Raw genomic sequence first — 51644 nt, 5'->3', positions numbered from 1 at the left:
GTCATCGCCAGCTCATTATTCCAAAACACCCCCTGTCAAATGACAGGGGGTGTTTTTTTATGCGTGGGAAAAATAGGTGGGTTTAAAGTATTTGATAGGCTTGGTTTAGTTTCAGCTATCGTATATAAATTATTAAAACTTAAAAAATTATAAAAAGGGATAAGTGTGTTTGATGTATTTGCACAACTTTGTGGTGGAATAGGTTTATTCCTGCTCGGCATGACCTTGATGACCGACGGCCTGAAGGATATTGCAGGTGAATCTCTGAGACAATGGTTAGGTAGATTTACGGGTTCTCCTTTAAAAGCGATGAGCTCAGGTATTATCTTTACCTTGATTGTGCAGTCTTCAACAGCGACAACACTTGCTACTATTGGTTTTGTAAGTGCAGGAATACTAACTTTTGCTCAATCTGTTGGCGTGATTATCGGTGCAAATATTGGTACCACTAGTACTGGCTGGATGGTAGCACTGCTTGGTGTCAAATTCTCGATTGGAAAATTCGCTTTACCCTTAATTGCAGCGGGTTCATTACTCAAGATCTTAGCTCAGGGTCGGCTAGCTTTGACTGGGCTTGTAATTGCGGGATTTGGTCTGATTTTCTTTGGAATTGAGTTATTGCAGGTGGCAATGTCTAGCCTGGCAAATCGTATAGATCTTTCTATATTTAGCACCCAAAACTTTTTCTCAAAATTATTATTAGTCTTGATTGGCTTGGTGATGACGGTAATTTTACAGTCATCTAGTGCCGCAATTACGACGACAATTACTGCATTGGCAAGCCAGATTATTCAGCTAGAACAGGCACTTTTGCTGGTTATTGGTCAAAATATTGGTACTGTAGCTACGGCAGTCTTGGCGGCAATTGGGGCGAATAGCAATGCACAAAGAACGGCTGCAGTACATGTGATTTTTAATCTGAGCAGTGCAACTTTTGCCTTCCTGATATTAATTCCATTTTTTCTCTGGTTATCCCACGAAGGTCACTTGCTGGCTTCCTGGGATTCTGTAGTAATTGTTGCAGCTTTTCATACGGCATTTAGTTTATGTGGGGCTGTATTATTAATGCCTTTCATCGAACAGTTTAAGCATTTTTTGACTTGGCTCATTCCTACTGATGAGGACAGTTTAATTCAGTCTCTGGATGAGTCGAGTCTTTCAGTACCCGCAGTCGCAGTTGCGAATGCTGAACATGTCATTGATCAGACGATATGGCAACAATATGGTTGGTTTATTGCAGCATTTAAAGATGGGCAGATGGTTGCAGCCAATCAACTTAAACAACAAGATCAACTTATTGTGAAGCTCAAACAATATTTAGCTCAAATTACCGTGTCTGAAAATACCGAAGAGCAAGCACATTTATTGGCCTTACTCAGGAAAGTGGTCTATCTCAATGTATTCCGTAGTGATCTTGAACAATTATCCTATAGTTTGGATATACGGACTCAGCCTGCTTTATATCAGGTTATATTGGATTTTGTTGAAATTTTTGATAATTATTGGAAGGAAGCTTCAGATTTAAAGGATTATGATAAAACTTGCATGTTACAAAATGAACTGATTCTGCTGGAACAATGGACGAAACAACATCATGCTGAACTTCGTGAAAAGATTAATCAGTATGCTTCTAGCAATCAATTGAGTGCTGCCAGAACCTTAGAATTACTTGCAGCACATCGCTGGCTGGATCGGTTTATTTCCCATAGCCAGCGCTTTGTAAATGTATTAAATGAAAATGCACTCAATACTGATCAGCTAACTGACGACGCGCATGCTTGAGTGCAGTACGTAAGCCCTCTTCTAGAGTCGGATGATAGAACGGTTTTTCTAGGATCTGATCAATTGTCACTCCTTCACCTATTAACCAGGCAAGAAGATGAGCTAGATGTTCTGCCTGTGCACAAAATAGTTCTGCACCCAAAAGTTTACGCGTAGACCTGTCTACATATATTTCAGCACCACCCATATTGGTAGCTTCCACCCGCGCTCGGCCCTGTCTTTCATAAGAAACAAAACCTGTAACGAAATCAGTTTTTGCTTTTTGTAATTGCTGATAATTTTTTCCAATAATAGCCATTTCAGGCTGACTGAACACAATCGCCAAAGGGGTAAGTTTTGGAATTGCTTGTACATCTGGATAATTTAGGCAATTTTTAACGATTTTTTTACCTGCATATGCAGCTTCATGCTGAATTGGAGCATCAGGAGCTGCATCACCAATAATAAAAATTGGATAGTTAGCTAATTGTTTTGTAGAAAGATCAATTGGAAGATTTTTGATGTCTGTATATGAAGGATCGATTTTTTCCAGTTCGAGTTGATCAAGGTTGCTGCTTCTTCCAGTTGCCGTTAATACATAGTCAACCTTTAAAGTTTCTGGTTGATCATTTTGCTTAAATTTTATCTGGACTTGATCACCTTGTCGGATCATCTCATCAGGAACAGTTTTAAATTTAATCTCAAGTTCTGAACTGAGTTGTTGTTGAGCAAGTTCCTGAAGCACCGGACTTGTAAGAGAACCGACTTTTTGACTACGGGCAAATATAGTGGTCTTGACTCCTAAGCGTTGCATGGCTTGTGCAAGCTCAATGGCAATAACTCCGCTACCAATCACTGCAAGTGACTCAGGTAGGGTAGGAAGCTCAAAAACTTCATTAGAGCTAAGCAGTCGCTCACCAAGTACTTCTTTTTGTTTTGAATCGATATTTGGTCGTGAGCCTACAGCCAAAATAAAACTTTTAGCTTGATAATATTGTCCATCTACTTCTACGGTTTGGGCATCTACAAATTTGGCATGACCTGAAATTTTATGTTTTGGATTCCATTGATTGACTTCTTTAAGGGTGGCTTGAGTAAAGAAATCACGTAATTCACGAACACGTGACATGACATTGTTCGGGGTAACTTCACTATCAATATTTAAAGCTAAATCATGTGCATGCTGAATCAGGTGCATACGATTGGCTGAAGCAATTAAAACTTTACTTGGCATACATCCGACGCGTGCACAGGTCGTATCCCAAGGGCCAGCATTAATGATCAGAATATTATCCGTATGTTTGATTGCTTCTTTGTAGGCTGTAATGCCTGCTGTGCCTGCGCCAATGATGATGAGGTCGTACATTTTTGATTTTTCCCATTCTTATATTTAGATAAACTAGCATACAAAACATTTAGCTTACCTTTGTTTACATAAAGCTATAACTATGATTACATATCGACTAATTAAAAATTGATTAATAACAAACTCTAATTTTAGGGAACTCTGGGGAATTGCATGATTACTAAACAGTTCGGTACAAAATTATCAGCGCTTGCTTTAGCTCTTTTGTTAATAGGTTGTGGCGGCGGTGGCAGTGATGGTTATTATAATACGGGTCCAAAACCTGGAACTGATGATCCTGAAAAACCTGTAATCGAACCAGATGAGGAAATAGTTGAAGAACAACCTATCATAGAAATTTCTTCAGCAGAGTCTACGTTAAATCCAAATGGTGGTGATTTTGAAGTAACTGTCCGTCTTACAGATAATAACGGTGGAGGCATATCAGGAAAAGAAGTTACTTTATTCTTAGATCAAGCTGCTAGAAATAATGGTTTAACAAATAAAGAGATAGCTGTAAAAAGCACTGATGCCAATGGATATGCTACTTATAATTTGAGTTTGAAAAAGCCTTTAAGTAATACAGTTATTAATGACCTTATTTCTAATGGCGTAAATATATCTGCAATTTATACCACTGCTGATAAAAATCAGTTAATACATAGTATTAATCTTAAATTAGCAAATAATGATACTGAGGAAGCTTTACCTCAATATAATTTACGCCTTAATTCGAATAAAAAAATAGCTAATGTAAAAGGTGATAATGTCATTATTGAAGCTCAAGTTATTAATTTGAATGGTGCAGTAATACCGAACCAGGAAGTAAATTTAAAAGTTCTAGACGCTAAAAACAACTTTGTAATTTTAACTAATGACAAAGTTACAACAAATAATTTGGGTATCGCACAGTTTGAAATCGCAATTCCTTCTAATTTGACGGACCAGCAACGTAATTTTTTACTTGACAATCATATAACAGTTGAAGCAACAGTAACGGATGTAAATGATGTAGTGTTTACTCAAGCATACCCAATTACTGTAACTGATTCAGAAGGTAGCCAAGTCAAACCTAATATTACCTTTGGTCGAACGAATAAGCTTGCTGCTATTGGGCAATTAGATTATCAAGAACAGATGTCTGTACGAGTCGTAGATTCAGATGGTAATCCAATTAAGGACACTGCATTTACGATTAATATGCAAGTTGTTAAAAAAGAATCTGGTCACTTTGCTTTGGCTGAAGAGTTTGAAGCTGAGCTAGCAGCAGATAAGGCACAATTAACGACAAATATTTCTACTAAAAATACAGAAATTAGCGGTTTAAACTCTAGAAAGTCAGCTCTCGAATACAAGAAACTAAACGATGCTGAGAATTTTACATTAACTGAGCAAAATGAATTAGACCTTTTACCTGGTCGTATCCAAATTGCAAACACGGAACTTAGCGAATTAACACAGAAGAAAGCAAGATTAGATGCTTATAAGTTACCGTCAAGGGTTCAATATTCATGTTCTGCTCAAAAAGATGATAATTCAATTGCCACTAAGCTAAGTGGTGATAAATTAACGAATATTGGTAATAACTATACAGCAACAACTAATGCAGATGGCGAGTTTAAGTTTAATATCACATATTTTAAATCATATGCAGGTTGGCAGGTTGTACGCTTTAATGTAAAACCTAAAGATACGAATGTTTCTTATAATATGTCATATGATTATCCATTAGGTATCTTAAAGACAGATTTTGATTCTAAAGAAGGGGAACCATTTGATATGAGCCCTTATAACCAAAATAATTTAGTATCACCTTGTCCTACTTTCAAGCCTTGGTCACATATACTTTAATCTTGAAACTGAAAAAAAACAGCGCCTCGGCGCTGTTTTTTTATGGGAACTAAAATTTAAAAATTAAATCGAAGTTCCCACACTCACCCCCACAGTCGGTCGAACATTCATTGAACTACAACCAAAAAAACTCAAGCTTAAACAGATGACAAGTAAAACTTTATTCATGAATTAATCCTTGTTCCTTTGCCTTGTGATATAAGGCAGCAGAGCGTGTACCACTACGGCAAACCATCAAGATTGGCTTTGGCAACTCATTGTAATACTTTGCAAATTCCTCAATATTTTCTTGAGTGATTTGTCCACTGATCACAGGTTGATAAATTACACTCACTTGAGACTTTTCAGCAATTGAACGCAAGTGACTGACTGTTACGGCATTTCCAGCTTCTTGATCCGGACGATTGACGATCACAGATTTAAAGCCTTGTTGCATTAACTGCTGAAATTTATCTGAGGTCATTTGACCCGTCACACTGACACTGGAGGTAAGCTGACGACTTAATTCACTATTTGCAAAACACAGTGTTGTATACGCAAGACTCACAGCGAATACCACACTTTTTAAAACAGACTTAGTCATCCAACAAGTCCATTTGTTTTGCAATTTGATATAAATTGTTTGAACGGTTGCCCGTACGACAGAACATCAATAATGGTTTTGGTAACTCATTGTAGTGATTTGCAAAGGTGCGTACGTCGAGTTCAGTGATTTGACCTGCTACTACAGGTTGATGAACATAATCGAGACCCGCTGCACGCGCCGCTTCTTCAATTTGTGCGCTAGTGGGTTGGTCTGGACCACCTTCCATATCTGGACGATTATTGATAATTGATTTAAAGCCTTTTTCGACCACTTGAGAAATATGTTCTGGTCCGATTTGACCTGCAAAACCTACATTTTCGCTCATGATGTCACTCCATCATTTGATTTATATCGATATGCTTTATGATAGCATTAAGCACAAATATCAGCTGAAAGATCTGAAATTTTTATAAACGATTACAACCATGAAATAACGCAACGGAGCGCGTATGCATGTATATACAGTTGAACCACTGTATGTCAAAAGCGGTCAAGATGTCATTGCTGCCGATTTTTATCGCCCCAAGAATATACAAAAACCAGCAGTTATTTTAATGGCACATGGTCTGGCTGCCTTACGTCATTTTGAACTGGTCAAATATGCCCAACGTTTTGCAGCAGCAGGTTATGCCGTCATTTTGTTTGATTATCGCTACTGGGGTGGAAGTACCGGACGACCACGAGAACTGGTTTCAATTAAAGCCCAGCTTGAAGACTGGCGAACCATGATTGCTCACGTTAAAGCACGTAAATCCGTGGATGCTAAACGTATTGTACTCTGGGGAACGAGTTTGAGTGGCGGATATGTACTAACACTTGCCGCAGAATCCAAAGATGTACAGGCCATTATGGTCCAAGTCCCATTTGTAGATGGTGCGGAAAGTGCCAAGTTGTATCCTTTACAGCAGCTGCCTAAAGCGCTGAAAATTTCCAGTCAAGATTATATGGGCTCTAAAGTCGGAATGGCTCCACGGACTTTACCCGTCGTGGCCCAGAATGAACTCTGTTTCTTGCCAACACCCGATAGCTACGAAGGTTATTTGTCAATCGTTCATCCAGACCATTACTGGAGCGGAGAAATACCAGCCCGGGTATTCTTTAAACTGATCCGCTATCGACCGATTCAGGATGTGCGTAAAATTACAGTACCGGTTCTGTTTATCGCTGCGCAACAGGATAGCCTGATTCCGATTGAGTCTAGCCGTGAAACGGTAACCAATATCGCACCATTTGCCCAATATCATGAGTGGAATATGCAACATTTCGATATATATCATGGTGAATGGTTTGAAAAAGCAATTTCGACCCAATTAGAATTCTTACATCAATATATTGGAGTTCGTTAGATGATCATTGTATGTCCGTCATGTCAGGCCAAAAACCGTGTGCCTGAAGATAAACTCACCGCGAGTCCTGCATGTGGCCAGTGTCATCAGGGCCTGATTCCACTTGCACCGATTGAACTGAATGAACAGAATTTTAGCCAGTTCGTGACTGGTAGTGATTTACCGATTCTGATCGATCTCTGGGCGGACTGGTGTGGTCCGTGCAAAATGATGGCTCCGCATTTTGCAACGGTAGCGCAGCAGTATCCAAATGTGGTATTTGCCAAAATTGATACGGAAGCGAACCCAAGACTCAGTGCTGCATTTAATGTTCGTAGTATTCCGACACTAGTTTTGATGAATAAAACTGATGAAATTGCTAGAATAAGTGGCGCACTCAGAGCACCACAGCTACAACAGTGGTTGGATCAGCATTTGAATGCCAAATCTTAATACCCAGGCCTGGAGTTAACGTGTCAGATTCTCATGTACAACCAGAGGGAATTCTTTCCCTACAGACGATTGCAATGCCAGCAGATACCAACTGGAGCGGTGACGTATTCGGTGGATGGATTGTTTCACAAATGGACTTGGCCGGTGCAATTCACGCAGAACGTTTTTCTAAGGGACGTTGTGCGACAATTTCGATTAATCAGATGACTTTTCTGGTGCCAGTAAAAGTCGGTGATGTGATCAGCTGTTATACCAAGATTCTGAAGGTGGGGAATACCTCGATTCAAATGCAAATTGAAGTATGGGACAGTCACGATGATTCCCGTCCCCCTGTACGTGTTACTGAAGGGGTATTTACCTTTGTTGCCGTGGATGTCAAAGGCAATAAGCGCCTGATTCCGGATGAAGCAAAACAAAAGTTCATTGATGCTCAACAAGCGAATTGATGAATGCAAAAACCAGACGATATGTCTGGTTTTTTATTTTTGAAAAATTAAATCATAAAATCTTGATTTTAAAACTTGTCCTGATTTTAAAGCTAAAGATCAAATCCTATTAAGCTCAGAAGGGTATGGTAGTCATCATCTCTATAAATAATAAGAATGCTTTAACTCGATCCCAATTTAATTAGTACAGATTATTAAAATATTAAGAAGCAACTCTATTTTTAAGTTGCGATTTTGCGATCCAAGCCCAGAGCATTTCACACTGAATCGGTGCTTCGCCGGATTCATCTGTTATGACGACCTGCACCAATGTTTCGCCTTTATCTGTACTTTGCATCAATTGCTGCTGTTCATTAGTCAGAGTGGCTATAGCACGCATTGCCCCCTGGGTAGGGCGTTTATAATCAATTTTGATACTTTTAATGAGGACGACTGCAGAATCAGGCACGTTCATTGCGGTGACAAATCCCGTGGCTGTTTCTGCAAGCAGTGCCATGGCACAGGCATGAACCTGACCAATATGGTTCTGCATAGCCTTATGATTGGCCATGCTGACCATGACCTGATCATGACTCACCTGTTCATAGCGAATTCGGGCAGAACCGACCATCGGCACCACACGTCCAAAGGTTTTACTCAGCAGTGCAGTACGAATGCCTTGAGGAAGTCGTGAACTTGCTTTTACCAGTTTGGAGAGTCGATTGCTTTTGGCCATGGTTCTATTATCCGAAAATAGACTGTCTTAGTCTTTAAAGTTGTTGAACTGTAAAGGCACACCAAATTGCTGTTCTTTGAGGAACGCCATAATTTGTTGCAAAGTATCGCGTTTTTTATCGGTCACACGAATCTTGTCGCCTTGGATAGAAGACTGCGCTTTAATGCCACTTTCTTTAATGGCTTTATTAATTTTTTTTGCGGTATCTGAGTCAAGACCGTCTTTCAGTTTAATCACCTGGATATAATTTTTACCTGAAGGTGCACCTTTTTGTGGATCAAGCGCCTGAATATCTACTTTACGTTTAAAGAAGTGATTTTCTAACATGCTATAAACTTGTTCACACTGGAAATCACTTTCAGTCTTGATTTTGATTTCTTTATTTTTTTCGTTCAGCTCGATTGAAACGTCCTGACCACGGAAGTCAAAACGGGTCGCAATTTCTTTTTGCGTGTTTTGAACTGCATGGTTTACTTCAAAAATTTCTAATTCAGAAACAATATCGAAAGAAGGCATAGTTTAGACCTTTACAAATGGAAAGAATATCTGAGATGCTAGGGATGTTTTCTTCATTTGCCAAGTGTTGTTTACATCAAAGGAGTGCGCAATGATCCGTAAACAAGAAATTACAACATTTGAGTTCCCAGAAGGTGCCGTAATCTGGGATGTACGTGATTCTAATGCTTTTGCTGAAGCACATATTAAGGGTGCGGTAAACCAGCCCATTAACGATCTTTCAGCAGATAGCCTTACTCAAGTGTCCACGGATCAGCCGATTTATATCCTGTGTGGTGGAGGCAGTAAAGCCCCTCGTGCTGCTGAAAAACTAGAGGGTTTTGACAGCTCTCGTGAATATGTCATCCTGATGGGTGGTACACGTGCTGCCCGTGATGCAGGCTTGCCGCTGGAACAGGGTGCCTGATTAAGCTTTAAAAAAGAAAAAAGCGCCGTCAGGCGCTTTTTTCTTGGCTAAATTTCTTCAATGGTCCCCTTTGAAAAAGGTAAGCCATATATGGCGCAAGAGCGGGTAAATTCGTCCTATAAATCCTTCCTTTGCGGAACAGTGTTCCTCACCCTTTAATAAAGGGAAGGGCTTTAGCACTAAGGTTTAAAATAAGGCTTCTTGGTTTTGATTTTATTTTCAAAGCGTTTGACATCCAGTTTCTTCACTAGATTTGTGGATGCAGGACAAGCCTCTCTTAGAATCTGTGCAGCCAAAATTTCACTGCACAATGGAGCAAATAGAAAGCCTTTGGAACCTAAGCCAGCCAGACTATAGATTTCCTGATCTGATTTAAGTTTTCCAAGCAAGGGGAAATAATCTTTGCTCTGGGCACGAACCGAAGCACGACCTTTCCATTCACGGACATCAGCTAAATCCTGTGCATACTCGGGAAATACTGAATGGATCAGTTCACGGTTATGGATATGATCTTCTTCCAATACCTCAGTATCGTCACGATTCAGGCAGAATGAAGCACCGAGCAGTAAATGCTGTTCATCAAACTGGATACAGTAACCGCCGTAGCTATAGGCAATATTCGGATCGAGTGGTTGATCGCTATTTTTGAGCCAACTGACTTGTCCACGAATGGGTTTAAGTTCAGGATGCTCTTCAAGCAGCTGTGGCGTATTTAATGCGGTACAGACGATGACATGATCAAACTGGCCGAGTGAGCTATCACCATCAAATAATTCTGGACATGAGTGTGGTTCAATTCGGCTAATTTGGGCCTGGATATAGCGAATATTGCTATGTTGCAGGATTTCATCACGCAACTGATGAGGCGATACAGCTCCTGCCTGTAACACCGCCAATGCTGGATACTTCGCTGTTAAAGACTGCTGATCCTGATCAGGGACTTCTAGAATACCATCAGGATACTCATCAGCCAGAGCCAACAGGTTTTCTGGATTTTTCAATGCCAGCTGCTGAACCTGAATCGCGCGAAAGGCTTTAAACTGTGCATAATGATTTAAGGCGTGTTGCCAAGCCTGGGTCATTAAATGTTCAGCGCTTTGTGCAATCGGTGACAGTTTCGGATTGAGTAGCGCTAATGGATTACCAGAACTACCGGAAAGTGGTGCTGTTTGATCAAATAGGCTGACTTGATGACCACGTAGAGCAAAAGCCCAGGCTGTACTTAAACCGGCAATACCAGCACCAATGACAGCGATCTGACGTGCCTGACATTTCAACTCTTTATTGAGCGAAGTGTTTTTTTGAATATGATGTTCAGGAATTTCTGTTACTGGCTCTACAAATGCAGGCGGATTCCAGATGGCTTTCAGCATTTCACGTTTATGACCAAAGCCACGTGGACGTGAAATCGAAATACCATGATTTCTAAGACCGCGTTTCAGTACCCCTGCGACACTAAAAGAGGCAAAGGTAGTGCCATAATCCGAGAGTCGAACAATATTGTTCAGGACATTCTCTTCCCACATATCCGGATTACAGGAAGGCGCAAAACCGTCCAGGAACCAGGCATTTACTGGCGCAGTTTTTTCAATGACTGGAAAGACATCATGTGCATCACCTAGCCATAAATCCAGAGAAAAACGTTCTTCAGGAAAACTGAGGCGATGACAGCCAGCGATTGGGAGTGGATATTGGGAAATTAGCTGATCTGCAAGGGGTTTTAGTTCCGGCCAGGCATTTAAAGCACGAATCAGATCATCTTTTGATAGAGGAAATTTTTCTACTGAAATGGCATGCAGATGGCTCCGGTTATCTGGACGAACCTGTTGCCACAGTTGCCATAAGGCCAGAATATTGAGTCCTGTACCAAAGCCCGTTTCCCCTACACAAAAATATTCAAAAGGTTTGAGATCCGCGAGCCGGGTACCGAGATCATTACCATTTAAAAACACATGGCGTGTTTCAAGCAGACCATTGTCCTTGGAAAAATAAACATCACCGAACTGTTTGGAAACTGGCACGTCAATGCCATCTACCAGCTGCCAATCGAGATCGGCAGTTTGAATTGCATGAGACAAAACGGATACAACCTTCAATACGTCAGGAGAGGGAATAGCTTACCACTGACGACGGCGTTTGGTATAAACATAACTCGCGATCAGGAAGCCAAGTAGTACCCCAACTGCCAATGTCGCAGCACCGTAGAGAAACATTTGTGCACTACGTTCACTTTGTAGCACCTGCACCTGAACGCCGAGATTATCGTTTTTCAGCTGTAGTTCCTGATTCTGGGTCAATGCTTCAAGGTTGGCTTTTTCCAGTTGTTGCAGACGTGTCGCCTGATCTTTGACCAAAGCCTTCACTTTGGCATCTTGCTGAGCTTTGTTCTGTGCAATATCTTCTGCAGTCAGGGGCTTGGCAGCAGGATTTTGAACAAGAGGATTATTCGAAGCAGCCACTGGCATGATGCCAGGTTTATTGGCAGGCAGTGTTTGCGGTGGCATATTGGCTACCGCGGGTTGCACAGTTGCTGGTGTATTTTGCGCTGGGGCAGCAGATTCCGCTGCCGATGTTGCTTCAACTGCCCAGGCAGTTGTACAGGCAAAAGATAAACCGATTAAACTGGCAATTACAGCGTGCATGAACCTTATCCTTGTGGGAATGCTTTATTGAATGGTTTGACGTCAATATGCGCATAGACGCCTTCTTTTAAGAATGGCTCTTCCTGTAACCATTCCTCCAATGCTTCACGGCTGTCAAAGTCCACAATGATGGTGCTGCCATAAAAACCTGCTTGAGGATTACCTGGTTCTTTTGGCATCGCGCCGGCAACGATTAAACGACCTTCATCATTTAATTTTTGCAGACGTGCAAGATGTTGAGGACGAATCGCAAGGCGTTTTTCGACAGTACCTTCCTGATCGGTACAGCTGACAACAAATAATGGCATGGCAGTTCTCGATGACTTAGTCTAACTTTTATTCAGCAGTTTTAAAGTATTTGCGCAATACAATGAACTGAATAATGATAAAGGAAAACATCACGATCATGTCACCAAATGCAGTAAATTCTCCCCAATATTTTCCATCCATAAAGATATAGGCAAAGAAGCAATGCAAGAAAGACATCACCGCAAACATTGCTGCCCAAGCATAGTTGAGCTTAAACCAGCCTTTTTCAGTTAAATTAAACACCGGTCCAAACAGACGCTGGATTAATGGTTTTTTATCTTTACTGAACCATGGTGAAAGCAGGAATACGCCAGCAAAGACCAGATTTAGCAAGACAGCTTTTAAGCGGATATAGAAATCATCACTGAGTATTAAGGTGATTCCACCGAAGATCACCGTCATGAACAATACGATCCATTGCTGTTTGTCCAGACGGAATTTCTGTGAAACAAATAACGCGCCATAGACCACTAACATGGAAATGATCAGACCTGTGGTTGCCACAAGAATATTGTTATTGTCGACACCGCCTGCGGAGCCAATCAGCTGGAGTAATGGATGGTTGGTGTCTTTAGGATCTACTGTCTTATATAAATAAAAGAAAATAATGAGTGGCACAAAGTCTAAAAGTGCTTTCATGTTAGAGTATCTAAATCTGATCAAATAAATGTCATAGTATAGAGATGCACGGCGTAGATTTACATACACACAGCAATATTTCTGATGGAACCTTAAGTCCACAGCAGCTGGTTGAGGCCGCGGCAGCGAGCTTTATCCATACGCTGGCCTTGACTGATCATGACACCATGGACGGTTTAGAGCTGGCGCGTGAAGCCGCGAAAGATCACGAAATTAAGATCATTTCTGGCGTAGAAATCTCCAGTCAATGGTCACGTCCGGCCACCAAGAAGAATTATGGCGTGCATATTGTGGCGTTAGATGTTCAAAATCCTGAACCATTGCAACAGGCTTTAGAACAGCAAAAACGGATTCGCGCTGAACGCTCAAAAAAGATTTGTGATCTACTGATACCATTGATTGGACAAGATATTTATCCAGATGTAGTCGCTAAGGTCGATAATATTCCAGACCGTGTCACGCGAACCCATATTGCCAAAACACTGGTTGAAAAGGGGATCGTCACCCGTCCACAACAGGCTTTTGATAAATATATCAAGGAAGGCAAGAAAGCTTATGTGAAGTTTGATGGACTGGGACTGGAAGAAACCATTCAGGTGATTCATGCCAGTGGTGGTTTTGCAGTCCTAGCGCACCCCACCCGTTATGATCTGTCTGCGACCAACATCCGTTACCTGATAGAAATTTTTGCTAGGTTCGGTGGTGACGCCGTTGAGCTGCCACCCGCAGTTGATCCGGCTTCTACCCGGCAGATGGTAGATCGGATGATTGCTGAACATGGGCTAAAAGTATCTGTAGGCAGTGATTATCATGGGGACAATATGCCCTGGATTAAGCTCGGCCATATTCCAACAGTTAAAGACGGGCAAGTGGGCATCTGGGAAAGTTTTCGGTAACAGGCGTCAGGCTTCAATAAATGGAGACTGCTTTTGCTGCTGGATTTTTATGCCTAGAAGGCAGGCCAAAGCCAAGCTCAGTAATGCCAGTTGCCAAGTTGTTGTAATCGCTGCCATCAGTAATAATGCTGCAATAAGCGTATAGTTCAGTAAATTGCGATAAAGAAAAGGATGGTTCCGGGAAATTACCGCCTGCTGGATGTCTGGATGATGTTTGAATTCTCGATAGCGTAGAAAATCGATCAAATTCGCGAGTGCCAGTTCCAGTTTGTCAAAATGCACAGCCTTGCAGGACACCCGATAGTACTTACCATAGTTGGTACTCAGCTTAAGCGTATAAGTTGGAGAGTCATCTTCACGACTCGCCTGAATATGTACAATTCTCGGTAAGTCCAGCATGAGTCGGCTGGGAATATGGTCGAAGTAAATCCGTCCGCGGAGCGGTGTCGCGATATAGTACTGCAAATGCTGAAAATTTTGATCTCCATCATGTGCATACAGTTGAACAATCCAGCGTGTACGCCTCAGATAATAGACCAGAACCTGCTGGCCGATGAGCGCATCACTTGGTTGAACATGGATATCCAGATACGATTCTGTGTTAAACAGCTGATTCAGATCGACATTAAACCATTGTGGGGCTTCATGATCATTGATCTTTAATAGGAGTTGCTGCTGTTTGCCTAGCCGGGTCGTGTGAATCTGACGTTGGCCCATAATTGTAGCATCTGAGCTGCGTAAGGCTCTTTCACGGATATCCTGAGCCAGCCTCGAATCAATCAGGTATTGCTGAATCAGAAAAGGAAATCTGAAATATTGTTTCTGGTCATAGCTTAGACCAAACACCAGTATGAAACTGATGAGAAGCAGTAAAATCCAGTACTGTTCTAATCCAGTGAATAAAATATCTTGCCAGGCCAATACACAGCCAAATGCGAACACGACCCCGCTACCAAGCAGTAAAGCCACTAAAGTTGCACCCAGACGCGTCACCGGTTGCGGTGTATAATGATGAATCCGTTGCTTGATATTCATGAGATCTTATTTTTTATTGTTTCATTATTTTAATTTTGAATTGAATATATGAGCTGCGTTCAGCTGTAATCGTATTTCTTATAATAGATTATGATCTTGGGCCTGAATAGGTGGTGGGGTTGGTTTGCCTAAAGTACCCAATAGTTCAATTTCAATGGTACGTACCATTGAATCAAGGGGTAAGTCATTGCTTTGCGTACCAAAAGGTTCTTCAATTTCTGAACTGAGCGCATCCAGTCCCAAGAAAGTATAAGCCAAAATTCCGACCAGCAGCGGTGTCACCATTCCAAGGGTCGAACCCAGACTAAATGGCAGCATAAAGCAGAAAAAATATACGGTACGATTCAGCAAGACTGAATAGGCGAAAGGTAGTGGTGTGGTGGCAATCCGATCACAACCTGTCTGTACAATACTCAACTCAGCTACATGCTGGTTCATCTGCGCATAAATGATGTCTGAAATTTCGCCTTCTTTCAGGGCCTGCATAAATTCCCATTGAATCAGACTGAGGGTGTACTGTGGGGCATTGGCCTGTTGATAGAGCTGTTGCAGGGCTTGAGGACTCATGCCACTGGTCTGTACCAGTTCGGTTGGATTGGCAGTCTGATGCCGCAAACGATCGCGCAGTACATTGGCAAAGACAATTACATGCTGGATGACCCGCTCACGGCGTGCCTGCGTCAACATACGGCAGTCTCGGTCAAAATGACGTGCATTGGCAATCAGGATCCCCCAGAGCTTACGCGCTTCCCACCAGCGCTCATAGGCGGCAGAGTTCTTGAAACCAAGGAAAATTGACAGTACTACTCCGATCAGGGTAAAACCGACCAAGGGTAATTCCGGTAAATGTAAATAATTGGTATAGGATAGCCCGCCAATAATGGCAGAAATGAGCATGACCACGCCTAGAGGCGGCAGTACCTTAGGTAAAATCGTTCCCCGCCATGAAAATAATACTTTAAAGATACTAGGTTGGTCACGTACGATCATTTATTGGAATCATCACAATTTTTTTCATGATCTTGTTGAGTTGTGCCTGCTTTGTCAAGTGCTATCGTTCAGGGTTTTAGCGTATTGATGAGTTGCTGTTCTGCAAAGGAAAAACTGCCTTCCCGGGCAATAATACAGTGATCAATCAGGCGGATTTCGACCAGGCGACAGGCTTTTGCAATCTGCTGGGTGAGTTCAAGATCTGCTGCGGAAGGTCGAGGCTGACCGAGTGGATGATTATGGGCAATCACAATCGATGTTGCCTGTTGCTGAATGGCATGGCGTAGTAACTGATTAATCGAAATCTCACATGAATTAATCGAGCCATAAAACATTTTTTTAAAGCTGATCTTTCTTAACCCGGCATCCAGACACAATACAGCAAAGACTTCCTGAGTTTCTCCCAGCAGTTCAAAGCGCAGATAGTCCATAATTTTGCGGGAATGATTCAGTTCCCATGCATCTTGGCGAAGGTGCTCGGCAATATAGCGCCGTCCCAGTTCCTTAACAGCCATCAGCTGGGTAAATTTACTGACACCCATCCCGTGAAACTGGCCGATCTCTTGCAGTGAGGCATCCAAAAGAGTACTTAAATGACCAAAATGCTGAATCAGAAGTCGAGCCAGTTCCACTGCGGAATGCCGCTGGGAACCTGAGCGCAGGAAAATTGCCAGCAATTCGGCATCGGAGAGGCTTTGTGGGCCTGACTGTAACAGGCGTTCGCGTGGACGTTCCTGTTCAGGCCAGTGTTTAATCGAAAATTGCATATTTATTAGACTTATTTATTATTAATTATTGTTTTTCACACAAGAAGGTCTCTTGGGCATGATGTTATTTAATGCTATTGTGAGCGCCACTGCAACAGAAAGGTAGCCTGTTTGTGAGCTTCGACGTAAGTGTAATTCCTCATAAAAATATTATTTTAGCTGTGACAGGCGGTATTGCTGCCTATAAAAGTGCAATTCTGGTCCGTCGTCTGAAAGATGCCGGTTTTAATGTTCGTGTGGTCATGACTCAAGGCGCACAGGCCTTTATCACGCCGCTGACGTTCCAGGCACTGTCGGGTAATCCTGTCCATACTGAATTACTGGATCCAGAAGCTGAAGCAGGCATGGGGCATATTGAACTGGCACGCTGGGCGGACCTGTTACTGGTCGCCCCAGCAAGCTGCGATACTTTGGCCAAATTCGCTGCCGGTCTGGCCGATGATTTGCTCAGTACACTTTATCTGGCGACCAACGCACCGGTCTGGGTAGCACCAGCGATGAATCAGCAGATGTGGGCAGCCAAGCCGACGCAACGTAACTTGGCCACTTTGATTGAAGATGGCGTGCATGTGATTATGCCGGATGCAGGTTCACAGGCCTGTGGCGATGTAGGTTTAGGCCGTATGCCGGAACCGGAAGATCTGGCACGTCAGGTAACCGAGTATTTCCATAAGGCGCAACGAGCGATTGCAGAAAAATTTGGTCAGCTTGCGGGTAAGCGCGTCACGATTACAGCAGGTCCAACGCGTGAAGCGATTGACCCGGTTCGTTATATTTCCAATCACAGTACCGGGAAAATGGGTTTTGCCTTGGCGGCAGCTTGTTATGCCGCTGGTGCGGATGTAACGCTGATTGCAGGACCAGTGACGTTGGATACGCCAAATGGCGTGAAACGTAAAAACGTCAGCTCAGCCGTGAAAATGCTGGATGAAAGTCTGTATATGCTAGAACAGGGCTGTGATATTTTCATTGCTACCGCTGCGGTTGCGGATTACCGCGTAGCACAAGTGGCAGAACACAAGATTAAAAAAGCCGGTGATGAGCTGAATGTCGCACTGATCAAAAATCCGGATATCGTTGCAACCATTGCCCAACAGGAAAAACGTCCATTTATGGTTGGCTTTGCCGCAGAAACACGAAATATTGAAGAATATGCAGCTGGCAAACTGGTCGCTAAAAAACTGGATATGATTGCCTGCAATGACGTTTCCCGTGCAGATATTGGCTTTGCCTCAGATGAAAATGCCATGACGGTATTCTTTGCAGAGTCCTATCATATGGAAAAACGTGATCTGGAAAAGGCTTCCAAACAGGAAATTGCCCAGCAACTGGTTGAAGCCATTCATGATGCTCTACATCATGATCCTTCTAAGGATGATGATTTCTAAGTTATTGTATAAAAAAGCCCTGCATAGACAGGGCTTTTTTATTTCTACAGAATTGACTGAATGTTCAAAAGAAAACCAAGTATTTTGACCTTAAAAGACACTTTTGGCTATTTCGTGCCCAGTTTGAAAAAGATAAAATCACCCTATAAGAATCAGAATTTTTTTATTTTCCAGCCTCACTAATTTGAGCACTGGGGGTGGTATGAAAAGAATAAGTCTATTGTTTCTGACCTTGCTATTGTTTTCCTGCAGTTACTTTGTCTCTATTGATGAACTGTCGCGCAATATTCAGTCTCAGATGCAACGTGAATTTAATTCCAGTTTGGATTATCGCCATTACCGGTTAAAAGTCATGGATGTAAAAATCATGGAACGTTCTGGTGATCATTTTCAGGCCATTTCCCAGATACAGTATCAGGGCCAATCTTTTCCAGTTAAGGTCTCTATCCAGAAGGTGGAGCAGGGTTATAGCTGGCAGCTGGAAGATGATGCTTTCGCCTTTATTGATGAAGTTGAAATTCAGCGTTATGAACAGCAGTTACAGGAGGAACTGGCTATGATTTCTGCAGAATTCGAACAAGATGAAGGTTTTGAGGACGAGAAGGTCAATGAGATCAGTGAGGCTGCAACGCGGGAATCCAGGACGACATCACAGCGGGTTGAAGAACCCATTCCTGTGGGAAATATTACCGCTTATACCCAATAAATTCTCTAGTCAAAAAACCTTAATAAAAAAGCACCGGGGAAACGGTGCTTTTTAAATTAAAGATTCTGGGTTTGCTGTTCGAGCAGGTAGTCTTCAGTGCGTTTGATCGCCTCCTGAATATTGAACAAGGCATTTTCTACATCTTTTAAGGTTTTGGCATTACCACCGCTTAATGCCTGACGCCATTTACGCGCACCTGGCAAGTTCTGGAACAAGCCCAGAATATGACGGCTAATAATCGAGAGTGGTGCACCTTCTGCCATACGCTGGGCAATATACGGCATCATTTGTTGCATGATCTCAAAACGATCAGGAGCTTCAAGATTCCAAAGTTGGCCTAACTCGGCCAGTAAATACGGATTGTGATAGGCTTCGCGACCAATCATCACACCATCCACATGTTTTAAGTGTTCAACCGTTTCCGCATAGGTTTTGATCCCTCCATTGATTTCAATCAGCAGTTCCGGACGTTCCTGTTTTAAACGGTAAACATCTTCATAACGTAATGGAGGAACTTCACGATTTTCCTTCGGGGATAGGCCTTGTAACAGGGCAATTCGGGCATGCACGATAAAATTATTACAACCCGTCTTCGCTACGGTATCGACAAAATGCAGCATCTCTTCATAAGACTGCATATCATCAATCCCGATACGATGTTTCACCGTCACCGGAATATCCACGGCATTGCGCATCTCACCAATACATTCTGCGACTAGATCAGGCTCCGCCATCAGGCAGGCTCCAATTTTATTGTTTTGTACCCGGTCACTTGGGCAGCCGACATTCAGGTTGACTTCATTATACCCCCAATCCTGTGCCATTTTACTACAGGTGGCCAAGTCTTTGGGATTAGAGCCACCAAGCTGTAACACAACTGGCTGTTCTTGCTGATTAAAGTCCAGATGACGTTTGGCATCACCATGAATGATGGCACCTGTCGTTACCATCTCGGTATAGAGAATAATATTGGGATTAAACAGACGTGCAAAGAAACGATAATCTTTGGTGGTCCAATCCATCATCGGCGCAACACTGATTCGTGGTTGAAGTTGTTGTTCAATGGTTTTGAGATCAGTCATTCAAAATCACGCCTTAAGTTAGAAATGGAAGAGACAGCACGCCGTTGGGTCTTTGGGCGCTCACCGGCAGTGATACGACCAGTAAAAGAGGGCGCAATATTAGCATAAAAATAATCAGGCTTCATGGCTGAGTACTAGCACTGCAAGAAAGCCTTCTAGGAAATTAAAAAGTATTGAATTCATTCAAATAGATGCAGAGGTTAAGGAATAGTTTACTAAACAGTAAAAGAGTTTAAGATAAAGAAAACAGGATAAAAAAGGAGAAAAATAATGATGTTACTGGAAGAGATTTACAAAACAACAAAAGCTCAGCGTTCAGAATATTTCAATCTGCGTATTCAACGCAGTCTAAGCTGGTTCAGAAAAGCGGTAGAGTTACAGGCCGATTATGATTTTCAGTTTCTGAGCCTGTGGATTGGTCTGAATGCTCTTTATGTACAGGAAAATGAAGATAGTCTTGATCAGCAGGCCTTATCACAATTTCTCCATCTCATCCTTAGCAAGGATCAGGAGAAAAGAATTTCTCAAATTTTATTGGGTCGCTATGAGATTACGCTGCATGCACTATTGAATAATCAATATCTCACTCAGCAATACTGGGACTATCAACACAATAAAATCAGCCAAAATGATTGTCGTGAAATACTGAAGCAACAGAAAATAGAGATTCAAAAAGCAGTGGAACAGCAAGACATAATGAAGCTTTTGCTAGAAGTTTTTAAGCGTTTCACTATTTTAAGGCAACAAATTCTGCAGGGTGGAGTGAGTTATGCTAGTGCTGTATGCCGCAAGCAGATGCAGGAAAGTTGTAGTCTATTTTCAGCCTTGCTGAACACCTTTATCTATATATTGCTGGAACATGCAGCAGTGATGGATTCCGGCAAAGCCTACTATCCAGTGGTTCAAGTAAATTAGATGATCATTAGTTGGTTTTTATACGCGCATGATAAAACTGATCAATCAGGGCAAAGACGGTGGCAGCTAGTGCAAATATGAGTCCAGTTAGGCAGCTCATGCTCCAGCCACCATGATGCCACGCGTATACTCCCGCTGCAGAGCCACAGGCACCTCCAATAAAATACAGGGTCATATAAATAGAGTTAATCCGGGATTTGGCATCCGGACGCAGGCGGAAAATTACATTCTGGTTACAGCTATGGGTAATTGCCAGTCCCAGATTAATTAGCGCATAACCTGCAATATAGCTAATCAAGGATGTACCACCAAAATAAAGAAACAGCCAGCTGCCTGCCAGAATTGAACAACCAATCCAGCTCAGCAGTTTGATATAACCTTGGTCTGCCCATCTCCCAATCACTTGAGTTGATAATGCGCCAAAAACTCCTACTAAAGTGACTAATCCCACCATAACATCTGCCAGATGAAAGGGAGACTGTGTCAATAGCAGGGCAATGGTAGAGAACAGAATACTTATCGCAGCAAAGGCAAAAGCACCGGTAAGGGAACGAAATACCAGTCGTGGTTCTTGGGCCAACAGACTGCCCATAGAGTGGAAAATTCTGGCATAGCTGATTCTGAATTTTGGTAGGGTCGGTAGCTGCCCACGTAAATAGATTCCCAGGAACAGCATCGAGACTGAACTCAGTGCATAGATGACTTTCCAGTGAAGCAAGTCAGAGAGTAAACCGGCAATACTGGTCGACAGCAAAATCCCGACCAATAAACCACTCATCAGGAAGCCAACAACTTCACCAGTTTTTTCCGGTTTAACGGTCATGGCCGCTAAAGGGATTAGTACCTGTGCCGCCACAGAAAATAAACCGGCGATAACCGTCCCTAACCAGAGCATGGGCAAATTGATTGCAGTCGCACAAATCATCAGTCCCAGCGCAGCCCCCCACATCAGGGCAGGAATCAGCTTGGTCTTATTCAGCATGTCACCCAATGGCACGATGAACAGCAGGCCCAGTGCATAAGACACCTGAGCAAAGGTGACGGTCAGGGCGACTTGCGATTCAGGTACCTGATAATATTGCTGAATTGATGAAATCAGAGGCTGACAGTAATAATTCGCCCCAGCACATAGACCACATGCAATTGCCATCAGCCAGAGCAAAGGTTTATTTTGACTGATATCCAGTGCAGGATTCATGACAGCTACCTTATAAGAAGCGGAAGACTATTTTTGATAATGGCATCAAAAAGATGCAAAGATTGCAGGCACTATAGGTCAAAATAGCACATGATAAAAGTAGAAAAATACAACAGAAATTGAAGACAGATCTGGTTATTACCATCTCTGAATATCTTCAAAACCATAACTGATGCGTATTTAATCTTTTTTTCTTGCAAAGAAGCTTAAGTTGTCGAAACGGCACTGAAGAAAAACATTGCAATTAAGTCAGAGATAAAACTGTATTCTATTGCACAAATATAGTGCAAATTTGACAATTTATGATGCTGAGCCAGTTTAAGGTATTAATATAATAAATGACTCAAAAATTATTTTTTAACGATTATTAGCGTAGTTTTAGACTTGAGTAGAATAAGTCAAAAGAGCCAATTAAATGAAACATTAAATTCAACTGATTTAAAAATTTTATGATTAAAAAAGGAAAAAGTTATAGGAAAACATGGTTTTCAGGGGTTCCAAATGAATCAGTATAATTCAGTTAAATTTGTCAAAGAAGTCAAGGAATCAAAAAGTGCCCAATAAAAGTGCCTAAATTAGGGCATTCTGGCATGGCGGAAAAGGGAAGGATTACAGCAAAAAAAATGGAATGACTGTCAGAATGATCAATGTAACAAAGTGCAACAAAACTTAAGCTAAGAAAAAATGAACAAAAAAGGAAATATCCTTCAAGAGAATGAATATCGTTTATAAATTCAGCAGATCAAAAAAGCAGGGTCTAACTTATAAATGATATATGACAACATCATTTTTATGAATCATCAGTTCAAAATATGGCTATTTATTAAATAAATATTGGGTAGTATTTTGGAATAGTTTGATTAGAATCCAAAAATTCAACAAAAACACATCCTGAGGGGAAACATCGTTTTTGCGATGTTTACTTAAGAAAAAATTAGCTTGAGGGACGCTCATGCAAATCGGAATTCCAGCCGAAACTGTCGTCGGTGAACATCGTGTCGCTGCGACACCTGAGACAGTAAAGAAATTGATCAGCGCTGGTCATAGCGTGATTATCGAACGTGGTGCAGGGGTAAAAGCTGCCTATATCGATAGCGCTTATGAACAGGTTGGTGCAAAAATTACGGATGATGCCTATACCGGTAGCCAGATGATTTTGAAAGTTCGTGCACCGAAAGGTGAGGAAATTCAAAAATTACCTACGAATGCTACGGTGGTGGCGATGTTTGACCCATACCGCAATACCGAGCTTGACCATTTCGCGGCACAGAATGTGTCTGCATTTGCATTGGAACTTTTGCCACGTACTTTATCCCGTGCGCAAAACATGGATGTCCTGTCTTCTCAGGCAAACCTGTCGGGTTATAAAGCAGTGCTTCTTGCTGCAGCAGAATACCAGCGCATGTTCCCGATGCTGATGACTGCTGCAGGGACGGTAAAACCGGCTCGTGTCGTGATCATGGGGGTAGGGGTTGCAGGTCTGCAAGCGATTGCAACTGCAAAACGTCTCGGTGCTGTTGTAGAAGCAACTGACTTGCGTCCTACAGCAAAAGACCAGGTTGAATCTTTGGGCGGTAAGTGGTTAGACGTACCGATGTCTGAAGAAGAACAACAAAAAGCAGCTGATGCGGCTAAAAATGGTTATGGCTGGATGCCTGGTGAACAGTACATCAAGGATCAGGCGATCATCGTTGATAAAGCAGTTTCCAATGCGGATATTGTGATCACGACTGCATTATTGCCAGGTCGTGATGCACCGCGCTTAATCCGTGCCGAGACCGTTGCCAAAATGAAACCAGGTTCAGTCATTTTAGATATGGCGGTTGAAACTGGCGGTAATGTAGAAGGCTCTCAATGCGGTGAAACGGTTGTGACTGAAAATGGCGTGAAGATTCTGGGTATTCCAAATATTCCTTCAACCTTGTCGACTGAAGCATCTGCACTGTATGCACGTAACGTTTTGAACTTCATTGAAACTTTATTTGATAGCGAAAAGAATTTTGCTATCAATCCAGAAGAAGAAATTCAGAAAGCCCTACTCGTCACTCACGGCGGCCAAGTGCTGTTAAAGCGTGGTTAAGGAGAGTACTCATGGTTGAAACTATTACGATTTTTGTCCTTGCCATCTTTGTAGGCTACTACGTGGTATGGGGCGTGACTCCAGCTTTGCATACGCCGTTGATGGCGGTAACCAATGCACTTTCTTCAATCATTATCGTGGGTGCGATGATTCAGACTGTTGGTTTACCAATGGTCGGTGTTGAAGGCAGTGTAGACTTCCAGACCATTAACGTGGTGAGTGTACTTGGCGCGATTGCCGTATTCCTGGCGAGTATTAACATTTTCGGTGGCTTTGCCGTAACTGCACGTATGCTGGAAATGTTCAAACCAAAACAAAAGAAAAAAGAGGGCTAATTGATGGAATTCATTCGTGAATATGCAAATTGGTTCTATTTGATTGGTGCCATTCTCTTTATCTTGACGCTACGTGGTTTGTCAGGTCCTAAAACAGCAATTGCAGGTAACCGCTACGGTATGCTTGCCATGGCGATTGCAGTGCTAACAACTTTCTTTGTCGCAGAAAATCCGGTGATCTGGATGATCCTTGGTGCAATGGTGCTTGGTGCGATCGTAGGTATTGCCCGTGCGAAAACTGTACCTATGACTCAAATGCCTGAAACTGTCGCGCTGATGCACTCTCTGGTAGGTTTGTCCGCAGTTCTGATTGCTATTGCTGCGATTATCCATAACAACAAGTTAATCGAATTGGGTCCAGACCTTTTAGCTGCAAATGGGGTAACTTTCCATGAAATGAGCAAAGTGCATTTGTTCGAACTCTTCGTGGGTTGTTTCGTCGGTGCGATTACTTTTACTGCCTCTGTATTTGCTTACGGTAAACTGGCTGCGAAGAAATGGGCAAAAACCATTTCAGGTACTTGGGTAAAACCAGTTCAGGCATTGATCTTTATCGCAATGCTGGCAGCAGGGATTCACTTCTTCCTGACTGGTAACATGACATCCTTCTGGGCAATGACTGGTCTAGCACTGGTATTCGGTTGGGTATGGATTGCACCAGTCGGTGGCGGTGATATGCCAGTTGTGGTATCGCTTCTGAACTCCTTCTCTGGTTGGGCAGCTGCAGGTATCGGTTTCACGCTAGAAAACAACATGCTGATCGTTGCTGGCTCGCTGGTGGGTTCTTCAGGTGCAATTCTGTCTTACATTATGTGTAAAGCGATGAACCGTTCGATCATCAACGTTCTGTTCGGTGGTGCGATGGGCGGAACCGCAACTGCGACAGCGGGTGCAGGCGAGCAGGTACAACGTAATCATCGCTCAGGTTCTGCAGATGATGCCGGCTTCCTGATGTCGAATGCAGACAGTGTAGTCATTGTACCCGGTTATGGTATGGCGCAAGGTCGTGCACAAAATGCGGTGAAAGAGCTGGCGAACCTGTTAAAAGAGCAGGGTGTGACTGTACGTTTCGCGATTCACCCGGTTGCAGGTCGTATGCCTGGTCATATGAACGTATTGCTGGCTGAAGCTGACGTGCCATATGAAGACATTCTGGAAATGGACGAGATCAACTCTGATTTCCCGGCAACAGATGTAGTGCTGGTAATCGGTGCGAATGACGTAGTTAACCCGGCTGCAAAAGACGATCCAAGCTCACCAATTTACGGTATGCCAATTCTGGAAGCGCATAAAGCACGTACGATCCTGGTGATCAAGCGTTCTATGGCAACAGGGTATGCTGGTTTGGACAATGACCTGTTCTATAACGATAAGACCATGATGATCTTTGGTGATGCCAAGAAAGTTGTGGAAGATATGACCAAAGCCATTAATGGTACGGGTCACTAATTCCTAAAATCTTCTTCCAGATCTTCTTTTGTAAAAAAAGGTCAAGATGAATTAAAAGATTTAGAAAAAACCACCTTCGGGTGGTTTTTTTATTTTTGCTCTTATTTCTTATGCACCACAATTGAATGATATTTGATCGCAGATAAATATTTATCTTGTGAATTAGGAGTTATTTATTTGTGAAAATTTGATGGATTCATCATTAAATTACTTCTTCAAAGAATTTAAAAATTCATAGATTGTATGGCATTGTTCTTGCTATTCCCTCATTAAGAGCTAGGGGGATTACATGACAAAAATAAAATATTTAGGGTTATTACTGGGGTTGTTGAGTTTGCCTATCTATGCAGCTGAACCAGCAGAAATGGTAAAAAATATCCAGGAAATCCGGATATCGCTGGACAGTGTCTGGGTGGTGATGGGCGGTATTCTGGTGTTCTTCATGCAGGCGGGTTTTGCACTGATTGAGAGCGGCTCAGTCAGAAGTAAAAATAGTGTGAATGTTTTAATGAAAAATTACATGGATGCCTGTCTTGGAGGGCTGGTTTTCTGGCTGATAGGTTTTGGGCTTATGTTCGGGATTAATCATACCGGGTGGTTTGGTAGCTCACATTTTGCACCGGATAGTTTAGATAGCTGGAGCTGGAATTTACTCTTCTTCCAAATGATGTTTGCCGCAACAGCAACCACCATTGCCAGTGGTGCCATGGCAGAGCGTATTCATTTTGTCGCCTATGTGGTGAGTGCCGCTTTTGTGAGTGGCTTAATTTATCCAGTTTTTGGCAGTTGGGCGTGGGGGAGTCTATTTGAGGGTGAAGGCTGGCTCAAAGCCATGGGCTTTATTGATTTTGCTGGTTCAACTGTAGTGCATTCGATTGGTGGCTGGGTTGCTTTGGCGGGCATTATTGTATTGGGTCCACGTATAGGGCGTTTTGGCCGCAATGGCCAAGTGCACTATTTACCCGGCCATAATCTGCCTTTAATTGCCTTAGGTGGTTTTATTTTGTGGTTAGCCTGGTTTGGCTTCAATGCCGCTTCCACAGTTAATGCCGATGTCAGCATTGGGCGGATTGCTTTAAATACCCATCTCGCAGCGTGTGCGGCGGCAGTGGCTTATATGCTGTTTGCCCTGGTACGACGTAAAGCCATTTTAATAAGGACTACGATTAATGCTTCCTTAGGCGGGCTGGTGGGGATTACAGCGGGTTGCGCCACAATGAGTCCTATGTTTGCTGTTATAACCGGACTTGTAGCAGGGTTGCTGGTTAGTGTATTGCCAGCATTACTCGAAAAAATGCGTATTGATGATGTGGTGGATGCTGTCACTGTACATGGCTTTTGTGGTGCATGGGGGACGCTAGCTGCCGGTATCTTTTATGAAAGTAAAATGTTTGATAGTAGCATTATTGCTGTTCAGGTATTAGGCGTTGGTGCCGGATTTGCCTGGGGCTTCGGGGTGGCATTTATTGTATTTAAAGTGCTGCATATTATTTTAGGTGGTTTACGTGTGAGTGCACAGCACGAGCAGCGTGGTCTGGACTATACCGAGCATGCTGAACTGTCTTATCCAGAATTCCAGCGAGATGTAACTTTCGATACTGATCACATTACCAAACGACATTAATGGACAGGAGGGTATAACATGAATGCAGAAATGCTCAATCTAGAACAGCGCCGCCAGGCTATTCAGCGTGGGCTACAGCATTATTTTCAAGGACCTCACCTGGAACAGATTGTAGGATATTGGGAACAGGAATATAGCGGGCAGTCTGCTTTTGTACTGAATCGCTTTCTTAGCGAGATTTGTACTACAGAAGAGCTTAAGCAGAACCGGAAAGATATGCTTAAACAGGTACTGCATGAACTGACCATTCTGGAAAAAAGTGAATGGATCGAGTCTGAAGATACAGAGGCAGTATCTCTGAATCAGAAGGCACAGTACCAGGCTTATATTGAGTTTGGAGAATCAGTTCTTGATCAGGTCAAGCTAGAAGATCAGAAAGACTTTTATAGAGAGCTGGCACAGCAACTGGTACAAGACCGGATTTTGTTTCAGGAAACTATTCAGAAATTGCAGAAGAGTGCGGATTTGCTGAGCCATGTATCTTCAAAACTTTATGCACAAGCCATTACCAGTCTATATCAGGTATTCTGTGACTTCTATGGCCCACAACGTAGTGATCAGGTCTATGCTCAGGCCAAGAATTTGATCAAACAAAAATATCCAGAAGCTAATTTACAGCAACTGCTTTGAATTTTTCGGTTAAAGTTTATTTTGAGCCAATAAAAAAAGCGGCCTCCATGGGCCGCTTTTTTAAGAATCTGTTTTATGCCACTGAATCTGCAGGAGCATTGCTCCACAGGCTTTCTAGGTCATAGAATTTACGCGCTGTAGGAAGCATGCAGTGAACCACTACATATCCGAGGTCTAGGAGAATCCATTCAGCATCACGTTCGCCTTCGATGCCAAGTGGACGGAAGCCAGCTTTACGTGCTTCTTCAGCAACATTGTTGGCAAGAGATTTGATGTGACGAGTAGAGGTACCGCTGGCAATGACCATGGCATCAGCAACATTGCTCATACCGCTGACATCAAGCACAACAACTTCTTTGGCCTTTACATCTTCAAGTGCAGCATGCACAACTTTCAAGCAGTCTTGTACAGTCTGTAAGTGTGAATTCATAGTAAGATCGTGAGAATTAGAAGCGCTGGGCGATGGTTCTAAATTCATGGGGGATATAATTTCCTAACAATTATGCATGATCTAATATAGCGGTTTTGCCCCGAAATTTCAAATCAGTACATTGTTCGGTTTGTAATCAATCTGCAAAATATCGGGTCTTCCAGCCAAAAGACGCTGCTGAATGCTTCAGCGGGCGATATTCTGCTGCCACATAGCCTTGATATTGGCTATTCTCTAACCATTGAAAAATCTCGACATAATTAACAATAGCTGTACCAGGTTCATGTCGTCCTGGACAGTCTGCAAATTGAATGTGTCCAATTGTGTCAATATTCTCTTTTAAAGCTTCAAATACATCTTCACCCATCATCGCCATATGGTAACAGTCATATTGCATCTTTAAGGCTGGATGTTGGACTGCTTCGAGCATTTCCTGTGCTTGAGCTACATTTTGCACCAGGAAGCGTGGCATGTCGGTCCCATTGATCATCTCAAAGACTGGCTGAATACCATGATCTGCCAACATCGAACAGGCCATTTTTAGATTATCTGCCAATGTATTCAGGCAAGGTAACAGGTCACTATCCAGCGGCTGTTTACCTGCCAGAATATTGACGCTCGGTACTTTCAGTGCGGTTGCATATGTAATCGCTTGTTGCATCGCTTGATGAAATTCAATCTCCTTGCCGGGTATGCCAGCCAGTCCATGACCGCCTTGCATCAGGTCACCTGCTGGGACATTGATCAGGCATAAACTCAGCTGATGCGCTGTCAACTGTGCCTGAATCTGCTCGATAGTCAGTTCATAAGGAAACTGGATTTCTACATGGTCAAAACCATGCTCACGGGCAAGGGCAAAACGTTCCAGCAGGGGAACTTCCGTAAAAATCATGGAAAGGTTGACTGCGAATTTTAACATCTGAAGCTCCTTGCACTAAATATGGAAATAATCGTGAAAATGAAGTTATTGAACGTGCTGAATGACAGTCGCTAGATCCGTTTCGCTATAGCCATTCTCTTGATGAGCCTTGAGCTGAGATAAAGCTTGAGAAGCAACCGGAATATTCAGCGCATGTGCTGCTGCAAGCTGTACTGCATTATTGAGGTCTTTGGACAAGGTCTGAACTTTCCATTGCACCGGTTCAAAGGTCTGGGTGGCCATACGCGGTGCCAGAATCTGAAACGGTTTTGAATCCGCGAAACCACCGGCCAGCGCTGGGGCAAGCAGGGTGGTATCTACTCCAGCACGTCCAGCCAGTGCCACAGCTTCGGCAATCAGTGTACTGTTTGCCGCGACAATCAGCTGGTTACAGATTTTCGTCGCTTGTCCTGTACCTGAGTCACCCATGCGAGTCACGCGATGGGAGAGGACTTGGTAAATTGCAGCTAAAGAAGAAATAATCTGTTCATCACCGCCGGCAAAGACCACGAGACTGCCTTGTTCAGCACCGGCAGTACCGCCAGAAACTGGGGAATCAATCCAGATCACCTGTTGGGCCTGCGCACGTTGTGCCAGTTCCAACGTCTGCTGCACAGATAAACTGGAGAAATCTACAATCACCTGTTGTGCAACCAGATAAGGCTCAATCTGTTCATACACTACTTTAACGGCTAAATCGTCCGCCAGACAGATGAGAACTACCGGATAATTTGCAATCTGCTCAAGCTGCAATGACTGTGCACCTTGAGCAATTAATGCATCACAAGCAGAAGCAGTACGGTTCCAGACAGCAACTTCAAAGCCTGCCTGAATCAGCCGGCTGGCCATACGGCTACCCATCAGGCCCATACCAAGAAATGCGATTTTAGTGGTTTGATCAAACTGCATGATGCTATCCGATATCTACTGAGATGATGATCTTATGAATACTGGCGAGGCTGGAACTGGACTTCTGGATTCTTGTCTTTCTTGCGTGCCAACTGGCTGTTTTTGCCGAGGAGTAATTTTAACTGCCAGATTTTTTCCATACGTAAGGATTTGTTTGGTTGATGTTCCATGGCATCCAGCACATATTTAGACGCCATTAAAGCATCTGGAGAACGCTGCAACATTTCTTCAGCCAAGGCTTGTGCTTTTGCTAGAGGTTGCTCATCTACATGAGTGATCAGGCCGATCTGCTTGGCATAGTTACCGTCAAAAATACGCGCGGTCAGTGTCAGTTCTTTGGCTAGATCCAGACTGATTAAGCCTTTTAACGAACGGCTCAGACCCATATCTGGTACTAAGCCCCAACGGCTTTCCATAATTGACATTTGAGTCTGTGGATGAGCAATCCGAATATCTGCTGCCAGTGCCAGCTGCATGCCTGCACCAAAACAATAGCCTTCCAAAGCTGCAATCACGGGAACCGGTAATTCTTGCCAGATCAAAAATGCTTTCTGAAATAGACTCTGACCCGGACGCAGCAGTTCCCAGGCTGCATAGGCACGATTTTTTGGATTATTTAAATCAGCGAGATCAATCCCGGCACTAAAGACCTGTGCTTCACCTGTCAGAATGACACAGCGGATACTTTTATCCTTTTTGATCGTGTTGGCGGTTGCAACAAGTTCACGCAATAGCGCAAAACTCATGGCATTACGTTTGTCCGGACGGTTTAAACTCACCGTAGCAATTCCATTATTTTTTTCTAAACGAACCAGTGACATGGCTAAACCCTTCATTTTTATTGCCCTGAGCATAGCATGTGCGTTAGATCACGTGCATGACACTTAAGTCACGCTTTGTGATTGTCCTTAACTTGCGCATTAGATCATATGCTTATTTAGCACCTGTTGTGCAGCCTGTTCCACCTGGCCAATGCCTGCTTTAAGCTCATCGAGGCGTTTCATCACCTCCTGAACAAAGGCTTCATCAGCTTTGCGGCGTTCTTTACGTAGGGTAGAAACAAACTGTTCAAAACTGCCTGTCAGCTGTTGCAGGTTCGGTGTACCCACATAACGGGTCGCGCCGTAGAGCCGATGCAGTACATGTTCCAGTTGTGGAAAATCTTCCAGTTCAATCAGCTGTTCTATTTCATTGAGTTCAGTTTCAAAACTGTCGACCAGCATTCTCAACAGATCTACGGCCAGATCTTCTTTATTGGCAGCCAGTTGCAGACTTTGCTGCCAGTCCAGAATATTGCTATCCAGAGCATCAATGACATTCGCACGTTCTAGCATGGGTGCCTTGCGGAAATTTTCCGTGGTCCATTGAGTCAGAATCTGGATGATCTGTTCAATCTGAATGGGCTTGGTGACATAGTCATCCATACCACCCTGTAGCAATTTCTGCTTTTCATCAGACAGCGCATGTGCAGTCAGGGCAATAATTGGCAAACGTCGATGGTTTTCAAAGGTGGATTCCAGCGAGCGGATGGCACGGGTTGTATCCATGCCGGACATCACCGGCATCTGAATATCCATAAATACCAGATCAAATGGACTTAAACCTTCTTCATGACGTTGCTGGATAATATCAATCGCTTCCTGACCGCTAGTGGCCTTGGTCGTGGTGACATTCAGTTCACCCAGTAGCGCTTCCAGTACAATCAGGTTGGGTAAATGATCATCGACTGCCAATATATGCAGCCCTTGACCATTAAAGTCTTCATGAACCTCTTGATCGAATACGGGCTGGTTATTCAGGAGTTGAATCAGTGCACTACGGCTAAGTGGCTGGTAGAGCGCACGGGCACGGTATTCATTCAGCATGTTTGGATCAAGCTGCATCTGATAGCCATAGACTGCCAGATTGCCATGATAACGCGCACGAATTTCTTGTAGCAGGGCCTGACTGTCACCGCTATGATCAACGATTAGCCAGGTATTTTCAGTCGTAGTTTTTAGATGATTCAGACGGCTAAACAGATCCAGAATCGAAGCACACTCAGTATGCTTCACGTTATAGTTTTCCAGATAATGACGCAGTACATTCGCTGTTGCTGGATGTGCCAGATAAGAGACCACAGTCAGATTGCTAAAGTCTGGGTGTTCGATCACATCATCTTCATCGACCAGGAACTGCGCGGTAAACCAGAAGGTTGACCCTTTCTCGGTCGGGGCGCGTTCCTGGTTATCTTCAAAGCCGATCTGGCCATGCATCAGACTGACCAGCTGTTTGGAAATCGCCAGACCCAGTCCAGTGCCACCAAACTGACGTGTAACTGAGGTATCGCCTTGTGAGAAGGATTCAAACAGCTTCTTGCGGTCAGTGCCGCTGAGGCCGATACCACTATCCTGTACGCTAAAATGCAGCAGACATTGCCCGATATCATCGTGTTCCATTCGTACCCGCACGATGATTTCACCATCCGGCGTAAACTTGATCGCATTGGAAATCAGATTAGTCAAAATTTGCTTAAAGCGTAGTGCATCACCGTTGACGCATTTGGGTACATTATCGGCATAGTAGAAGGCCATATCGATATGCTTCTGCGCTGACAGTGGCGAGAGCATGTCCATTACATCAAAAATCGCTTCTTCCAGATCAAACAGCGCCGTTTCAAGTTCTAGTTTACCGGCATCAATCTTGGAAAAATCTAGTACGTCATTGATCAGGGCCAGCAGATGCGCCGATGATTTGCGGATGGTTTGTAAATACAGACTCTGCTCATTACTTAAATTACCCTGACGCAGTAGCAAATGAATAAAGCCATCAATACTGTTTAATGGGGTGCGTAATTCATGTGAAATATTGGCTAAAAATACTGACTTGGCCTGATTGGCAGAAATCGCCTGGTCACGGGCCTGACGGTAGGTGATGTTCTGCACTTCGAGAGTGTCGAGGGTGCGGCGCAAGTCATCTTCGGTCTGTTCAGTATGTTCGCGCAGTTCCAGAAAACTGAAATGCAGCCGTTTTACCACATTGGCAATATCGCGCTGTAACAGGCGCAGTTCACCAGTACTGTTGATGACAATATGCTGATCCAAAGTATCCGCATTTAGGCGTTGTAACTGCATGCGGATTTCATACATCGGTGCAATCCAGCGGCGCGAGTAGAAATTCAGACACAATAAAAGTAGCAACAAGGTCAACAGGCCGGTAGCAATCAATACGATCATCACGCGGTAGCGGGCAATTTCGAGGGGCTGATTGTCCAGCTCAATCGCAAGCCAGCCCGGATTGCCCGTATTGTCATTAATGCGAACCGCAAAAATGTGATTATTCTGATTGACAATCGGGCCAACAAAACTAGCTTCCTGCTTGAACTTTGGCCAAGGTGCCTGATCCTGAAAACCAATACCGAGGCGGTTTTTGCCTTGAGGATCCAGAATTGCAGCACGAATCAGATGCTTTTCATTGAGCATGTTTTGCATAGCATTGCGTGCCTGTTCATACTGCCAGGGGGAGTAATTGACAATATCCAGCGCAGATTCAGAAGTGGTCTGAAAACGGGTCAGAATGGCAATCGCCATCTGTTTTTGCTGGGCACGGGCTGCATTGGAGGTTTCTGTCAAAACCAGTGCTGCACCCACACAAGCCAAAATTGTAATTGGCACAAAGATCAGGGCAATCAACTGGCCATAGGCATGATTTAAGTGTAGGCGTTTAAACAGCTTTTTATTGATATTTGACATGATTCAAGCAGTGTTTTCCTTATGCTCCGCATATTAGCACGCTTTAAATCTTCAGTTAAAATTTCATCAAGGTTTTTCGCAATACCAAATCAAACAGACTTTTTAAGAATAAATCTGGATATGAAAAAAAATTCAAATAGATAACGTATAAAATGCTAAGAAATGAAAGCCTTTAAATCTGAAATGACCTGAGAAATATTGAAATAACAGCGATCAATTTGCAAATAAGCTACTGACAGAAATAATTTTTTTTAATTTTTAGAACATGCTGCACGAGTTTTGATCGGTTTTCTGAAAAAGACTGGCTAAATGGGTGCAGGGAAATGCAATTTTTCATACAATAGCCGCACCTCGACATAGGTGCAAATAATGAGTAATACAACCCCTGATTTTCAAGCAGACGAATTTTTACTGGACTACTACGTAGGCAAAACGCCACTGGTACGTCTACAGCGTCTGGCAAATCACACTCAAGCGACAGTGTTAGCAAAGCTCGAAGGCAATAATCCTGCAGGTTCGGTGAAAGATCGTCCAGCCTATAACATGATCATGCAGGCGGAAAAGCGTGGGCAGATCAAGCCAGGTGACACCCTGATTGAGGCGACGAGTGGAAATACAGGGATTGCATTAGCGATGGTTGCGGCAATGCGCGGCTACAAAATGAAGCTGATCATGCCGAATAACATGAGCCAGGAACGTAAGGATGCCATGCGTGCTTACGGGGCCGAACTGATTGAAGTGACCAAAGAGCAAGGCATGGAAGGTGCACGTGATCTGGCACTGCAAATGCAAAACGAAGGCAAAGGCTTGGTCCTAAACCAGTTTGGTAATCCGGACAATGTTGAAGCGCATTATCTGACCACTGGTCCGGAAATCTGGCAGCAAACGAGTGGTAAGATCACTCACTTTGTCAGCTCGATGGGTACGACCGGTACTATTATGGGTGTATCTAAATACCTGAAAGAGATGAATCCGGATATTCAGATTGTTGGTTTACAACCTTCTGACGGTTCAAGTATTGCGGGGATCCGCCGCTGGCCAGAAGAGTATCTGCCAACCATTTTCGACCGTAGCCGTGTGGATCGTATTATCGATATTCCACAAATTGAAGCTGAAAAAACCATGCGCAAGCTGGCACAAAAAGAAGGGATCAGTGCTGGAACTTCTTCCGGAGGTGCAGTCTGGGCATCGATCAAGCTGGCAGAAGAAAATCCAGGTGCCGTAATCGTGTGCATTATTTGTGACCGTGGTGACCGTTATCTGTCTACAGGTTTATTCTCTGTACAAGATCCTGAATAATTCCTGAGTAATCAATTTATGCGCTTGCCTGTTTTAACGTTTGATATTGAAACCCAGACCGATCTTAAATCAGGCGCACATCTGTTTGGCCTGGACTTGCCCGAACAAAGCCTGGATCAGGCCCTGACCAAACTGCGTCGTCAGGAATCCGGTTCTGACTTTCAGCGTCTGCCGTTACATGAAATTGTCTGTATCTCCGGACTGTGGATTGATGAGCAGGGCATGAAACTGTTTTCCTTTAGTCGGGAACAGAATTCAGAAGCTGAAATTTTACGAAAATTTTTATCGATTTTTGATAAGCGTCATCCAACTCTAGTGAGTTGGAATGGTTCACAATTTGATCTGCCCGTGATTCTTTACCGGGCCATGTACCATGGCTTGTCTGCGCCAAGTCTGTTTGATCAGGGCGAAATTGATACGCAAAAGCGCTATAATAACTATCAGAACCGCTACCATCAGCGTCATGTCGATTTGATGGATGTGATGGCCATGTTTCATGCCCGTCATTTCCAGAAACTGGATGACGTTGCGCACTTGCTCGGTTATCCAGGCAAGCGTGGCGATGGTGGCTATTATGTGCCTGAATATGTGCGCAATCAGGAATGGGACAAGCTTACCAGCTATTGTGAAGGTGATGTTCTGAATACCTGGCTGGTCTATATTCGCTGGCTGTTGTTAAAAGGACAGCTATTATTGCCTGATTATCAACATCTGCTACAAAGCACGATCCAGTATTTGCAAACGCAACCGCAGCATGCGGACTTTTTATCGGTCTGGCGTGAAACGTCACGACGGACTGAATTTACTCAATTTGATTTTCCCATCTCCACACATTAGGTTTTCATGAAACATCGAGCTCAACCACGGCCCAAGCAGCAACCCGAATACATCTTCCAGGTTGAGTCACTATCGCACGAGGGGCGTGGCATTGCTCACTATGGTTCACATCCAGACCATCCAGCGGACAAGCACGGTAAAAAAGTTTTTATTCGTTATGCACTGCCGGGTGAAACAGTCCGTGCCCGAATCACCCGTGAAGTGAAAAAGCTGGAAGAAGCTGACTCGCTTGAATTGTTGAGTGAAGCATCAGAAATTCGCATACAGCCCCCTTGTCCACATTTTGGGATTTGTGGTGGCTGCAATATGCAGCATATCGCTCCGGATGCACAGATTGAGCTCAAACAGAGTGTGTTGAAATCACATCTGCAACATTTTGCTGGAATTCAGCCAGATGAATGGCTGGCGCCATTGCGTTCACAGCGTGAAGATTACCGTCGTAAAGCCCGTATTGGTGTGCGTTATTTACCTGGTAAAGACAAGCTGGTGGTGGGATTCCGTGAAAGCCAAAGTAACAAGCTGACTTCGATTGATCGCTGCATGATTCTGGATCGGGAGTTTGGCTCGGTTACACGTCTTAAACAATTGCTCCAAAGTCTAAATGGTAAGGCTGACGTTGGTCATATAGAATTGGCCATGGGTGATCAGGAAATCGCATTAGTAGTTCGTGAAACTGCACAATTACCTGAACAGGATGTCAACCAATTACGCGAATTTGCGTTACAGAAGGGGTGGCAGCTTTATATTCAGCCAGCAGGTCAAAACCAACTGACGCGTATTGATCAACCGCAATTGCCTGCGCGGCTGCATTACCGTCTGGATGACTTTGATGTTGATTTTGGCTTTGATCCGCTAGATTTTACCCAGGTCAATTCCACAGTAAACCCGCAGATGATACGTCTGGCATGTGATTTGCTACAACTACAACCAGGAGAGCGTGTTCTGGATCTGTTTTGCGGATTAGGAAACTTTTCCTTGCCATTGGCGCGCTGCGTTGGTGCGAGTGGAAGCGTCGTAGGGGTTGAGGGTAGTGAAGAAATGGTGCAACGTGGTGCGGAAAATGCCAAAATAAATGGTATTGCACAACTTTCATTCCATTCGCAGGATTTAACCCAGGATTTTTCGCATCATTCTTGGGCAAATCAGGGTTTTGATGCATTACTAATTGATCCGCCTCGTTCAGGCGCAGAAGAAGTGATGCAATATATTCCTAAGTTTGGTGCAAAAAGAATCGTTTATGTATCATGTAACCCGGCAACTCTAGCCAGAGATGCCGGATTGCTGGTACAACAGGGGTATCGTCTGAGCAGGGCCGGTGTGATGGATATGTTCACACATACGGGCCATGTTGAGTCGATTGCCTTGTTCGAAAAAGAAAATTAAATAAACGATTAAAGAGATGATGTATATAAAAGTAGGAGAATGGTATGGTCACAGTACGTGAACAGCTGCCTGGGCGACTGAATGAGTTGTCACAGGAGGCGACTGTAGAACATGCCGATCAAGCCCTGCAGGATATGACCGAATGGTTAGATCGTGTACGCGGCATATTAGATGGGGCCCCATTAAAACAGCTCGAAGAAGTCGCCCATCTCACTTTAGAAAATGAGTTAGAAACCACGGTTCAGCATCGCTCCAATACTTTCTATACCGGTATTGAGATGGCGGATATCCTTGCCCATTTGCATGTTGATGAAGATACCTTGTCTGCAGCCATGCTGTATCGTTCGGTACGTGAAGGTGTCACACCGCTTGCAGACGTACTGGAGAAATTCGGTGAGAGTGTACATGGCCTGGTGAAAGGCACTCTGTCGATGGGTAAGCTGTCCGAGCTGATTGAAAATAACAAACGTCTGGAAGACCATTTCAATAATAACCAGCGCGAGCATTTGACCGGCATTTACAAGATGCTGATCTCAGTCACCGAAGATGTCCGTGTGGTACTGATCAAGTTGGCCGAGCGTACCTATGCATTGCGTGAACTGGCGAAATCACCTCGAGACCGTCAGGAACGTGTTGCACGCGAAATTCTGACCATCTACTCGCCACTGGCACATCGTCTTGGTATTGCCCAGTTGAAATGGGAGCTGGAAGATCTGGCCTTCCGTTATCTGGCGCCAGAACGTTATAAAGAAATTGCTTCTTTACTAAATGAAAAGCGCTTGGAGCGTGAACATTATATTCAGTTTGTAATCGACAAGTTGCGTGGTGAACTGGCTGAGCATGGCATTGAGGCCGAAATTACCGGTCGGGTCAAACACATTTATTCGATTTATCGAAAAATGAAGAGTAAGGATCTGAGCTTTGATCAGCTCTATGATATCCGTGCTGTACGTGTCCTGGTAAATTCGGTACCTGAGTGTTATCACACTTTAGGTATCGTACATCAGATCTGGCGTCATATTCCACACCAGTTTGACGACTATATTACCAATCCGAAAGCCAATGGTTATCGCTCACTGCATACTGCCGTGATTGCAGAAAACAAATCGCTTGAAGTGCAGATTCGTACCTATCACATGCACGAAGAGGCAGAGTTAGGAGTATGTTCACACTTTAACTATAAGGAAGGAGCAAAAACCACAGACCATTCCTTTAACCATCGCCTGCATTCCTTACGTGCTGTATTGGAGCATTACCAGGAACGTAATGATGCCAGTGCACATAAAGATTCTGAGGCAGAAGTTGAGAATTTTGAACAGATTCAAGACTTTGAAGGCTTTGAAAAAATTTATGTGTTTAGCCGCGATGGAGATATTAAAGAATTGCCGCGTGGCTCAACAGTCTTGGATTTTGCCTATCATGTCCATACCGAAGTGGGTAATAAGTGCTATGCCGCACGAGTGAACCAGCGCTACGTGCCGCTGACCTATACTCTGAAAACCGGGGAACAGGTCGAGATTCTGACCAAAAAAGACCGTGAGCCAAACCGTGACTGGCTGGTGAACTCGCTCGGTTATATCAAGACTGCACGTGCACGTGACAAGTTACGTCACTGGTTCCGTCAGCAGGATCGTAGCAAGAATCTGGAAGTTGGCCGTGAAATTCTGAATAAAGAACTTTCACGTCTGGCAATTCACCCGAAATCGATCGACTTGGGCGACTATTGCAATCACTTTAATGTGAAGAGTGGCGAAGACATTCTGATTGGTATCGTAAATGGCGATATCAGCCTGCATGCGCTGATCAATCAGGTGAATCGCCATATGCACCTGGATCAGGATGAACCTGAACTGGTACTGAAGCCGGCGCTGAATCCACGTGCCAGTCATACTTTGTCTGCTCATGGTATTCTGATTGATGGCTTAGACAATGTTGAACTGCATGTGGCGCAATGCTGTCAGCCTGTACATGGCGAGTCGATTGGGGGCTATATCACGCTTAATCGTGGGGTAAGCATCCATAAGGTGGCTTGTCCGGATTATGTGCGTATGATTTCGCAGGAACCAGAACGTGCGGTAGAAGCTGATTGGGAAATGCAGCCAACCCGTGGTCAGAGTGTCCAGATCGTAGTGGAAGCTTATGACCGCCGCGGCCTGCTCAAAGATCTGACGCAAGTGATCTTCTCTGATCAGATCAATATCCGTCAGGTAAATACCATTTCAGAAGCTGATGGTATTGCCAATATGAAGCTATTGATTGAAGTCAAAGGTCTGGCCCAGCTGTCCAAACTGCTGGCTCGATTAGAACAGCAGCCAGGGATTATCAGTGCCCGTCGTTTGGTACAAGGTAATTAAATCTACTGATTATTCGTCTAGAAAAAGCCTGCCATTTATTGGTGGGCTTTTTTATTGTAAGGTGCTCAGTAGCACTTAATAAAAATGAAGTCACCCAATTGCGATGAGTACGACAGAACTATTTGAACGTAGACGGGAAAATCTGAGCAGGATCATTGATCAATGGATTGCCAGTCAGCGCTTTAAAACAGGCAAAGAGATCTGTGAATATTATGGCCTGTCTGCGACTTATGTCGCTCAGTTACTGAATAGCAAGCGCCAGATTGGAGAAAAGGCGGCTCGGGAACTGGAACAGCAACTCGGCTTGAAATCCATGAGTCTGGATCAGCAAGAGCTTCAGATAGAACAAATAAAAAATACTCTGGTTCCTCATTTATATAGCATGCAGGCGGTGGAGCAGGAACTGTTTTGCTTAAAGCCTCTGAATGCTGTTCATTATGAAATAGAGCCTACTATTCAGTTGCAGGCGAATCACTATGCGATACAGATTAATGGTGAAGCCTATGCACCTACACTAAAATCGGGTTGGTGGTTGCTATGTGACCGTCAGCAGTCAGCTCAAACAGCTGATTGGCTTTGCATACAGTTCATCAATAAATTCTGTTTAATTTTAGAATTACAGCGAGAAACTGAGCAGGAGTTACAATGTCAAAGTCTGGATGGCAAACGTCAGGTTTGTTTTCAGAAACAGGATGTTCAGCAAGCTGATGTAGTAATCGCCATTCTGCATCCAGAACAGATTCAACGGCGATAAAAAAGCCCATCTACAGATGGGCTTTTCATATTTTAAAAGAAGGCTAAAATTATGGAATTTCGTTTTCTTCCTCAAACTCAGGTTTCACTTGCACAATGAAGTCCTGACGGTTCAGGCCACGCCATAAAGCAAAGGCTGTACCGATATAGATCGATGAATAGGTACCCACAAAAACACCAACAAACATTGCGATCGAGAACCATTTCAAACCATCACCACCCATGATCATCATGGCTACGACTACCAGCAATAACGTCATAGAGGTATGAATGGTACGACGTAAAGTTTCAGTCAAGGCAATATTGATGATTTCCAATGGTTCAGCACCACGGATTTTACGGAAGTTTTCACGAATACGGTCAGAGACCACGATGTTATCGTTGAGTGAGAAGCCGATAATCGCCAACAACGCTGCCAGTACGGTCAGGTCGAATGGCCATTGCATCATGGCAAAGATACCCAGTGTCACCACGATATCGTGGAACAAGGACAGTACTGCACCAATCGCCAGCTTGAATTCAAAGCGGATGGTGACATAAACCAGCATCAGCAGCAGGGCAAGGGCAACCGCACCTGCAGAACGCACGTACAGCTCATTACCGACCTGACCACCAACCACATCAACTTTTGGTACTTCAGCTGCATTACCTGGCAGCTGAACTGCTGTGGTAATGGCTTTGGTCAAGTCTTCTGCTTCTACATCTTCTTGAACAGGCATACGCACCATCAGGTCACGATCTGACCCTAAGGTTTGTACCACAGCATCATTAAAACCAGCTTGACTCAATGCCTGAGTAACTGATTCTGGCTGAACCGGATTGGTATAGTTCAGCTCTGCTGCCACACCACCAGTAAAGTCCAGACCCAGGTTCAAGCCTTTAGTGGCAATAAAGAAGATGCTGGCAACCGTTAATAAAATTGAAAACAATGCCGCAGGCAAAGCAATTTTCATAAACGGGATAACACGTTCGTGATCCGGGCGGCCGTATTGTTTTGAATTAGGTTGAGTATTCTCAGTCATCAGTGATCTCCTTAAATGCTCAACTTTTTCAAGTTACGTTTTTTGCCATAGATGATCTGTACAATCGCACGGGTTACAGTAATTGCTGTAAACATCGAGCAGACAATACCAATCATCAGAGTTACGGCAAAGCCTTTGATCGGGCCGGTACCAATCGCGAACAGAATGAATGCCACCAGGAAGGTAGTTAAGTTCGAGTCGAAAATGGTGTTATAGGCCCGGTCATAACCGGCCACAATCGCCTGTTTCGGCGAGGCCCCCCACTTCATTTCTTCCCGTATCCGCTCGCAGATCAGGACGTTGGCATCGACCGCCATACCAATGGTAATCACGATACCTGCAATACCTGGCAAGGTGAGGGATGCACCAATCCATGACATGACTGTCAGGATCATCGCCAGGTTAAATACCAGGGCAAAGTTGGCAATCACACCAAACAGACGGAAGAACACGACCATCCAGATCGCCACCAAGATAAAGCCGATTTGGGTAGACAATACACCTTTATCGATGTTTTCCTGACCCAAACTTGGCCCAATCACACGTTCTTCAACGAAGTACATTGGTGCAGCCAGTGCACCGGCACGTAACATCAAGGCAAGTTCAGACGCTTCCTGTGGAGAATCCAGACCGGTAATACGGAACTGAGAGCCCAATACCGCCTGAATGGTTGCCGCGTTAATTACCACAGATTCGGTATATGGCGTACGAACTTCAGTTTGCTGACCTGTTGCAGGATCTTCAACATAGCTGATCTTCTGCTTATTCTCGATGAACAGTACAGCCATACGTTTGCCAACGGCATTACGTGTGGCATCCGACATGAGCTTACCGCCCGCAGCATCGAGGGTAATGTTCACCTCAGCACCACCAGTGTCCTGGCTAAAGCCACTTGAGGCATTTTGAACACGTTCACCCGTCAGAATACGGGTACGGTTCAGCAATAACTGACGACCGCTGTCCAGAGATTCATAAGCAAATGCTTCAGTACCAGGGGGCAATGTACCTGTTGCCTGACCTGTATATGGATCGATATATTGATCGTTCAGATCTGAGACCAGACGGAACTCGAGGTTTGCAGTACGGCCAAGGACACGTTTTGCCTCAGCAGTATCCTGAACACCAGGGAGTTCAACCACAATACGGTTGCTGCCCTGAGTTTGTACCAGTGCTTCAGCCACACCTAGCTCGTTAATACGGTTACGCAGCGTGGTTAAGTTCTGGTTGACTGCATAGCTTTCAATTTCCTGCTTACGCACATCGGTATAGTTCAGACGCAGGGTAGATCCGGTAGCCGTCGCTACAGCCTGCTGGGTGAATTCATTGTCATTACGGCGCAAAAAGTCCATTACCGCAGAACGATCATCATTATTGGCAAACTGCATGGTAATGGTGTTGTTGCTGAGGGTCAGGCTGTTGAATTTCAGATTGTTATCACGTAATTGACGACGCAGGTCAGTTGCCGATGTTTCCATACGCTGCGCAATCGCCTTGTCCATATCCACTTCTAGCAGGAAGTGAACACCACCACGCAAATCCAGACCTAGCTTCATTGGCTTGGCGCCAATTTTTTGCAGCCATTCTGGTGTTGTTGGTGCAAGGTTCAATGCTACAACATAATCATCGCCCAGGCCGCGACGCAGTGCTTCCTTGGCTTTGAGCTGTGCTTCGCTAGAATCAACACGAAGTAAGGCCGCATTGTTGCTGAAGCTGTTGTCATGAGTTGCAATATTTTCAGTTTTTAATAATTGCTCTGCTCTTTGTACGATGCCCGCATCGATCTGAGTGCCGGCTTTGGCACCCGAAATCTGTACGGCAGGTTCATCTGGATACAAACTAGGCAGGGCATATAATGTACTGATCGCCAGGACAACCAGGATCAGTACATATTTCCATGCTGGGTAACGCATTTGTTTTCTTCTTAAAATTAAAAAGTCGTGCAGGGAGCACGACTTCTTTTGATTAAATGTTATTTAAAGTGCCTTCAGGAAGTACTGAGACCACGCTCGCACGCTGAACTTTTACTTCCACACCACGGTTGAGTTCAACCACAGCAAAGTCACCTTCAATTTTTGTGATTCTGCCCATTAAGCCGCCTGCAAATACCACTTCGCTGCCAACCCCCAGACTTTCAATCAGTGCACGATGCTCTTTGGCACGTTTAGATTGAGGACGCCAGATCAGGAAATAGAAGATTGCTACGAATACCGCAATCATCAAAAGGTTCGCCATCAGGCTTGGTTGTTGTGCAGCTTCACCTGCAGCGTGAGCAGTCGAAATAAATAGGCTCATTTACATTTTCCTAAACTAAAAATGGTTAATTAACTGAATGATAATAAATTGACTTGTTCTGCAATTTACCTTGTCTTTTTCTTTAGCGCAAATACTGAAAGATTAATCTTCAGGACAAGGCGGCACTTGCATGCCACGACGGGCATAAAAGTCCTCAACAAATTGCTCGAATGTACCTTGATCCAGTGCTTCGCGCATCGCTTCAGTCAGACGCAGGTAATAGCGCAAGTTATGAATCGTACCCAGCATAGAACCTAGCATTTCACCGCATTTCTCAAGGTGAAACAGGTAGGCACGGCTAAAGTTTTGGCAAGTGTAGCAATCGCAGGCTGGATCTAGCGGACTTTGGTCATGACGGTATTTCGCGTTACGGATACGTACTAAACCGCCGGTCACAAAATAATGACCGTTACGTGCATTTCGGGTTGGCATTACGCAGTCGAACATGTCGACACCACGGCGTACTGCTTCCACGATATCTTCCGGTTTGCCGACACCCATCAGGTAACGTGGTTTGTCTTCCGGCATTTTCTCTGGAAGATAATCCAGCACCTTGATCATTTCTTCTTTCGGTTCACCAACAGACAGACCACCAATGGCATAACCATCAAAGCCAATTTCAAGCAGGCCTTTTAAGGATTCATCACGCAAATCTTCGTACATACCACCTTGAATAATCCCGAACAGGGCATTGCGGTTTTTCAGTACGTCATGGTGTTGAGTCTTACAGCGTTTTGCCCAACGTAAAGACAGTTGTAGCGATTTCTGTGCTTCTTCATGCGTTGCCGGATAAGGCGTACATTCGTCAAAAATCATCACGATGTCAGAGTTCAAGGTGTGCTGAATGTCCATCGAGATTTCAGGAGACAGGAATACTTTAGAACCATCAATCGGCGAGCGGAAGGTCACGCCTTCTTCCTTGATTTTACGCATCGCACCGAGGCTAAACACCTGGAAGCCACCAGAATCGGTCAGGATCGGGTTGTTCCATTTCATGAACTGATGCAGACCACCATGTTCACGGATGACGTCCAGACCTGGACGCAGGTACAGATGGAAGGTATTGCCCAGAATTACCTGAGACTTAATTTCTTTAATGTCACGAGGCAACATGCCTTTTACCGTGCCATAAGTCCCCACCGGCATGAACATTGGGGTTTCAACCACGCCATGCTCAAGCGTTAAACGGCCACGACGGGCACGGCCCGACTGCGCTAATTTTTCAAACTTCATAGGAGTTCCAAATCAAGGCGAAAAAACAGTTCGCTGATTGTTAATGCTAAAACCGGCTATTTTCCTTGATTCTGACCGTAAACACCAGCGCTCCATCCAGTCCGGGCTGTTTTATTTATGTTGCCTGTATGAATAAAAAATGAAGAATAAGCTTGCGATCTAACGTTCAAACTGGCAGATGCGCTCCTGAATTTCCGCTTGTGTCATGGCACAACTGCCATCAATCTCAGTTGCCATCGCTGCGATATGCTGGATCAGTTTCTGGATATAAAGATTAGCATCGACAAAATGCGGTTCCAGGGTCAGTAAATAGGCCTGATGGGCAACATGTAAATAATCATAAGCTTCTAACTTGACCAGCTGCGCCAGATCAATCAGCAGATCTTTATCGTTCTGGTTTAGCTTAAATGACTTTGACACAGCAGGTTGATTTGCAGGCTGTTTACTGAACAGAAACTGTTCTCTTAATGGACTTTCCGGATTTAGAAAAATTGCCGATTGAAATTCTATTTGTGGCTGTGTTGGCATATGGATAAAAAACACAATCCGGTTTAAGTCCAGGCCATAATCCTGTTCCAGAGCATCACGTGCCTGTTGAAAGAGCTTTAGCAGTACATCCAGTGTATTGGCCTGATCGGTCTTGCTATGTTCCAGCAAAGGGTTGCCGAAACTATGCTGGTTCTTGAAATAGCTGTCCAGCAGTGCACGAAACTGCGTCATACCGTTATTAGAGCTATGGACGGTACGGTAACGCCATTTCGCTGCATTCCAGCGTTCAGTTTCAGACAGATACTGTGCACGATCTTCCTGATCATTAAAAATACTGCGTTCGGTTGAAATGGCGAGATAATCCACTCGCAGAAACTCGTCAAAGACCAGGCTACAGGCATATATTCCGTCGTCACTATAATGATCATAGAGTTGATAAAACTCCTTGATCAGGACTTCCTTTAAGGTATCGAGATGATCCAGCATAGTTTTTAATTCTTTTATTTTTATTTTGAAGCAAAGTGCCTTATCTGGAATCTCCTGATTCATCGCTAAGGCAGTTGGGTATTTCTTATCATCGCATAAATATACGTCAGGGTTTAAAAATTCGGACGATAGTCAAAACTTTGGGTCACGGCCTGATCGCGGAAAGGACGCACAGCTTTCTTTTGTAGCAGCATGTTATTGACTATATTATGTGGGAAAACCTGAATCTGGTTATTAAACAGTTCAACATTACGATTATAGATACTGATTGCGGCACCGACATTTTCATTCTGTTCTTCAATTTCATTCATCATTTTCAGATAAATTTCATTGGCTTTCAATTCAGGATAGTTTTCGATCACCACATTCAGGTTATGCATCAGTTCCCGGTTCAGGCTTTCGATCCGTTGTAATTGCCCAATATCGGCATCTTTAATATTCAGGTTCATGATGTTCTGACGCAGTTCAGTCACTTTCTCCAGCGTGCCTTTTTCGAAACTGGAATACTGTTCGACCAGTGGTTGCAGCCCATCCAGAATTTTCAGTTTCTGCCTTTCATAGCTGGCAACATCAGACCATGCACGAATTGTGGCATTATGATAACGTACGATACTGTTACGGATCATGATGATGGCAACAATCAGCAGAATCGGGATAATGACAAAAACAACAAATCCCATAAAAGCAGTCCCCAGAGAAAATAATTATTTTAAAAACTGAATTAGGTCAGTTTGCAGCTTTTCCAGTTCTACTAATTTAAACGTTCTCAGATGTCCACGCAATGCAGAAATATCCTGGATATTTTGCTTGCGCTCAGGCGCATTAAAAATGTCATGTGGCCCTAAATAGCACAGCACACGTTGTTGGGGATGAAAAATAAGATCGCCTTCACGGTATTGGAAAAATTGACTTAATCGGAGCACAAAACCCGGGCTAAGCTGTTTTGCCATTTGCATGGGATCTGTGCCATAAAATTTTAAACGCTGATTGGTGCGTATATCACTGCTATGCCAAGGATGGCGATAAGGTGAGGGGAATGGACGTCTTGATGTGCTAATGGCAAGCCCTTGCACAGAGACATCAAAGACAAATGCACCCCACAAATTTTTATGTTGTTCAATGAGTTTGACAGTATTGCCATTTTTGTCGATGGTTTTAATTTCATCTACATAGTGGTATTCAAACAACAAGACTTGGTGTTCTTGTTCATTTTCATCTAACCATGTGGTGCTGGCATAACGTGAGATGTCATTGCGTAATGAGCCACGTTCAAAAACAGGAAAAAGGCGTTTTAAATTGCCAATAAATTGCCGAGGATTAAGTGGCATTGAAATATGCTGGGGCTGTTGTTGAAAGTGGAGATGATATTTATGCGTCAGCACACGTTCTTCTAAATATTCAATCACATCATTGATGGGGCGCTCTTGCTCATAAATCAGATAGGCCCAAAACAACATGCCAAAACCCAAGGCAAAATTGCATTGCAGCCAGAAATTGTGCGGTGCAATGATAAGGCTGAATACTTGCATCAAGCCAAAGAGTGCCAAGAACCACGGCAGGGTGTTTTCAAACTTTAGGGAAATTGAACCTTGCCATGGATGCAAGCCATTAAGAATGTCCTGATAGCTTTTGGCATCACTCGATAAGTGCCACAACCGATCGATATTTTTAAACACCACTTCATTTTTCTTACGACGAATATGAATGGAGCGTTGCACTGCATCGATTGGCATAGGTGGGTCCTTATTTGGCCTGATCAATCAGCATGGCATCACCATAGCTGAAGAAGCGGTATTTGCTTTCTACAGCATGCTTATAGGCATTTAGAATATTGTCACGATTCGACAACGCTGAGACCAGCATCAACAGGGTAGATTCAGGCAAATGGAAGTTGGTAATCAGACGATCTACCACTTTAAACTCATATCCAGGGTAGATGAAGATTTGGGTATCACCAGTCCAGCCTTTCAGCTCACCACCATTGGCCTGTGCCGCACTTTCAGTCGCGCGAGTCGCTGTTGTGCCGACAGCAATGACTTTATTGCCACGTTCTTTCGTAGCTTTAATCAGGGCCATGGATTCATCAGAGACCTGACACCATTCACTGTGCATAATATGGTTTTCAATATTGTCGGTACGAACCGGTAAGAACGTACCTGCACCTACATGCAGGGTCACAAACGTTTTTTGAATGCCTTTTTCTTCGAGTTTTTTCAGCAAGTCTTCATCGAAGTGTAAGGAAGCTGTCGGTGCAGCCACACTGGCTAATTTTGTTGGATCATTGAAAACCGTTTGATAGCGTAAAGTATCAATTTCTTCCGCTTCACGGTTGAAGTAAGGTGGAATTGGCAGCGCACCGTATTTATCCAGGACATCTAAAATCGGCTGGGAGAATTCCACCACAAACAGATTCTCATGACGGCCTTGAACAGTCACTTTAACCGCATCCGGGCCAATAAACAGTTCAGCACCGGCTTTCGGTGTATTGCTGGCTTTAATATGACAGTGCGCGATGAACTGATCCATCATGCGTTCAACCAGAACTTCAACTGCACCACCTGACGCACGTTTACCTTTCAGGCGGGCTTTCATTACCTTGGTATCGTTCAGAACCAGCAAATCACCTTCATTCAATAAATCCAGAATGTCGGTAAATTGGTGGTCATGATATTGACCTTCAGCATCGAGGTGTAAAAGGCGGGAAGCACTACGTTGTTCAAGCGGATAGCGAGCAATCAGCTCATCTGGGAGATCAAAGCTAAAATCAGAAAGTTGCATGACAAGTTACGGTAATAAAAATTGGGCTTAGTATAAACTTTTTTCCTTTTCAGAGAGGAAATTGCAGCTTTATAGATCAAAAAAATGAGTTTTGTTTTAAAATTAAACAAATGCAGAGAATCTGCGTTGACATCTGATCGAAACCGAGTAATATACCTTTCATCCACTCCCGAGGTGGTGAAATTGGTAGACGCGGTGGACTCAAAATCCACTGTCAGCGATGACGTGTCGGTTCGAGTCCGACCCTCGGGACCAAAATTCTAAAGAACCCCAAGCATATTCAGTCTTGGGGTTTTTTATTGCCTGATATTTAATTTAACTATCTTAATTCTCTTAAATTTCAGTAATTAAAGTGTTAAATGAATTCTTTGCTATAAAAAATCCCTCTAAATTTAGAGGGATTTTTTATTTTAAAAGCGTTAAGGCGCAGGATTTGGTGGAACCAGTTTATCCAAATCTTTATCGGATATCTGGTCGAGTTCAGCAATATCAGTTTTGATTTTCCATTGAGATTCATCATCCACCGGATTGGGCAGGCGTGCTTCTAACCAGTCACATACCACATCTGGCGGGAAGTCTGCATGATTGCATTGAATTACCCAGCACAGGAAATCCTTCGCTTCACCATTCATATACGGAGGAGGAGATACCGGTAAAAACTGCGTCGGTAGGCGTTCATTCTTGGAAATATAATTCAGAACATGACCGAGTTCCTGTACAGTTTGCCAAGCCAGCGGATGGTCTACATCAATACGGAACTTGAACCACCATGCCTGCTTGCCATCAGATCCATAGCTATCAATCAGGTTTTTTTGAACACTTGGGACTTTACAGAAATACTCATATAAACGATCAAAACTTAAATCGGACACGATGTTGGACTCAAAATTCGGAAAATCAAAGTTTAGCACAAAGCATATACGCAACACCTGAGCCGCAGCACAAATGTCTTTTCTCTATCGGCTGTAAAACCTTGTGGTATAACTGGATAAATTCATATTTTCTCCGTAAATTCTGTATAAAATATAGGCAAATCTATCAAAGGAAGTTCCTATGAAAATCATCTTGTCCAGCGCCTGTCTAGCTGCACTATTATTTGGAGCTTCTGTCCCAGCTGTAGCAGGAAATAACTGGGTCGGCTATACCAGCAAGGAGACTTATAAACGCCCGCAGCACCCACGCCCCCCACAGCAGCATTATCCGCAGCGTCCGCGACCGCCTGCCCATCATTATCCGAATCAGTGGGGCCATACACCGATTCAAAATGGGGTGAGTATTCGTTATCAGGCACCGACCACCATTTATCAAAACTCGACCAGCTATAGCTGGGTAAATGGCGATCCGAACGTGGCACATATTGAAAGCTCACGTTATGTACTGATCAATGACTGGCGCCGTTTGGGTCTGCCTGATCCGCCTGCTGGAATGCACTGGATCTATGAAAATGGACGTTATGTGTTGGTGAATAATCGTTAAACCGCTCTAAATGAATGAAGGGATACTGCGGTTATGCGTCAATAACTCAAAAAAACAAAATAATTTCCTCACCGGTGAGGAGATGATTAGGGTGAAATGATCTGAAATAATTGTTTCTCAAATTCTAAAAGAGATTGACACGTATAAATTAAGTCTTCCTCTCTCACTCTCTCCCAAAGGGAGAGAGGAATCTTCAATATAATTATGAATAAAATATTTTATGCTAACTCATCATCTTCGGGGCGAGGGGTCTTGCCTTGAGGAACTGGTTTTTCAGTATGCTTGTCTCGGATAATTGATGGATAGTTCCAGGATGCATAACGCACAATTAAAATGGCGAAAGCCAAAATGAGGATAGAACCCGTAATAATCACTTGATCCATACTGGCTTTATGCGTGTGTTGAATATCAGAAATCAAGAGGCGTGTCAGCGCAGTAATCGCAATATAAATCAGGAATCGAACTGGCATATGATTGGTTTTAAAGTAAATACCTACCATCGCGCCTAATTCCAGATAGATAAATAACAGCAGAATGTCATCAATACTGGCAAATTTTTTGACTGTCAAAATGTCGATGACGGTATGACTGGCAGACCAGATCACCATACAGCCAATAATGAACAGGGCGAGATAATGAAAACTTTCTACGGCAAGATTACCGCCGCGGTCGAGGAGGGCTTCTATTTTCTTGGCTTTGGAATTAGGTTTCATCACTATGTCCTCCTGATTAAAAATAAATAATTTATAAATCTCAGGAAATTTTCTGCAAATTTCATGCAAAGAAAATGAAAATATGGAAAATAAAAATGTAAAAAGATGAAAAAGTGTACTTTTTTCATACCAAATTGCTATATTGTAGAAGTTGTACATCGAATAATGAGGGAGAAAAAAGATGTTAGAAAAAATCCAAAATAAGATTAGTCAATTAGAAACAGGCAAAAAATTAATTCTGGGTACAGGGATTAAAAGTGATGACATGCAGAAAGTATTAGAGTTGTGTGAATCTTTGCAGTCTGAAGGGGAAATCCGAATTGTGAACAAGCATCTGAATCCTAAGGTGGCCAATCAGCCAGATACGATTCTGATCGAAAAAGTTTAAAAGAATAATAAAAAACGCCTGCAATTGCAGGCGTTTTTTTATGACTTAAATATCTTAAGACTT

General features: G+C 43.6%; 51 protein-coding genes and 1 tRNA gene. 23 read left to right on the top strand and 29 right to left on the bottom strand.

What is annotated here, in order from left to right; all coding sequences use genetic code 11:
- Positions 1-165 precede the first annotated feature (165 nt).
- On the top strand, positions 166-1782 hold the full coding sequence (locus B3D47_RS01210; RefSeq protein WP_286859512.1) for a Na/Pi cotransporter family protein: 1617 nt from the start codon (positions 166-168) through the stop codon (positions 1780-1782).
- Here B3D47_RS01210 and B3D47_RS01205 read toward each other — a convergent pair.
- Positions 1745-3127, bottom strand: coding sequence for a dihydrolipoyl dehydrogenase (locus B3D47_RS01205; protein ID WP_286859511.1), 1383 nt, complete (start codon positions 3125-3127; stop codon positions 1745-1747). The two genes, B3D47_RS01210 and B3D47_RS01205, sit on opposite strands and share 38 nt — an antisense overlap.
- Before the next feature lie 153 nt (positions 3128-3280).
- On the opposite strand from B3D47_RS01205, the gene B3D47_RS01200 reads away from it, so the two are divergent.
- The gene (locus B3D47_RS01200; protein ID WP_286859510.1) at positions 3281-4957 is read left to right on the top strand and encodes a hypothetical protein; all 1677 of its coding nucleotides are present in this window, start codon (positions 3281-3283) and stop codon (positions 4955-4957) included.
- Between the two features lie 160 nt (positions 4958-5117).
- Here the strand turns inward: B3D47_RS01200 and B3D47_RS01195 are convergent, their stop codons facing one another.
- Together B3D47_RS01195 and B3D47_RS01190 are read right to left on the bottom strand one after the other, a co-directional pair.
- Positions 5118-5540, bottom strand: a complete 423-nt coding sequence (locus tag B3D47_RS01195; protein WP_286859508.1) for a beta-lactamase hydrolase domain-containing protein — start codon at positions 5538-5540, stop codon at positions 5118-5120.
- On the bottom strand, positions 5533-5868 hold the full coding sequence (locus B3D47_RS01190; protein ID WP_253170730.1) for a TIGR01244 family sulfur transferase: 336 nt from the start codon (positions 5866-5868) through the stop codon (positions 5533-5535). Before B3D47_RS01190 ends, B3D47_RS01195 begins: the two co-directional genes overlap by 8 nt.
- 124 nt (positions 5869-5992) lie before the next feature.
- Between B3D47_RS01190 and B3D47_RS01185 the strand changes: the two genes are divergently transcribed.
- The 3 genes from B3D47_RS01185 to B3D47_RS01175 all read left to right on the top strand — a co-directional run bounded on the left by B3D47_RS01185 (position 5993) and on the right by B3D47_RS01175 (position 7767).
- Entirely contained in the window at positions 5993-6889 is an 897-nt protein-coding gene (locus B3D47_RS01185) for an alpha/beta hydrolase (RefSeq protein WP_286859506.1), read from the top strand.
- Complete coding sequence (gene trxC / locus B3D47_RS01180; RefSeq protein ID WP_005223287.1) at positions 6890-7321, top strand: thioredoxin TrxC; 432 nt, start codon at positions 6890-6892, stop codon at positions 7319-7321.
- A gap of 74 nt (positions 7322-7395) precedes the next feature.
- A complete protein-coding gene (locus B3D47_RS01175; RefSeq protein ID WP_218954330.1) occupies positions 7396-7767 on the top strand; it encodes an acyl-CoA thioesterase in 372 nt (123 codons plus the stop codon).
- A gap of 202 nt (positions 7768-7969) precedes the next feature.
- On the opposite strand, the gene B3D47_RS01170 is transcribed toward B3D47_RS01175, so the two are convergent.
- A complete protein-coding gene (locus B3D47_RS01170) occupies positions 7970-8482 on the bottom strand; it encodes a DUF4442 domain-containing protein (RefSeq protein WP_163164889.1) in 513 nt (170 codons plus the stop codon).
- 27 nt (positions 8483-8509) lie between these two features.
- Positions 8510-8998: a YajQ family cyclic di-GMP-binding protein gene (locus B3D47_RS01165; protein WP_004816006.1), complete on the bottom strand. Its 489-nt coding sequence runs from the start codon at positions 8996-8998 to the stop codon at positions 8510-8512.
- A gap of 91 nt (positions 8999-9089) precedes the next feature.
- On the opposite strand from B3D47_RS01165, the gene B3D47_RS01160 reads away from it, so the two are divergent.
- Entirely contained in the window at positions 9090-9404 is a 315-nt protein-coding gene (locus B3D47_RS01160; RefSeq protein WP_004816007.1) for a rhodanese-like domain-containing protein, read from the top strand.
- Between the two features lie 179 nt (positions 9405-9583).
- On the opposite strand, the gene mnmC is transcribed toward B3D47_RS01160, so the two are convergent.
- Genes mnmC through B3D47_RS01140 form a run of 4 tightly spaced genes read right to left on the bottom strand, consistent with a single transcriptional unit; the run spans position 9584 to position 12994 of the window.
- Complete coding sequence (mnmC, locus tag B3D47_RS01155; protein WP_286859504.1) at positions 9584-11482, bottom strand: FAD-dependent 5-carboxymethylaminomethyl-2-thiouridine(34) oxidoreductase MnmC; 1899 nt, start codon at positions 11480-11482, stop codon at positions 9584-9586.
- Positions 11483-11521: 39 nt separating this feature from the next.
- Positions 11522-12046: a hypothetical protein gene (locus tag B3D47_RS01150; protein ID WP_286859502.1), complete on the bottom strand. Its 525-nt coding sequence runs from the start codon at positions 12044-12046 to the stop codon at positions 11522-11524.
- Between the two features lie 5 nt (positions 12047-12051).
- The gene (locus tag B3D47_RS01145; RefSeq protein WP_004816011.1) at positions 12052-12354 is read right to left on the bottom strand and encodes a YciI family protein; all 303 of its coding nucleotides are present in this window, start codon (positions 12352-12354) and stop codon (positions 12052-12054) included.
- A 28-nt stretch (positions 12355-12382) separates the two neighbouring features.
- Positions 12383-12994, bottom strand: coding sequence for a septation protein IspZ (locus tag B3D47_RS01140; RefSeq protein ID WP_004816013.1), 612 nt, complete (start codon positions 12992-12994; stop codon positions 12383-12385).
- 44 nt (positions 12995-13038) lie between these two features.
- Between B3D47_RS01140 and B3D47_RS01135 the strand changes: the two genes are divergently transcribed.
- Complete coding sequence (locus B3D47_RS01135) at positions 13039-13890, top strand: PHP domain-containing protein (protein WP_004816015.1); 852 nt, start codon at positions 13039-13041, stop codon at positions 13888-13890.
- A gap of 6 nt (positions 13891-13896) precedes the next feature.
- Here B3D47_RS01135 and B3D47_RS01130 read toward each other — a convergent pair whose 3' ends face one another.
- The 3 genes from B3D47_RS01130 to radC all read right to left on the bottom strand — a co-directional run bounded on the left by B3D47_RS01130 (position 13897) and on the right by radC (position 16682).
- Complete coding sequence (locus tag B3D47_RS01130) at positions 13897-14925, bottom strand: hypothetical protein (RefSeq protein ID WP_286859499.1); 1029 nt, start codon at positions 14923-14925, stop codon at positions 13897-13899.
- A gap of 78 nt (positions 14926-15003) precedes the next feature.
- The gene (locus B3D47_RS01125; RefSeq protein ID WP_004816019.1) at positions 15004-15915 is read right to left on the bottom strand and encodes a bestrophin family protein; all 912 of its coding nucleotides are present in this window, start codon (positions 15913-15915) and stop codon (positions 15004-15006) included.
- Between the two features lie 68 nt (positions 15916-15983).
- Positions 15984-16682 carry a RadC family protein gene (gene radC, locus B3D47_RS01120; RefSeq protein WP_286859497.1) on the bottom strand — a complete coding sequence of 233 codons (699 nt, stop codon included), beginning with the start codon at positions 16680-16682 and terminating at the stop codon, positions 15984-15986.
- 113 nt (positions 16683-16795) lie between these two features.
- On the opposite strand from radC, the gene coaBC reads away from it, so the two are divergent.
- Together coaBC and B3D47_RS01110 are read left to right on the top strand one after the other, a co-directional pair.
- Positions 16796-18070 (top strand): bifunctional phosphopantothenoylcysteine decarboxylase/phosphopantothenate--cysteine ligase CoaBC, encoded by a 1275-nt coding sequence (gene coaBC, locus B3D47_RS01115; RefSeq protein ID WP_286859495.1) that lies wholly within the window; start codon positions 16796-16798, stop codon positions 18068-18070.
- Positions 18071-18272: 202 nt separating this feature from the next.
- Positions 18273-18776 carry a hypothetical protein gene (locus tag B3D47_RS01110; RefSeq protein ID WP_286859493.1) on the top strand — a complete coding sequence of 168 codons (504 nt, stop codon included), beginning with the start codon at positions 18273-18275 and terminating at the stop codon, positions 18774-18776.
- A 56-nt stretch (positions 18777-18832) separates the two neighbouring features.
- Here B3D47_RS01110 and dusA read toward each other — a convergent pair whose 3' ends face one another.
- Positions 18833-19858 (bottom strand): tRNA dihydrouridine(20/20a) synthase DusA, encoded by a 1026-nt coding sequence (gene dusA / locus B3D47_RS01105; RefSeq protein WP_004816026.1) that lies wholly within the window; start codon positions 19856-19858, stop codon positions 18833-18835.
- 270 nt (positions 19859-20128) lie between these two features.
- Here dusA and B3D47_RS01100 point away from each other — a divergent pair, with 270 nt between their 5' ends.
- A complete protein-coding gene (locus B3D47_RS01100) occupies positions 20129-20773 on the top strand; it encodes a hypothetical protein (protein WP_180185510.1) in 645 nt (214 codons plus the stop codon).
- Positions 20774-20780: 7 nt separating this feature from the next.
- Here B3D47_RS01100 and B3D47_RS01095 read toward each other — a convergent pair whose 3' ends face one another.
- A complete protein-coding gene (locus B3D47_RS01095) occupies positions 20781-21971 on the bottom strand; it encodes an MFS transporter (protein ID WP_286859491.1) in 1191 nt (396 codons plus the stop codon).
- 952 nt (positions 21972-22923) lie between these two features.
- Between B3D47_RS01095 and B3D47_RS01090 the strand changes: the two genes are divergently transcribed.
- From B3D47_RS01090 to B3D47_RS01070, 5 genes are all read left to right on the top strand, one after another.
- Positions 22924-24051 (top strand): Re/Si-specific NAD(P)(+) transhydrogenase subunit alpha, encoded by a 1128-nt coding sequence (locus tag B3D47_RS01090; RefSeq protein ID WP_286859488.1) that lies wholly within the window; start codon positions 22924-22926, stop codon positions 24049-24051.
- Positions 24052-24062: 11 nt separating this feature from the next.
- Positions 24063-24386, top strand: coding sequence for a proton-translocating transhydrogenase family protein (locus B3D47_RS01085; RefSeq protein WP_004783638.1), 324 nt, complete (start codon positions 24063-24065; stop codon positions 24384-24386).
- Between the two features lie 3 nt (positions 24387-24389).
- Positions 24390-25835 carry an NAD(P)(+) transhydrogenase (Re/Si-specific) subunit beta gene (locus B3D47_RS01080; RefSeq protein ID WP_248603560.1) on the top strand — a complete coding sequence of 482 codons (1446 nt, stop codon included), beginning with the start codon at positions 24390-24392 and terminating at the stop codon, positions 25833-25835.
- A gap of 289 nt (positions 25836-26124) precedes the next feature.
- The gene (locus B3D47_RS01075; protein WP_286859487.1) at positions 26125-27459 is read left to right on the top strand and encodes an ammonium transporter; all 1335 of its coding nucleotides are present in this window, start codon (positions 26125-26127) and stop codon (positions 27457-27459) included.
- A gap of 18 nt (positions 27460-27477) precedes the next feature.
- Positions 27478-28089 carry a hypothetical protein gene (locus tag B3D47_RS01070; RefSeq protein WP_286859485.1) on the top strand — a complete coding sequence of 204 codons (612 nt, stop codon included), beginning with the start codon at positions 27478-27480 and terminating at the stop codon, positions 28087-28089.
- 73 nt (positions 28090-28162) lie between these two features.
- Here the strand turns inward: B3D47_RS01070 and rsfS are convergent, their stop codons facing one another.
- The 5 genes from rsfS to B3D47_RS01045 all read right to left on the bottom strand — a co-directional run bounded on the left by rsfS (position 28163) and on the right by B3D47_RS01045 (position 34078).
- Positions 28163-28567, bottom strand: a complete 405-nt coding sequence (gene rsfS / locus B3D47_RS01065) for a ribosome silencing factor (protein WP_004816041.1) — start codon at positions 28565-28567, stop codon at positions 28163-28165.
- An 88-nt stretch (positions 28568-28655) separates the two neighbouring features.
- Positions 28656-29438: a hydroxypyruvate isomerase family protein gene (locus tag B3D47_RS01060; RefSeq protein ID WP_004891390.1), complete on the bottom strand. Its 783-nt coding sequence runs from the start codon at positions 29436-29438 to the stop codon at positions 28656-28658.
- A 45-nt stretch (positions 29439-29483) separates the two neighbouring features.
- The gene (locus B3D47_RS01055) at positions 29484-30347 is read right to left on the bottom strand and encodes an NAD(P)-dependent oxidoreductase (protein WP_286859482.1); all 864 of its coding nucleotides are present in this window, start codon (positions 30345-30347) and stop codon (positions 29484-29486) included.
- Positions 30348-30379: 32 nt separating this feature from the next.
- Positions 30380-31168: a crotonase/enoyl-CoA hydratase family protein gene (locus tag B3D47_RS01050; RefSeq protein ID WP_026056767.1), complete on the bottom strand. Its 789-nt coding sequence runs from the start codon at positions 31166-31168 to the stop codon at positions 30380-30382.
- Positions 31169-31267: 99 nt separating this feature from the next.
- Positions 31268-34078: a GacS-like sensor histidine kinase gene (locus B3D47_RS01045; protein WP_286859480.1), complete on the bottom strand. Its 2811-nt coding sequence runs from the start codon at positions 34076-34078 to the stop codon at positions 31268-31270.
- 369 nt (positions 34079-34447) lie between these two features.
- Here B3D47_RS01045 and cysM point away from each other — a divergent pair, with 369 nt between their 5' ends.
- From cysM to B3D47_RS01020, 5 genes are all read left to right on the top strand, one after another.
- Positions 34448-35377, top strand: a complete 930-nt coding sequence (gene cysM, locus B3D47_RS01040; RefSeq protein WP_163165010.1) for a cysteine synthase CysM — start codon at positions 34448-34450, stop codon at positions 35375-35377.
- A gap of 18 nt (positions 35378-35395) precedes the next feature.
- The gene (locus B3D47_RS01035) at positions 35396-36214 is read left to right on the top strand and encodes a 3'-5' exonuclease (RefSeq protein WP_071321003.1); all 819 of its coding nucleotides are present in this window, start codon (positions 35396-35398) and stop codon (positions 36212-36214) included.
- 6 nt (positions 36215-36220) lie between these two features.
- On the top strand, positions 36221-37597 hold the full coding sequence (gene rlmD / locus B3D47_RS01030) for a 23S rRNA (uracil(1939)-C(5))-methyltransferase RlmD (RefSeq protein ID WP_163170888.1): 1377 nt from the start codon (positions 36221-36223) through the stop codon (positions 37595-37597).
- Between the two features lie 44 nt (positions 37598-37641).
- Positions 37642-39951 carry a RelA/SpoT family protein gene (locus B3D47_RS01025; RefSeq protein WP_005223232.1) on the top strand — a complete coding sequence of 770 codons (2310 nt, stop codon included), beginning with the start codon at positions 37642-37644 and terminating at the stop codon, positions 39949-39951.
- Positions 39952-40054: 103 nt separating this feature from the next.
- Positions 40055-40705, top strand: a complete 651-nt coding sequence (locus B3D47_RS01020) for a hypothetical protein (protein WP_163170889.1) — start codon at positions 40055-40057, stop codon at positions 40703-40705.
- Positions 40706-40754: 49 nt separating this feature from the next.
- On the opposite strand, the gene secF is transcribed toward B3D47_RS01020, so the two are convergent.
- The 8 genes from secF to queA form a co-directional block, all read right to left on the bottom strand.
- Positions 40755-41729, bottom strand: a complete 975-nt coding sequence (secF, locus tag B3D47_RS01015; RefSeq protein WP_171056659.1) for a protein translocase subunit SecF — start codon at positions 41727-41729, stop codon at positions 40755-40757.
- An 8-nt stretch (positions 41730-41737) separates the two neighbouring features.
- The gene (secD, locus tag B3D47_RS01010; protein ID WP_004816063.1) at positions 41738-43636 is read right to left on the bottom strand and encodes a protein translocase subunit SecD; all 1899 of its coding nucleotides are present in this window, start codon (positions 43634-43636) and stop codon (positions 41738-41740) included.
- Between the two features lie 52 nt (positions 43637-43688).
- The gene (gene yajC / locus B3D47_RS01005; protein WP_004816064.1) at positions 43689-44018 is read right to left on the bottom strand and encodes a preprotein translocase subunit YajC; all 330 of its coding nucleotides are present in this window, start codon (positions 44016-44018) and stop codon (positions 43689-43691) included.
- A gap of 102 nt (positions 44019-44120) precedes the next feature.
- Positions 44121-45251 (bottom strand): tRNA guanosine(34) transglycosylase Tgt, encoded by a 1131-nt coding sequence (gene tgt, locus B3D47_RS01000; RefSeq protein WP_004816067.1) that lies wholly within the window; start codon positions 45249-45251, stop codon positions 44121-44123.
- Between the two features lie 159 nt (positions 45252-45410).
- Complete coding sequence (locus B3D47_RS00995; protein ID WP_286859475.1) at positions 45411-46226, bottom strand: DUF4303 domain-containing protein; 816 nt, start codon at positions 46224-46226, stop codon at positions 45411-45413.
- A 113-nt stretch (positions 46227-46339) separates the two neighbouring features.
- Positions 46340-46906: a LemA family protein gene (locus B3D47_RS00990; RefSeq protein ID WP_004816071.1), complete on the bottom strand. Its 567-nt coding sequence runs from the start codon at positions 46904-46906 to the stop codon at positions 46340-46342.
- Between the two features lie 24 nt (positions 46907-46930).
- Complete coding sequence (locus B3D47_RS00985) at positions 46931-47959, bottom strand: hypothetical protein (RefSeq protein WP_286859474.1); 1029 nt, start codon at positions 47957-47959, stop codon at positions 46931-46933.
- A gap of 10 nt (positions 47960-47969) precedes the next feature.
- A complete protein-coding gene (gene queA, locus B3D47_RS00980; RefSeq protein WP_004816076.1) occupies positions 47970-49004 on the bottom strand; it encodes a tRNA preQ1(34) S-adenosylmethionine ribosyltransferase-isomerase QueA in 1035 nt (344 codons plus the stop codon).
- Between the two features lie 168 nt (positions 49005-49172).
- Between queA and B3D47_RS00975 the strand changes: the two genes are divergently transcribed.
- A tRNA-Leu gene (locus B3D47_RS00975) sits at positions 49173-49259 on the top strand.
- Between the two features lie 164 nt (positions 49260-49423).
- On the opposite strand, the gene B3D47_RS00970 is transcribed toward B3D47_RS00975, so the two are convergent.
- Complete coding sequence (locus B3D47_RS00970) at positions 49424-49876, bottom strand: hypothetical protein (protein ID WP_004816078.1); 453 nt, start codon at positions 49874-49876, stop codon at positions 49424-49426.
- A gap of 181 nt (positions 49877-50057) precedes the next feature.
- On the opposite strand from B3D47_RS00970, the gene B3D47_RS00965 reads away from it, so the two are divergent.
- Positions 50058-50480, top strand: a complete 423-nt coding sequence (locus B3D47_RS00965; protein WP_004816080.1) for an RcnB family protein — start codon at positions 50058-50060, stop codon at positions 50478-50480.
- Positions 50481-50698: 218 nt separating this feature from the next.
- Here B3D47_RS00965 and B3D47_RS00960 read toward each other — a convergent pair whose 3' ends face one another.
- Complete coding sequence (locus B3D47_RS00960) at positions 50699-51193, bottom strand: phosphate-starvation-inducible protein PsiE (RefSeq protein ID WP_004816082.1); 495 nt, start codon at positions 51191-51193, stop codon at positions 50699-50701.
- A gap of 181 nt (positions 51194-51374) precedes the next feature.
- Between B3D47_RS00960 and B3D47_RS00955 the strand changes: the two genes are divergently transcribed.
- Positions 51375-51581, top strand: a complete 207-nt coding sequence (locus B3D47_RS00955; protein ID WP_004816085.1) for a hypothetical protein — start codon at positions 51375-51377, stop codon at positions 51579-51581.
- Positions 51582-51644: the final 63 nt, after the last annotated feature.

This window comes from Acinetobacter sp. UBA3461 (assembly GCF_002381195.1).
GTDB lineage: Bacteria > Pseudomonadota > Gammaproteobacteria > Pseudomonadales > Moraxellaceae > Acinetobacter > Acinetobacter schindleri.
Note: the sequence above shows the minus strand (reverse complement) of the source record. Positions and strands in the feature narration are given on the sequence as shown.

Excerpts from the sequence above, each read along its gene's own strand:
- B3D47_RS01205 (WP_286859511.1), bottom strand. The coding sequence starts at position 3,127 with ATGTACGACCTCATCATCATTGGCGCAGGCACAGCAGGCATTACAGCC.
- B3D47_RS01200 (WP_286859510.1), top strand. The coding sequence starts at position 3,281 with ATGATTACTAAACAGTTCGGTACAAAATTATCAGCGCTTGCTTTAGCT.
- B3D47_RS01195 (WP_286859508.1), bottom strand. The coding sequence starts at position 5,540 with ATGACTAAGTCTGTTTTAAAAAGTGTGGTATTCGCTGTGAGTCTTGCG.
- B3D47_RS01190 (WP_253170730.1), bottom strand. The coding sequence starts at position 5,868 with ATGAGCGAAAATGTAGGTTTTGCAGGTCAAATCGGACCAGAACATATT.
- B3D47_RS01185 (WP_286859506.1), top strand. The coding sequence starts at position 5,993 with ATGCATGTATATACAGTTGAACCACTGTATGTCAAAAGCGGTCAAGAT.
- trxC (WP_005223287.1), top strand. The coding sequence starts at position 6,890 with ATGATCATTGTATGTCCGTCATGTCAGGCCAAAAACCGTGTGCCTGAA.
- B3D47_RS01175 (WP_218954330.1), top strand. The coding sequence starts at position 7,396 with ATGCCAGCAGATACCAACTGGAGCGGTGACGTATTCGGTGGATGGATT.
- B3D47_RS01170 (WP_163164889.1), bottom strand. The coding sequence starts at position 8,482 with ATGGCCAAAAGCAATCGACTCTCCAAACTGGTAAAAGCAAGTTCACGA.
- B3D47_RS01165 (WP_004816006.1), bottom strand. The coding sequence starts at position 8,998 with ATGCCTTCTTTCGATATTGTTTCTGAATTAGAAATTTTTGAAGTAAAC.
- B3D47_RS01160 (WP_004816007.1), top strand. The coding sequence starts at position 9,090 with ATGATCCGTAAACAAGAAATTACAACATTTGAGTTCCCAGAAGGTGCC.
- B3D47_RS01150 (WP_286859502.1), bottom strand. The coding sequence starts at position 12,046 with ATGCACGCTGTAATTGCCAGTTTAATCGGTTTATCTTTTGCCTGTACA.
- B3D47_RS01145 (WP_004816011.1), bottom strand. The coding sequence starts at position 12,354 with ATGCCATTATTTGTTGTCAGCTGTACCGATCAGGAAGGTACTGTCGAA.
- B3D47_RS01140 (WP_004816013.1), bottom strand. The coding sequence starts at position 12,994 with ATGAAAGCACTTTTAGACTTTGTGCCACTCATTATTTTCTTTTATTTA.
- B3D47_RS01135 (WP_004816015.1), top strand. The coding sequence starts at position 13,039 with ATGCACGGCGTAGATTTACATACACACAGCAATATTTCTGATGGAACC.
- B3D47_RS01130 (WP_286859499.1), bottom strand. The coding sequence starts at position 14,925 with ATGAATATCAAGCAACGGATTCATCATTATACACCGCAACCGGTGACG.
- B3D47_RS01125 (WP_004816019.1), bottom strand. The coding sequence starts at position 15,915 with ATGATCGTACGTGACCAACCTAGTATCTTTAAAGTATTATTTTCATGG.
- radC (WP_286859497.1), bottom strand. The coding sequence starts at position 16,682 with ATGCAATTTTCGATTAAACACTGGCCTGAACAGGAACGTCCACGCGAA.
- B3D47_RS01110 (WP_286859493.1), top strand. The coding sequence starts at position 18,273 with ATGAAAAGAATAAGTCTATTGTTTCTGACCTTGCTATTGTTTTCCTGC.
- dusA (WP_004816026.1), bottom strand. The coding sequence starts at position 19,858 with ATGACTGATCTCAAAACCATTGAACAACAACTTCAACCACGAATCAGT.
- B3D47_RS01100 (WP_180185510.1), top strand. The coding sequence starts at position 20,129 with ATGATGTTACTGGAAGAGATTTACAAAACAACAAAAGCTCAGCGTTCA.
- B3D47_RS01095 (WP_286859491.1), bottom strand. The coding sequence starts at position 21,971 with ATGAATCCTGCACTGGATATCAGTCAAAATAAACCTTTGCTCTGGCTG.
- B3D47_RS01090 (WP_286859488.1), top strand. The coding sequence starts at position 22,924 with ATGCAAATCGGAATTCCAGCCGAAACTGTCGTCGGTGAACATCGTGTC.
- B3D47_RS01085 (WP_004783638.1), top strand. The coding sequence starts at position 24,063 with ATGGTTGAAACTATTACGATTTTTGTCCTTGCCATCTTTGTAGGCTAC.
- B3D47_RS01080 (WP_248603560.1), top strand. The coding sequence starts at position 24,390 with ATGGAATTCATTCGTGAATATGCAAATTGGTTCTATTTGATTGGTGCC.
- B3D47_RS01075 (WP_286859487.1), top strand. The coding sequence starts at position 26,125 with ATGACAAAAATAAAATATTTAGGGTTATTACTGGGGTTGTTGAGTTTG.
- B3D47_RS01070 (WP_286859485.1), top strand. The coding sequence starts at position 27,478 with ATGAATGCAGAAATGCTCAATCTAGAACAGCGCCGCCAGGCTATTCAG.
- rsfS (WP_004816041.1), bottom strand. The coding sequence starts at position 28,567 with ATGAATTTAGAACCATCGCCCAGCGCTTCTAATTCTCACGATCTTACT.
- B3D47_RS01060 (WP_004891390.1), bottom strand. The coding sequence starts at position 29,438 with ATGTTAAAATTCGCAGTCAACCTTTCCATGATTTTTACGGAAGTTCCC.
- B3D47_RS01055 (WP_286859482.1), bottom strand. The coding sequence starts at position 30,347 with ATGCAGTTTGATCAAACCACTAAAATCGCATTTCTTGGTATGGGCCTG.
- B3D47_RS01050 (WP_026056767.1), bottom strand. The coding sequence starts at position 31,168 with ATGTCACTGGTTCGTTTAGAAAAAAATAATGGAATTGCTACGGTGAGT.
- B3D47_RS01045 (WP_286859480.1), bottom strand. The coding sequence starts at position 34,078 with ATGTCAAATATCAATAAAAAGCTGTTTAAACGCCTACACTTAAATCAT.
- cysM (WP_163165010.1), top strand. The coding sequence starts at position 34,448 with ATGAGTAATACAACCCCTGATTTTCAAGCAGACGAATTTTTACTGGAC.
- B3D47_RS01035 (WP_071321003.1), top strand. The coding sequence starts at position 35,396 with ATGCGCTTGCCTGTTTTAACGTTTGATATTGAAACCCAGACCGATCTT.
- rlmD (WP_163170888.1), top strand. The coding sequence starts at position 36,221 with ATGAAACATCGAGCTCAACCACGGCCCAAGCAGCAACCCGAATACATC.
- B3D47_RS01025 (WP_005223232.1), top strand. The coding sequence starts at position 37,642 with ATGGTCACAGTACGTGAACAGCTGCCTGGGCGACTGAATGAGTTGTCA.
- B3D47_RS01020 (WP_163170889.1), top strand. The coding sequence starts at position 40,055 with ATGAGTACGACAGAACTATTTGAACGTAGACGGGAAAATCTGAGCAGG.
- secD (WP_004816063.1), bottom strand. The coding sequence starts at position 43,636 with ATGCGTTACCCAGCATGGAAATATGTACTGATCCTGGTTGTCCTGGCG.
- yajC (WP_004816064.1), bottom strand. The coding sequence starts at position 44,018 with ATGAGCCTATTTATTTCGACTGCTCACGCTGCAGGTGAAGCTGCACAA.
- tgt (WP_004816067.1), bottom strand. The coding sequence starts at position 45,251 with ATGAAGTTTGAAAAATTAGCGCAGTCGGGCCGTGCCCGTCGTGGCCGT.
- B3D47_RS00995 (WP_286859475.1), bottom strand. The coding sequence starts at position 46,226 with ATGCTGGATCATCTCGATACCTTAAAGGAAGTCCTGATCAAGGAGTTT.
- B3D47_RS00990 (WP_004816071.1), bottom strand. The coding sequence starts at position 46,906 with ATGGGATTTGTTGTTTTTGTCATTATCCCGATTCTGCTGATTGTTGCC.
- B3D47_RS00985 (WP_286859474.1), bottom strand. The coding sequence starts at position 47,959 with ATGCCAATCGATGCAGTGCAACGCTCCATTCATATTCGTCGTAAGAAA.
- queA (WP_004816076.1), bottom strand. The coding sequence starts at position 49,004 with ATGCAACTTTCTGATTTTAGCTTTGATCTCCCAGATGAGCTGATTGCT.
- B3D47_RS00965 (WP_004816080.1), top strand. The coding sequence starts at position 50,058 with ATGAAAATCATCTTGTCCAGCGCCTGTCTAGCTGCACTATTATTTGGA.
- B3D47_RS00960 (WP_004816082.1), bottom strand. The coding sequence starts at position 51,193 with ATGAAACCTAATTCCAAAGCCAAGAAAATAGAAGCCCTCCTCGACCGC.
- B3D47_RS00955 (WP_004816085.1), top strand. The coding sequence starts at position 51,375 with ATGTTAGAAAAAATCCAAAATAAGATTAGTCAATTAGAAACAGGCAAA.